This window comes from Scandinavium sp. (genome assembly GCF_036271055.1).
GTDB lineage: Bacteria > Pseudomonadota > Gammaproteobacteria > Enterobacterales > Enterobacteriaceae > Scandinavium.
In genome coordinates this window covers 1-40680 of sequence record NZ_DATBBJ010000062.1, presented here as the reverse complement: position 1 = coordinate 40680, position 40680 = coordinate 1, and the positions used below count along the sequence as shown (strand labels likewise).

The 40680-nt window shown below is 53.3% G+C and carries 40 protein-coding genes and 2 pseudogenes; 19 read left to right on the top strand and 23 right to left on the bottom strand.

What is annotated here, in order from left to right:
- From VH187_RS10495 to qseB, 4 genes are all read right to left on the bottom strand, one after another.
- The coding region (locus VH187_RS10495; protein ID WP_329701397.1) for a putative quinol monooxygenase at positions 1 to 309 on the bottom strand (309 nt) is incomplete at its 3' end.
- Between the two features lie 33 nt (positions 310 to 342).
- On the bottom strand, positions 343 to 924 hold the full coding sequence (locus VH187_RS10490; RefSeq protein WP_329701396.1) for an NAD(P)H-dependent oxidoreductase: 582 nt from the start codon (positions 922 to 924) through the stop codon (positions 343 to 345).
- 103 nt (positions 925 to 1027) lie between these two features.
- Entirely contained in the window at positions 1028 to 2377 is a 1350-nt protein-coding gene (qseC, locus tag VH187_RS10485) for a quorum sensing histidine kinase QseC (RefSeq protein WP_329701395.1), read from the bottom strand.
- Positions 2374 to 3033, bottom strand: coding sequence for a quorum sensing response regulator transcription factor QseB (qseB, locus tag VH187_RS10480; protein WP_329701394.1), 660 nt, complete (start codon positions 3031 to 3033; stop codon positions 2374 to 2376). Before qseB ends, qseC begins: the two co-directional genes overlap by 4 nt.
- A gap of 151 nt (positions 3034 to 3184) precedes the next feature.
- On the opposite strand from qseB, the gene VH187_RS10475 reads away from it, so the two are divergent.
- From VH187_RS10475 to VH187_RS10450, 6 genes are all read left to right on the top strand, one after another.
- Positions 3185 to 3586: a YgiW/YdeI family stress tolerance OB fold protein gene (locus tag VH187_RS10475; protein ID WP_329701400.1), complete on the top strand. Its 402-nt coding sequence runs from the start codon at positions 3185 to 3187 to the stop codon at positions 3584 to 3586.
- 122 nt (positions 3587 to 3708) lie between these two features.
- Positions 3709 to 4176 (top strand): AraC family transcriptional regulator, encoded by a 468-nt coding sequence (locus tag VH187_RS10470; RefSeq protein ID WP_329701393.1) that lies wholly within the window; start codon positions 3709 to 3711, stop codon positions 4174 to 4176.
- Between the two features lie 145 nt (positions 4177 to 4321).
- Complete coding sequence (gene parC / locus VH187_RS10465; protein ID WP_329701392.1) at positions 4322 to 6586, top strand: DNA topoisomerase IV subunit A; 2265 nt, start codon at positions 4322 to 4324, stop codon at positions 6584 to 6586.
- Between the two features lie 155 nt (positions 6587 to 6741).
- Positions 6742 to 7482, top strand: a complete 741-nt coding sequence (locus VH187_RS10460) for a 1-acylglycerol-3-phosphate O-acyltransferase (RefSeq protein WP_329701391.1) — start codon at positions 6742 to 6744, stop codon at positions 7480 to 7482.
- Between the two features lie 105 nt (positions 7483 to 7587).
- Entirely contained in the window at positions 7588 to 9000 is a 1413-nt protein-coding gene (ftsP, locus tag VH187_RS10455) for a cell division protein FtsP (RefSeq protein ID WP_329701390.1), read from the top strand.
- Between the two features lie 200 nt (positions 9001 to 9200).
- Positions 9201 to 11438, top strand: a complete 2238-nt coding sequence (locus tag VH187_RS10450) for a YgiQ family radical SAM protein (protein ID WP_329701389.1) — start codon at positions 9201 to 9203, stop codon at positions 11436 to 11438.
- A gap of 42 nt (positions 11439 to 11480) precedes the next feature.
- Here VH187_RS10450 and dkgA read toward each other — a convergent pair whose 3' ends face one another.
- Together dkgA and yqhD are read right to left on the bottom strand one after the other, a co-directional pair.
- Positions 11481 to 12308 (bottom strand): 2,5-didehydrogluconate reductase DkgA, encoded by an 828-nt coding sequence (gene dkgA, locus VH187_RS10445; RefSeq protein ID WP_329701388.1) that lies wholly within the window; start codon positions 12306 to 12308, stop codon positions 11481 to 11483.
- A gap of 109 nt (positions 12309 to 12417) precedes the next feature.
- A complete protein-coding gene (gene yqhD, locus VH187_RS10440) occupies positions 12418 to 13581 on the bottom strand; it encodes an alcohol dehydrogenase (RefSeq protein ID WP_329701387.1) in 1164 nt (387 codons plus the stop codon).
- Positions 13582 to 13776: 195 nt separating this feature from the next.
- Between yqhD and VH187_RS10435 the strand changes: the two genes are divergently transcribed.
- On the top strand, positions 13777 to 14676 hold the full coding sequence (locus VH187_RS10435) for an AraC family transcriptional regulator (RefSeq protein ID WP_329701386.1): 900 nt from the start codon (positions 13777 to 13779) through the stop codon (positions 14674 to 14676).
- Positions 14677 to 14752: 76 nt separating this feature from the next.
- On the opposite strand, the gene yghB is transcribed toward VH187_RS10435, so the two are convergent.
- Complete coding sequence (yghB, locus tag VH187_RS10430; protein ID WP_329701385.1) at positions 14753 to 15412, bottom strand: DedA family general envelope maintenance protein YghB; 660 nt, start codon at positions 15410 to 15412, stop codon at positions 14753 to 14755.
- A 131-nt stretch (positions 15413 to 15543) separates the two neighbouring features.
- Complete coding sequence (gene metC, locus VH187_RS10425; RefSeq protein ID WP_329701384.1) at positions 15544 to 16731, bottom strand: cystathionine beta-lyase; 1188 nt, start codon at positions 16729 to 16731, stop codon at positions 15544 to 15546.
- A gap of 251 nt (positions 16732 to 16982) precedes the next feature.
- Here metC and exbB point away from each other — a divergent pair, with 251 nt between their 5' ends.
- The 3 genes from exbB (at position 16983) to VH187_RS10410 (ending at position 19872) form a co-directional block, all read left to right on the top strand.
- Entirely contained in the window at positions 16983 to 17714 is a 732-nt protein-coding gene (exbB, locus tag VH187_RS10420) for a tol-pal system-associated acyl-CoA thioesterase (RefSeq protein ID WP_329701383.1), read from the top strand.
- A gap of 6 nt (positions 17715 to 17720) precedes the next feature.
- Positions 17721 to 18146 (top strand): TonB system transport protein ExbD, encoded by a 426-nt coding sequence (gene exbD / locus VH187_RS10415; protein ID WP_329701382.1) that lies wholly within the window; start codon positions 17721 to 17723, stop codon positions 18144 to 18146.
- A 271-nt stretch (positions 18147 to 18417) separates the two neighbouring features.
- Positions 18418 to 19872, top strand: coding sequence for a methyl-accepting chemotaxis protein (locus tag VH187_RS10410; RefSeq protein WP_329701381.1), 1455 nt, complete (start codon positions 18418 to 18420; stop codon positions 19870 to 19872).
- On the opposite strand, the gene VH187_RS10405 is transcribed toward VH187_RS10410, so the two are convergent.
- Both VH187_RS10405 and VH187_RS10400 read right to left on the bottom strand, forming a co-directional pair.
- A complete protein-coding gene (locus tag VH187_RS10405; RefSeq protein WP_329701380.1) occupies positions 19873 to 20304 on the bottom strand; it encodes a cytoplasmic protein in 432 nt (143 codons plus the stop codon).
- A gap of 3 nt (positions 20305 to 20307) precedes the next feature.
- Positions 20308 to 20712, bottom strand: a complete 405-nt coding sequence (locus VH187_RS10400) for a hypothetical protein (protein ID WP_329701379.1) — start codon at positions 20710 to 20712, stop codon at positions 20308 to 20310.
- Positions 20713 to 20815: 103 nt separating this feature from the next.
- Here VH187_RS10400 and VH187_RS10395 point away from each other — a divergent pair, with 103 nt between their 5' ends.
- Positions 20816 to 21319: an ESA_00282 family adhesion-associated protein gene (locus tag VH187_RS10395; RefSeq protein WP_329701378.1), complete on the top strand. Its 504-nt coding sequence runs from the start codon at positions 20816 to 20818 to the stop codon at positions 21317 to 21319.
- A gap of 41 nt (positions 21320 to 21360) precedes the next feature.
- On the opposite strand, the gene VH187_RS10390 is transcribed toward VH187_RS10395, so the two are convergent.
- Positions 21361 to 22401, bottom strand: a complete 1041-nt coding sequence (locus VH187_RS10390; protein WP_329701377.1) for an aldo/keto reductase — start codon at positions 22399 to 22401, stop codon at positions 21361 to 21363.
- Positions 22402 to 22602: 201 nt separating this feature from the next.
- On the opposite strand from VH187_RS10390, the gene VH187_RS10385 reads away from it, so the two are divergent.
- Positions 22603 to 22890, top strand: a complete 288-nt coding sequence (locus VH187_RS10385) for a DUF2623 family protein (RefSeq protein WP_329701376.1) — start codon at positions 22603 to 22605, stop codon at positions 22888 to 22890.
- On the opposite strand, the gene VH187_RS10380 is transcribed toward VH187_RS10385, so the two are convergent.
- Positions 22840 to 23862, bottom strand: a complete 1023-nt coding sequence (locus VH187_RS10380; protein ID WP_329701375.1) for a sensor domain-containing diguanylate cyclase — start codon at positions 23860 to 23862, stop codon at positions 22840 to 22842. The two genes, VH187_RS10385 and VH187_RS10380, sit on opposite strands and share 51 nt — an antisense overlap.
- 113 nt (positions 23863 to 23975) lie before the next feature.
- A complete protein-coding gene (yghU, locus tag VH187_RS10375) occupies positions 23976 to 24842 on the bottom strand; it encodes a glutathione-dependent disulfide-bond oxidoreductase (protein ID WP_329701374.1) in 867 nt (288 codons plus the stop codon).
- Between the two features lie 250 nt (positions 24843 to 25092).
- On the opposite strand from yghU, the gene VH187_RS10370 reads away from it, so the two are divergent.
- The 5 genes from VH187_RS10370 (at position 25093) to VH187_RS10350 (ending at position 30541) form a co-directional block, all read left to right on the top strand.
- Positions 25093 to 26685 carry an ABC transporter substrate-binding protein gene (locus VH187_RS10370; RefSeq protein WP_329701373.1) on the top strand — a complete coding sequence of 531 codons (1593 nt, stop codon included), beginning with the start codon at positions 25093 to 25095 and terminating at the stop codon, positions 26683 to 26685.
- A 121-nt stretch (positions 26686 to 26806) separates the two neighbouring features.
- Positions 26807 to 27751: an ABC transporter permease gene (locus VH187_RS10365; protein ID WP_329701399.1), complete on the top strand. Its 945-nt coding sequence runs from the start codon at positions 26807 to 26809 to the stop codon at positions 27749 to 27751.
- A 6-nt stretch (positions 27752 to 27757) separates the two neighbouring features.
- Complete coding sequence (locus VH187_RS10360; RefSeq protein WP_329701372.1) at positions 27758 to 28603, top strand: ABC transporter permease; 846 nt, start codon at positions 27758 to 27760, stop codon at positions 28601 to 28603.
- Positions 28596 to 29573, top strand: a complete 978-nt coding sequence (locus VH187_RS10355; RefSeq protein ID WP_329701371.1) for an ABC transporter ATP-binding protein — start codon at positions 28596 to 28598, stop codon at positions 29571 to 29573. Before VH187_RS10360 ends, VH187_RS10355 begins: the two co-directional genes overlap by 8 nt.
- Positions 29570 to 30541 carry an ABC transporter ATP-binding protein gene (locus tag VH187_RS10350; RefSeq protein WP_329701370.1) on the top strand — a complete coding sequence of 324 codons (972 nt, stop codon included), beginning with the start codon at positions 29570 to 29572 and terminating at the stop codon, positions 30539 to 30541. Before VH187_RS10355 ends, VH187_RS10350 begins: the two co-directional genes overlap by 4 nt.
- Here the strand turns inward: VH187_RS10350 and VH187_RS10345 are convergent.
- A complete protein-coding gene (locus VH187_RS10345; protein ID WP_329701369.1) occupies positions 30531 to 31439 on the bottom strand; it encodes a LysR family transcriptional regulator in 909 nt (302 codons plus the stop codon). The two genes, VH187_RS10350 and VH187_RS10345, sit on opposite strands and share 11 nt — an antisense overlap.
- Before the next feature lie 105 nt (positions 31440 to 31544).
- Here VH187_RS10345 and VH187_RS10340 point away from each other — a divergent pair, with 105 nt between their 5' ends.
- Both VH187_RS10340 and gss read left to right on the top strand, forming a co-directional pair.
- Complete coding sequence (locus VH187_RS10340; RefSeq protein WP_329701368.1) at positions 31545 to 32960, top strand: aldehyde dehydrogenase family protein; 1416 nt, start codon at positions 31545 to 31547, stop codon at positions 32958 to 32960.
- Positions 32961 to 33202: 242 nt separating this feature from the next.
- Positions 33203 to 35062, top strand: coding sequence for a bifunctional glutathionylspermidine amidase/synthase (gene gss / locus VH187_RS10335; RefSeq protein WP_329701367.1), 1860 nt, complete (start codon positions 33203 to 33205; stop codon positions 35060 to 35062).
- On the opposite strand, the gene VH187_RS10330 is transcribed toward gss, so the two are convergent.
- From VH187_RS10330 to VH187_RS10290, 9 genes and pseudogenes are all read right to left on the bottom strand, one after another.
- Entirely contained in the window at positions 35016 to 36119 is a 1104-nt protein-coding gene (locus tag VH187_RS10330; RefSeq protein WP_329701366.1) for a hypothetical protein, read from the bottom strand. The two genes, gss and VH187_RS10330, sit on opposite strands and share 47 nt — an antisense overlap.
- Positions 36120 to 36163: 44 nt before the next feature.
- The gene (locus tag VH187_RS10325; RefSeq protein ID WP_329701365.1) at positions 36164 to 36451 is read right to left on the bottom strand and encodes a hypothetical protein; all 288 of its coding nucleotides are present in this window, start codon (positions 36449 to 36451) and stop codon (positions 36164 to 36166) included.
- 789 nt (positions 36452 to 37240) lie between these two features.
- Positions 37241 to 37651 (bottom strand): Imm50 family immunity protein, encoded by a 411-nt coding sequence (locus VH187_RS10320; RefSeq protein ID WP_329701364.1) that lies wholly within the window; start codon positions 37649 to 37651, stop codon positions 37241 to 37243.
- 2 nt (positions 37652 to 37653) lie between these two features.
- A complete protein-coding gene (locus VH187_RS10315; protein WP_349256075.1) occupies positions 37654 to 38034 on the bottom strand; it encodes an HNH/endonuclease VII fold putative polymorphic toxin in 381 nt (126 codons plus the stop codon).
- Positions 38014 to 38523, bottom strand: a pseudogene (locus VH187_RS10310) (RHS repeat-associated core domain-containing protein); the annotation flags it as partial. The pseudogene VH187_RS10310 and the gene VH187_RS10315, both read right to left, overlap by 21 nt.
- 188 nt (positions 38524 to 38711) lie before the next feature.
- Positions 38712 to 39041 carry a hypothetical protein gene (locus VH187_RS10305; RefSeq protein WP_329701363.1) on the bottom strand — a complete coding sequence of 110 codons (330 nt, stop codon included), beginning with the start codon at positions 39039 to 39041 and terminating at the stop codon, positions 38712 to 38714.
- Positions 39038 to 39841: pseudogene (locus tag VH187_RS10300) on the bottom strand (RHS repeat-associated core domain-containing protein); the annotation flags it as partial. The gene VH187_RS10305 and the pseudogene VH187_RS10300, both read right to left, overlap by 4 nt.
- Positions 39842 to 39852: 11 nt before the next feature.
- Entirely contained in the window at positions 39853 to 40113 is a 261-nt protein-coding gene (locus tag VH187_RS10295) for a hypothetical protein (protein WP_329701362.1), read from the bottom strand.
- The coding region (locus VH187_RS10290; RefSeq protein WP_329701361.1) for an RHS repeat-associated core domain-containing protein at positions 40113 to 40680 on the bottom strand (568 nt) is incomplete at its 5' end. The genes VH187_RS10295 and VH187_RS10290, both read right to left, overlap by 1 nt.

Sequence of the window (40680 nt, the reverse complement as noted above, 5' to 3'; positions counted from 1 at the left end):
CGCCGGTTCCAGAATACGGATATGGCTTTCCAGCACGTCGCCTTTGACGGCTTCGCTCCACGCTTTCATATGCGCGGTTTGCAAATGGGCTTCGAGATGGGCAACGGTTTCCCACAGTTCAACCATGGTGATGGAATCCGGTGCGGTGGCCTGGAAGCTGACGCCTGCGTCGTGGTCGACCATCGGCGCGTAGCCGTGGCAGCCTTCTTCTTTCAGCACGGTCGGAATAATTTTCGCGAACTGATCCAGAACCGCCTGACGGTGATGCTGGCCAGGACGGGTACGGATCTCAGCAATGACAGTTAACATGATAAACGCACTCCTTTGTATGCAGGCCTTCAGTTAAGCAAAAATCCCGGCAAGATGCTTGCGATATTCTGCTACATAGCGCGGCACGTCCGGCATTTTGATCACGTCGTTGGCGATAAAGGTCGGCAGCGCTTCCATGCCGAGGAACTGGTTGGCTTTATGGAATGGCAGGTATGCGCCGTCCACGCCGACGCCGTGGAAGAACTGGTCTTTCTCGGTGAAGGCTTCCATCGGTGCGTTCCAGGTCAGGGACAGCATGTATTTTTTGCCCTGGATCAGGCCGCCGGAGCCGTATTTTTTGCTGTCGTCGGAACGGGTACGTCCGTCGCTGGCATACAGTGAACCGTGGCCTTCGGTGAATACGTCATCGATGTATTTTTTCACGGTCCACGGCGCGCCCATCCACCAGCCCGGCATCTGCCAGATAACCGCGTCGGCCCACAGGAAGTTCTGCACTTCTGCTTTCACGTCGTAATCGCTGTCGGCACGAACAACACGGACTTCATGCCCGGCGTCGCGCAGATAGCCATCCGCGACCTCGGTCATGGTGTCGTTCAACTGGCCGTTGGAATGACCGAATTTTTTACCGCCGTTAATAATCAGGATCTTGCTCATCGTAATGCCTCAGGAATAAGTTTGCCGTTATTGTAACGTCTGGGGCAGTACGATGAAATTCGCAAAATGTGCAAAGTCTTTTGCTATACGCGCAATAATTGTGTTACCAGCTCACGCGCGCGATAAATCCACCGTCCGGAGCATTGCTGAAAACAACGGTCATCCGATGCAGCGCGGCGATGCGTTGCACGATGGATAAACCGAGGCCGCTGCCCGGTTCGTCCTGTCCTGGTGGGCGATAAAAACGCTCGCCGATACGGGCGAGGGCGTCGGCGCTGATGCCGGTGCCGTTGTCGCGTACCGTAAAATCGTGCGTGTTTAAGGTGACATCTACCGTGCTGCCGTTCGGGCTGTAACGCACGGCGTTATCCAGCAGATTACGCACCAGTAAACTGAGCAGCAGCGCCTGGCCTTTGCGTGTCGCATCCGGCGCGTTGACGTGCAGACGCAGTTCGATGCCCGCCTGCTGTGCCGGGTGATAAATGTCCATCACGGAGGATTGCAGCAAATCGGCCAGCCGGATTTGTTCGACGTCGTCCAGTTCGGCGAGGGAATCCAGCCTTGAGAGCGTTAACAGCTGTTCGACCAGACGCGTGGCCCGGTCGATGCCCGCATGAAGTTGAGAAAGTGCTTTCTCGCGGCTTTGCGGGTCATCCATCGACAGTTGCGCCACTTCCGTTTGCACTTTTAGCGCGGTCAGCGGGCTGCGTAATTCGTGGGCGGCATCGGACGTAAAGCGCCGTTCACGCATCATCATGACGTGAGAACGCGTAAACAGTTGATTTAGCGCTTCAACCAGCGGGCGCACTTCACCGGGCACACCTTCGGCACTCAGTTGTTCGTCAGAATCAGGCGTACGATTGCGTAGCGTGCGGGTCAGTTTTTTCAGCGGAGCCAGTTCGCGGCTCAGCAAAAGAATGAGCAGCAGCACCATCAGCGGCAGGGCGACCAGCCACGGCGCAAGTTGCGAAGTGACGATATCTAACGCCATCTCCTGGCGGTATTCCCATTCCTGGCCGACAGCGATGCGGTATTTTTCATCGGCGGTGGTTATCCATAAGAAGCGCCATTCGTCGTCGTCATTATTAATGCGCCCATCGTCAAAGCCTTCGCGACGATAGTGATAGGGAATATTCTGGCCGTTATCGCCGTCGTTCAGCACCATTCGCCCGTCGGTGGTAAAAATAGCGAAAGCCAGCGCGTCGTCGTCGAGATGCCCGTGCTTAATTTTCTTTTTGGTGCGTAACTGCGGCGACGCGACGCGCAGTTCGTTGAAGTCCATCACGATCAGACGCTTGGCGAACAGCATTTGTTGGGTATCAAACAGCTTGTTCAGCTTGTGCGTCGTTTGCTGCCAGGCGATGAAACTGGCGCAGCTCCAGGCGACCAGCGTGAGCAGAATAAACAGCAGCGTCAGGCGCAGACGCAGGCTCATGTTGCACAGAAATCTCATTGTTCACCCAGGGTGTAGCCGATACCGTGTACCGTGCGTATAAAAGTGCTGCCGAGTTTGCGGCGCAGGTGGTGGACGTGTACTTCAACGGCGTTACTGGAAACGTCGTCGTCCCAGTTATAGAGTTTTTCTTCGATGAGTTTACGGGGCAATACGCGCCCGGCGTTTCGCATCAGTAATTCAAGCAGGGCGAATTCTTTGGGTTTAAGCGCCAACGGTTCGTCGTTTAGCGTGGCCGTCAGACTGTCGGGGTTGAGCGTGACCGCGCCGTGACGCAACGCATTGCTGGCCTGACCATGCACGCGGCGAATGAGCGCTTCCAGACGGGCCGCCACTTCAATCAGCGCGAACGGTTTACACAGGTAATCGTCTGCGCCTAAGCGTAACCCTTCCACGCGTTGGGCGAGGGCATCGCGGGCGGTGAGGATAAGCACTGGTTCTTTGCGACCCTGAGCACGCCATTCACGCAAGATGTCCAGACCGTCGATGCCCGGCAACGTGAGGTCAAGGATCACCGCATCATACGGCGCGGTGTACAGCGCGGCTTTGCCTTCTTCACCGCGTGTGAACCAGTCGAGCGTAAACCCCATTTTAACGAGTCCGGTTTTGAGTCCATCGCCAATCAGTTTGTCGTCTTCTACCAGTAAAATTCGCATCCTTTCGCCCCGTTTTGCCGCATAATTACCGTCAGTAAACGCGCGCGAGACGAGACTGTACAGTAAAAAATTATCTTTTTACGCCTTAAGAACTCGTTAAGTTTTGCACGGTTAAATGGACCTGAAACATCAATGAAAGGGATAAATTATGATGAAGAAAACGTTAGCAATGGCGGCCATTGTGGCCTTAATGTCAGCCCCTGTTTTTGCCGCAAATACTCAGGGCGGTTTCTCAGGCCCGGGTTCTACGACAACGACCAGCCAGAGCGGCGGGTTTGTTGGCCCTAACGGCACGGTAACGACTGTCGAACAAGCAAAGTCACTGCGCGATGACGCGTGGGTCACGCTGCGCGGAACGATCGTTGAGCGCCTGTCAGACGACCGTTACACCTTTAAAGATGCCACCGGCACCATGAACGTTGATATCGACCATAAACGCTGGAACGGCGTGACCATTACTCCGCAAGACGTAGTGGAAATTCAGGGCGAAGTCGATAAAGACTGGAACTCCGTGGAAATCGACGTGAAGCAAATCAACAAAGTCAGCAAATAATCCCCCTCGTGCCGTCGCATCTGCGGCGGTGCTGTTCCTCCCTCTGATATACTTTCGCAAGACTGGTCAGGTTAGTTATCGCCTGATCCCGCCAAATCGGCCATCAGCAGGAGCAACAAACGATGGATGTAAAAATCGTCGATTTCCCGCAAACCAAAGTCGCGATGCTGCAACACCGTGACAACCCGGAGCGGCTCAACGCCAGCGTGGCAACCTTTATTGAATGGCGTAAAAGCAGCGGACTCTCTCCGGTTCGTCAAAGTCAAACCTACGGCATTGCCTGGGATGATCCGGCAACAACGTTACCGGAGGCGTTCCGTTTTGATATCTGCGGCAGCGTTTCTGAAACTATTCCTGATAACGCCTTTGGGGTGATCAACGGTGAAATCGCCGGAGGGCGCTACGCGGTAGGGTGTCATTATGGGTCACTGGATAACGTCTCGCAGACCGTGTGGGCGCTGTTCCGCGATTGGTTGCCGGGCAGCGGAGAGACGCTGCGCGACGCGCCTGTGTTCTTCCACTACGTGAATATGATCAACGATGTGCCAGAGCATGAACTGAAAACGGAAATCTATCTTCCGCTGGTGTGAAAGCGGCGTTGGGTGCTGCGCCGTAGCACGGGCCTGCGGCGGTAAAACTGCTTATCCCCTGTGACTCCGCGCGTCAGATAATGTACTATCTGCGGCAATATTGCCCCCTACATGGCTGGGCGAATTTGTTAAGGAATCACAATTAATGAGCGATATGGCAGAGCGCCTTGCGCTACATGAGTTTACGGAAAAAGCGTACCTTGACTACTCGATGTACGTCATCATGGACCGCGCATTACCGTATATCGGCGATGGCCTGAAACCGGTCCAGCGCCGCATTGTTTACGCAATGTCCGAGCTGGGCCTGAGCGCCAGCGCTAAATTCAAGAAATCCGCCCGTACGGTCGGCGACGTGTTGGGTAAATACCACCCGCACGGCGACAGCGCCTGTTATGAGGCGATGGTGCTGATGGCGCAGCCGTTCTCCTATCGTTATCCGCTGGTCGACGGCCAGGGGAACTGGGGGGCACCGGATGATCCGAAGTCCTTCGCCGCGATGCGTTATACCGAATCGCGTCTGTCGAAATATGCCGAAGTGCTGCTCGGCGAACTGGGGCAAGGCACCGTTGACTGGCTGCCAAACTTCGATGGCACCATGCAGGAACCGCGCATGTTACCGGCGCGCCTGCCGAATATTCTGCTCAACGGCACCACCGGGATTGCGGTGGGCATGGCGACGGATATTCCTCCGCACAACGTGCGTGAAGTCGCTAAAGCTGCGATCACGCTGATTGAAAAACCGCAAACCACGCTCGATGACCTGCTGGATATCGTGCAAGGCCCGGATTACCCGACCGAAGCGGAAATCATCACTTCTCGTGCCGACATCCGTAAAATCTACCAGAGCGGTCGCGGCTCCGTGCGTATGCGTGCGGTGTGGAAGAAAGAAGATGGCGCGGTCGTCATTACGGCGCTGCCGCACCAGGTTTCCGGCGCGCGCGTGCTGGAGCAAATCGCCAGCCAAATGCGCAACAAAAAGCTGCCGATGGTTGACGATCTGCGTGATGAATCCGATCACGAAAACCCAACGCGTCTGGTCATCGTTCCGCGTTCCAACCGTGTGGATATGGAGCAGGTGATGAGTCACCTGTTCGTCACCACCGATCTGGAAAAAAGCTACCGTATCAACCTGAACATGATCGGCCTGGATAACCGTCCACAGGTGAAAAACCTGCTGGAAATCCTGACCGAATGGCTGGCGTTCCGTCGCGATACCGTGAGCCGTCGCCTGAACTACCGCCTGGAGAAAGTACTCCGACGCCTGCATATCCTCGAAGGTTTGCTGGTGGCGTTCCTCAACATCGACGAAGTAATTGAAATCATTCGTGGTGAAGATGAGCCGAAACCGGCCCTGATGTCGCGCTTTGGGATTAGCGAGACTCAGGCCGAAGCGATCCTCGAACTGAAATTACGTCACCTCGCCAAGCTGGAAGAGGTGAAGATTCGTGGTGAGCAGAACGATCTCGAAAAAGAGCGCGATCACATTCAGTCAATCCTCGCTTCCGATCGCAAGATGAGCAACCTGCTGAAGAAAGAGCTGCAGGCCGATGCCGAAGCGTTCGGCGATGACCGTCGTTCTCCGCTGCGCGAGCGCGAAGAAGCGAAGGCCATGAACGACCATGACATGCTGCCGTCTGAGCCTGTCACGATTGTGCTGTCACAAATGGGCTGGGTGCGTAGCGCCAAAGGCCACGATATTGACGCACAAGGACTAAGTTACAAAGCGGGCGATAGCTGGAAAGCATCGGCGAAGGGCAAGAGCAATCAGCCAGTGGTGTTTGTCGATACCACGGGCCGCAGCTACGCCATTGACCCTATTACGCTGCCGTCAGCGCGCGGACAGGGCGAGCCGCTGACCGGCAAGCTGACGCTGCCGCCGGGTGCGACCGTCAACCACATGTTGATGGAAAATGACGATCAAAAACTGTTGATGGCGTCCGATGCCGGTTACGGTTTCGTCTGTACCTTCAATGATTTGGTAGCGCGTAACCGTGCGGGTAAAGCGCTTATCACCTTGCCTGAAAATGCGAAAGTGATGCCGCCGCTGGTGATTGAAAATGAGTCCGATATGCTGCTGGCGATAACCCAGGCTGGCCGCATGTTGATGTTCCCGCTGACCGATCTGCCGCAGTTGTCGAAAGGCAAGGGCAACAAGATTATCGGCGTTCCGTCCGCAGATGCGGCGAGCGGCGCTGATGGCCTGGCGCATCTCTACATTCTGCCGCCGCAGAGTACGCTCACAATTCATGTCGGCAAACGTAAGATCAAGCTGCGTCCTGAAGAGCTGCAAAAAGTTACTGGCGAACGCGGTCGTCGCGGTACGTTGATGCGTGGCTTGCAGAAAATCGACAAGATAGACATTGATTCTCCGTTGCGACCACGTCCGGACACGGGCGACAGCGAAGAGTAATCCCGAGCCCCTTCCACCCGGAAGGGGCTATAAATTTTGCGGCAAAACCGTTGTTAATTCGTGCGTTGCGATTAACAATACCCTATTAAGGGTTCTGCAAGTCACATCCCCTGGCCGGTATATAACTCTAAGCGGTCAGGATCTCAGAGGTAGCTATGCTATTGATTTTTCGCGCAATCATCGTTGTCATTTACTGCATCCTGGTGTGCATTTTTGGCTGCATTTATTGTCTGTTCAGCCCACGTAATCCTAAACACGTCGCGACGTTTGGTCATCTGTTTGGCCGAATGGCACCGGTTTTAGGCCTCAAGGTAGAGAAACGTCTCCCACAAGGGTATGAAAACTTTGGCAATGCCATTTATATCGGTAACCATCAGAATAACTACGATATGGTGACAGCGGCGAACATCGTCGTACCGCCAACGGTGACCGTGGGTAAGAAAAGCCTGCTGTGGGTGCCGTTTTTTGGCCTGCTGTACTGGCTGACCGGTAACCTGCTGATCGATCGTAACAACCGCGCTAAAGCGCATACCACTATCTCTGAAGTGGTGAATGCGTTTAAAAACCGCAAGATCTCTTTCTGGATGTTCCCGGAAGGCACCCGCAGCCGTGGTCGCGGTCTGCTGCCGTTTAAAACCGGTGCTTTCCACGCTGCGATTGCGGCGGGCGTGCCGATCATTCCTGTGTGCGTTTCCAATACATCGAATAAAATTAACCTGAACCGCCTCAATAACGGTTTAGTGATCGTCGAAATGTTGCAGCCGATTGATACCAGCGCCTGGGGCAAAGATCAGGTGCGTGAGCTGGCCGCCCATTGCCGCGAAGTGATGATGGCGAAAATCGCCGAGCTCGATCAGGAAGTGGCTGAACGCGAAGCGGCACAAAAGAAAAAATAAGAGCCACAGCCCGTCGTCATGCCGTTATCGACATCACGCGGGCGTATGTGAACTCAGCTTGGGAACGGTTTCCCTCTGTTTAGTAGTCAGTTTCATGGAGTTAATATGTCACTCAGTCGGCGTCAGTTTATTCAGGCATCAGGAGTAGCACTTTGTGCAGGTACTGTGCCGCTGAGGGCGAATGCGGCAGGGCAACAGCCTGCCTTGCCGGTTCCGCCGCTGCTCGAATCTCGCCGTGGACAGCCTCTGTTTTTAACCCTGCAACGCGCGCACTGGTCTTTCACCCAGGGCACTCGCGCGCCAGTGTGGGGCATTAACGGTCGCTATCTCGGGCCAACCATTCGCGTCTGGAACGGCGATGACGTGAAACTGATTTACAGTAACCGTCTGACAGAAAACGTGGCGATGACCATTCGTGGTCTGCAAGTGCCGGGGCCTTTGATTGGTGGTGCTGCGCGTATGATGTCGCCGAACGCCGACTGGGCACCGGTTCTGCCGATTCGTCAGAGTGCTTCAACGTTGTGGTATCAGGCCAACACCCCGAACCATATGGCGCAGCAGGTCTACAATGGCCTGGCGGGAATGTGGCTGATTGAAGATGATGTAAGTAAGTCCTTACCTATCCCGAACCACTACGGCGTGGACGACTTCCCGGTGATTATTCAGGACAAACGCCTGGATAATTTCGGGGCACCTGAGTATAGCGAACCGGGCAGCGGTGGCTTTGTCGGTGACACCCTAATGGTCAACGGCGCGCAAAGCCCGTACGTCGAAGTGTCTCGCGGCTGGGTGCGTTTGCGCCTGCTGAACGCCTCCAACTCGCGCCGTTATCTGCTCCAGATGAGCGATGGTCGTGCGCTGCACGTAATTTCAGGCGACCAGGGTTTCCTGCCTGCGCCTGTTTCGGTGAAGCAGCTGTCGCTTGCTCCGGGTGAGCGTCGTGAAATTCTGGTCGATATGACTAACGGCGATGAAGTGTCGATCACCTGTGGTGAAGCGGCGGGGATTGTCGACCGTATCCGCGGCTTCTTCGAGCCATCGAGCATTCTGATTTCCACGTTGGTACTGACGCTGCGCCCGACCGGTTTGCTGCCGCTGGTCACTGACAGCCTGCCGATGCGCCTGCTGCCGGAAGAAATCATGACCGGTACGCCTATCCGCAGCCGCGATTTTACGCTGGGAGACGATCCGGGCATTAACGGTCAGCTTTGGGATCCGCAGCGTGTGGATGTCACCGCCCAACAGGGAAGCTGGGAACGCTGGACGCTACGCGCCGACAGTCCGCAGTCTTTCCATATTGAAGGCGTGATGTTCCAGATCCGCAACGTCAATGGCGCGATGCCGTTCCCGGAAGACAGAGGCTGGAAAGACACGGTTTGGATCGATGGTCAGGTTGAGCTGCTGGTGTACTATGGCCAGCCGTCATGGCCGCATTTCCCGTTCCAGTTTGCCAGTCAGACGCTGGAGTTAGCCGACCGCGGTTCGATTGGTCAGATTCTGGTGAATCCGACGCCTTAATACGCTACGCCAACTGTATCGCCCGGCGGCGCTTCGCTGGCACGGGCCTACAGAATACGGCTTTCCTACGCCACTGGGGTTTCGCGCCTACATCTTACATTTGTAAACATTGTCGGCCGTCAAACTTCCCCTTCATTTTCTGACGCCATTCAGCGTATAATCCCCGCCTTTTGCACCCTTTTTAACCACCCGGAAGCACTATGAGCGCAATTTCCCTGATCCAACCGGATCGCGATCTCTTCTCCTGGCCCCAATATTGGGCGGCCTGTTTTGGCCCCGCCCCTTTTTTACCAATGTCTCGGGAAGAGATGGATCAACTCGGCTGGGATAGCTGCGACATCATCATGGTTACGGGCGACGCGTATGTCGATCACCCGAGCTTCGGGATGGCGATTTGTGGACGTATGCTTGAAGCCCAGGGCTTCCGTGTAGGGATCATTTCCCAGCCGGACTGGAACAGCAAAGAAGATTTCATGCGTCTGGGCAAACCGAACCTGTTCTTCGGCGTGACCGCTGGCAACATGGACTCGATGATCAACCGTTACACCGCAGACCGTAAGTTGCGCCACGACGACGCCTACACCGCTGATAACCTGGCGGGTAAACGCCCGGATCGTGCAACGCTGGTTTATACCCAACGCTGTAAAGAAGCCTGGAAAGACGTGCCGGTGATCCTCGGCGGTATCGAGGCGAGTCTGCGTCGTTCCGCGCATTACGATTACTGGTCTGATACCGTGCGCCGTTCAGTGCTGGTGGACTCCAAAGCCGACATGCTGATTTTCGGCAACGGTGAGCGTCCGTTGGTGGAAGTTGCGCATCGTCTGGCGATGGGTGAGCCGGTGACTGAGATCCGCGATGTGCGTAACACCGCGATCATGGTCAAAGAAGCGCTGCCAGGCTGGAGTGGCGTCGATTCCACGCGTCTCGACACGCCGGGTAAAATCGACCCGATCCCGCATCCTTATGGTGAAGATCTGCCGTGTGCGGATAACAAACCAGTTGAGCCGCAAAAAGCCGAAGCTAAAGCGATTACCATTCAGCCGCCGAAGCCAAAGCCGTGGGAGAAAACCTACGTGCTGCTGCCTTCCTACGAGAAGGTGAAGGGCGACAAAGTGCTGTACGCGCACGCCTCACGTATTCTGCATCATGAAACCAACCCGGGCTGCGCCCGTGCGCTGATGCAAAAGCATGGCGACCGTTTTATCTGGCTGAACCCGCCAGCGATCCCGCTTTCCACCGATGAGATGGACAGCGTGTTTGCGCTGCCGTACAAGCGTGTGCCGCATCCGGCATACGGCGACAGCCGCATTCCGGCTTACGAAATGATCCGCTTCTCGGTCAACATCATGCGCGGCTGCTTCGGCGGGTGTTCATTCTGTTCGATAACCGAGCACGAAGGGCGCATCATTCAGAGCCGTTCCGAAGAGTCAGTCATCAACGAGATCGAAGCTATTCGCGACACAGTGCCTGGCTTTACCGGCATAATCTCCGATCTTGGTGGCCCAACTGCCAACATGTACATGTTGCGCTGTAAATCGCCGCGCGCCGAGCAGACTTGCCGCCGTCTTTCCTGCGTTTATCCGGACATCTGTCCGCACATGGACACCAACCATGAGCCGACGATCAATCTGTATCGCCGTGCGCGTGATCTGAAAGGCATCAAGAAGATCCTGATTGCCTCCGGTGTGCGTTACGACATTGCGGTTGAAGATCCGCGCTACATCAAAGAACTGGCAACCCACCACGTGGGCGGCTATCTGAAGATTGCGCCGGAACACACCGAAGAAGGCCCGCTGTCGAAAATGATGAAGCCGGGAATGGGAAGTTATGACCGCTTTAAAGAGCTGTTTGACACCTATTCGAAACAGGCCGGGAAAGAGCAGTATCTGATCCCTTACTTCATCTCTGCGCACCCGGGCACCACCGACGATGACATGGTTAACCTGGCGCTGTGGCTGAAGAAGAACCGCTTCCGTCTCGATCAGGTGCAGAACTTCTATCCATCGCCGCTCGCTAACTCGACCACCATGTATTACACCGGCAAGAACCCGCTGAGTAAGATTGGTTACAAGAGCGAAGAGGTCTTTATCCCGAAAGGCGATAAACAGCGTCGTCTGCACAAAGCGCTGTTGCGCTACCACGATCCGGCAGGCTGGCCGATGATTCGTCAGGCGCTGGAAGCGATGGGCAAAAAGCATTTGATCGGCGGACGCCGTGAATGTCTGGTGCCGTCACCGACGCTGGATGAAATGCGTGAAGCGCGTCGCCAGAGCCGTAATGCGCAGCCTGCGCTGACCAAACATACGCCGGTTACGCATCAGCGCAATCCGGGGGCGAAAAAGCCTGCGAATGGCAAGGCAAAACCGGGCGCATCCACACCGCGAAATGTCAGTGGGCGTCCCCCGAAACCTGTCGCTAAGCGAGCAGCGAAGCCATAAAAAAACGCCCGGTCAATTGACCGGGCGTTTTGCATTCAGGCGTTAACCGCCGAACTGATCGGGATCCGGGCCGAGCCGTTTACCCTGATCCAGTTTGGCGATTTCGCCCAGCTCGTCTTTATCCAGACGGAAATCCCAGACGTCGAAGTTTTCCGCAATACGCGTTGGCGTGACCGATTTCGGGATAACCACCAGGCCGCTGTCGAGATGCCAGCGAATGACAATCTGCGCCGGGGTTTTACCGTATTTTTCCGCCAGATGGCGAATGATGGTTTGATCGAAAACGCCTTCACCGCCCTGCGCCAGCGGGCTCCAGGATTCGGTCTGGATCTTGTGCGTCGCGTTCCAGGAATGCAATTGACGCTGTTGCATCAGAGGATGAAGTTCAATCTGGTTAATGACCGGCGTGACGCCTGTTTCGTCGATCAGCCGTTGCAGGTGATGCACCTGGAAATTACACACGCCGATGCTTTTCACCAGACCCTGCTCTTGCAGCTTAATCAGGCCACGCCAGGCTTCAACGTAGTGATCGATTGCCGGAACCGGCCAGTGCATCAGATACAGATCGACAAAATCGAGCTGCAGTTTATCGAGACTTTCCTGTAAGGCTTCTGCCGGGCGCTTCTGATCGTCATTCCACAGTTTAGTGGTGATGAACAGTTCATCGCGCGCGACGCCTGCGCTGGCTAATGCTTTGCCTACGCCATCCTCATTTTTGTACGCAGCGGCGGTATCAATAGAACGATAGCCGACCTCCAGCGCCTTATGAATGGCGGTAACGACTTCCTCGTTGCCTGCTTTCCACACGCCGAGTCCCAGTTGCGGCATCACATTGCCGTCCTGGAGCTTGATTAGTGTTGGATGTGTCATGCATTCCTCCTTATATGAAATTCACCGAAGCAAGAGCCGCACTCCGGTGAATGAGTAACATTAAGTCTGGACGAAATACGAGAAAACGAAAGGTTAAACGGAAAAACCCTTAGCGAGCCGCTTCGTAAATGCGACGGCTGACGTCGAGAGTAATATCCTGATTTTCACCGATTTGCGTCATACCGTGCGCTTCCAGTTTTTTCAGCAGAGCAGGGATGGAGCTGCCATCAAGACCGTAACCGGACAGGCGCGTTGGTACACCCATCGCTTCGAAGAACTCGCGAGTGGCAGCGATAGCGGCGTCGATACGCGCATCTTCAGAGCCATCGGTGATGTTCCAGACGCGTTCTGCGTATTGCAGCAATTTAGCGCGTTTGGTGTCGCGTTTTTCGTTCCAAAGTGATGGCAGAACAACCGCTAACGTTTGTGCGTGATCCAGACCGTGCATCGCAGTCAGTTCATGGCCGAGCATATGCGTTGCCCAATCCTGCGGCACGCCTGAGCCAATCAGACCATTCAGCGCCTGCGTTGCCGCCCACATCACGTTGGCGCGCACGTCGTAATTTTCCGGTTCTTTCAGCGCTTTCGGGCCTTCTTCAATCAGCGTCAGCAGAATGCCTTCGGCGAAACGGTCCTGAATTTTGGCATTGACCGGATAAGTGACGTACTGCTCAACGGTGTGAATGAACGCATCGACTATGCCGTTCGCTACCTGGCGCGGCGGCAGGGTATAGGTGTAAACCGGGTCAAGTACGGCAAATACAGGCTGCACGTTCGGGTTCATGAACGCCTGTTTGTCGCCCGTGGTTTTACGGGAAATAACCGCGCCCATATTGGATTCAGAACCGGTGGCTGGCAGCGTCAGCACTGATCCCATCGGGATAGCGCTTTTAATGTCGCGACCGCCGGTTTCCAGAATGTGCCATGGATCGACGCCATCAGTGTAGTGGGCTGCTGCTGCGATAAATTTAGTACCGTCCAGAACAGAACCGCCGCCGACAGCCAGCAGGAAAGTGATTTTCTCTTCGCGGACGATTTTGACTGCATTCATCAGCGTTTCATAAGAGGGGTTAGGTTCGATGCCGCCAAATTCCAGCACGTCGAGACCATCGAGTGCGCTCAGCACCTGGTCCAGCACGCCAGTTTTTTTGACGCTGCCGCCGCCGTAAGTAATAAGAACGCGCGCATCCGCAGGGATTTGAGCACGCAAGTCTGTGATAGCGCCTTTACCAAACAAAATGCGGGTTGGTGTGTGTAAGTTGAAATTAAACATGGCTTGTTCCCTGAGTTACGGGTGAAAAAGACGGCAGCAACGGGGCTACCTGATGGAGTGTATTGTGGTCTTGTCGCCTGTTCGTCTCAATGCACATTCCTGCCGATGTATTGCCCATTTCTCCGGTTGGCTGGAGAATATGGGTATAATTGTCCACAATGCATCCATCGTAATACGTTTCGGATACCCGCAAAAATGAACCGTGAAGAGACCTGTTTGCTGCTAACAGAAAAGATTAAGCAGCTGAAAAATAATGAGGAAAAACTCCTTCAAGTGCTGCCGGATATTCGTTTGCTGTATGGCACTCAGCCGGGAACCCGCACGCCAGTGATGTACCAACCCGGCATCATATTTCTCTTTTCGGGCCATAAAATTGGTCATATCAACGAGCGCGTTTTTCGCTACGACGCCACGGAATACCTGCTGCTGACGGTGCCACTGCCGTTTGAATGTGAAACCTTTGCCACGCCAGAAGTGCCGCTAGCGGGATTGCGACTGAACGTCGATATTCTGCAACTGCAGGAGCTGTTGATGGATATCGGTGAAGATGAGTTGTTCCAGCCGTCGATGGCGGCAAGCGGAATAAATTCCGCCAGGCTGTCTGACGAAATACTTTGTGCTGCCGAACGCCTGCTCGATGTCATGGAGCGCCCACTGGACGCACGAATACTTGGCAAACAGATTATCCGCGAAATGCTCTATCACGTGCTTATGGGGCCGCGCGGCGGCGCGCTGCTGGCACTGGTGAGCCGTCAGACGCATTTCAGCCTGATCAGTCGGGTCTTAAAGCGCATTGAAAGTCAGTACACCGAAAACCTCAGCGTTGACCAACTGGCGGCGGAAGCCAACATGAGTGTCTCGGCGTTTCACCACAATTTCAAATCGGTGACCAGCACCTCGCCATTGCAGTACCTGAAATCTTACCGCCTGCATAAAGCACGGATGATGATGGTGCACGACGGGTTGAAAGCCAGCACGGCGGCAATGAAAGTGGGTTATGAAAGTGCATCGCAGTTTAGCCGGGAGTTTAAGCGCTACTTTGGTATCACGCCGGGGGAAGATGCGGCGCGAATTCGGGGAATGCAGGGCGTTTAACGGGGTGTGTATGGGTATTCTTTAAGGCGTGTCGCCCCGGTAAGCAAAGTGCCACCGGGGAAATCAGGCAGCACTCTCAGGCGCTGCAATACTTCTTCTTAATCACCACGAAGACGGTGCCGAGCAAACCGGCGACCAGCAGGAAAATTGGCAGGATCATCAGGAACGTCATCACCTGATCTTCATGGCGTTTAACGAACGGGATCATGCTTATCGCATAGCCCAGACTGGTGACGACGCCGACCCACAGTAAGGCGCTCAGCCAGTTAAAGAACTGGAAGCGGCGGTTTGACAGACCAGAGATGCCCGCCATGGTAGGCAGCAGAGTGCGAATAAAGGCCAGGAAGCGCCCGGCGAGCAGTGCCAGTAAACCGTGGCGGTCAAACATGCAGGTGGCGCGCTCGTGATATTTCACCGGCAGCTGCGCCAACCAACCTTTAACCATCTTGGTATTGCCGAGCCAGCGGCCCTGAATGTAGCTCAGCCAGCAGCCAAGGCTGGCTGCGGCGGTCAAAATGGCTAACGTCGGGATGAAATCCATCACGCCTTTGGCAATCAGCGCCCCAGCGAGCAGCAACAGGCTATCCCCCGGCAAAAAAGACGCGGGCAGCAGGCCGTTTTCCAGAAACAGCGTTGCAAACATTACCAGATAAACAATGCCCACTACGTGGGGATCCGCCAGCGCGGCAAAATCATGCTGCCAAAGCGCGGCGGCAATCTCCTGGATAACAACCATGGACTTTCCTGTGTACTGACATTTTCGGGGTATTGTACTCCTGAATCGCCCGGGATGCCTTGATCCGGGGCGCAACAATGCAGGCAGTTTTTGCAGGGACTGTCTGAAATTGTGTCCATCGAGTTGCCACTTTACACGATGCGTTCAAAACCCGCCGATAAATCGAGGAGAAGATCGTCCACATTTTCTAAACCGATGTGCAAACGGATCAGCGTCCCGCTGAAATCCGGTTTCCCTTCAGGGCGTATTTCAGCGAGTTGTTCCGGCTGAGTCGGCAGGATCAACGACTCAAAACCGCCCCAGGAATACGCCATGCCAAACAGGGTAAAGTTATCGAGATAGGCTGAAAGCTCGGCATCGTTAAGCCGTTTTTTGAGAACGAATGAGAAAAGACCGCTGCTACCTGTAAAGTCTCGTTTCCAAAACTCATGGCCTTTACTGCCCGGCAGGGCCGGATGATTCACCCGTTCAACCTGCGGATGCTGCGCCAGCCATTCAGCCACTTTCAGGCTGCTTTCGTGATGCTGACGTAAACGCACACCGAGCGTACGCAGGCCACGGCTGGTCATGTAAGCGGTATCGGCATCCACCATTTGGCCCATCAGATAGGCGTTCTCTCGCAGTTGATCCCAGCAACGGGCATTCGCCACGGCGGTGCCAATCATCCCATCGGAATGACCAATCAGATATTTGGTGGCAGCCTGAATGGAAATGTCGATATCAAACTTCAGCGCTTTGAACAGCACGCCTGCGGCCCAGGTGTTATCAATCATAATGATGGCCTCTGGCGCGACACGGCGAACGGCACTCACGATCGCCGGCACGTCATGCACTTCCATCGTAATAGAGCCGGGAGATTCCAGGAACACCACTTTGGTATTGGGCTGAATCAACTCGGCGATGCCTGCGCCAATCAGCGGGTCGAACCAACCGGTGATGACACCCAATTTGGCGAGAATTTTGGTGCAGAAATCCTGGCTCGGTTCGTAGGCGCTGTTGGTCATCAGCACGTGATCGCCCTGTTCAACAAACGCCAGAATGGTGTTGGCAACCGCCGCCGCACCGCATGGGAAGAGGGCGCAACCCGCGCCGCCCTCCAGTTCGCACATCGCATCCTGCAACGAGAAATGAGTCAGCGTGCCACGACGACCGTAAAACAACTCACCTTTGGCGCGGTTACGGGTGGCATGTTTTTTGGCTTCGACGGTGTCGAAAACAAGGGATGACGCGCGCTGAATCACGCTGTTCACCGAGCCCTGGGTATATTTTTTACTGCGGCCAGCGTTCACCAGCACGGTATCGAGTTGCTTATCGGACATGTTCGCTCCATCTATTTTTATACGTCTGGACGTCTAAACTAACATGATTGTTGCGGGATGTACGTCAGACAACCAGATTAAGCAGAAAATTTTGCCAGAAGAAGGCAAAGCACCTTTTTTACTGCGTGAGCGCAATGAAAGTTAGCGATGATTGCGTCAATATGTAAATAGTAATGAGAACGACTATCAATTCGACGCTATTTTGATATTATTACGTTCAGAATTTGTGATTTAGATCCTGGAGAAACAGAGTGGGTAATAATTTGATGCAGGCGGATCTCTCCGTTTGGGGTATGTATCATCATGCCGACATCGTGGTGAAAGTGGTTATGATCGGCCTGATTCTGGCATCGGTTGTTACTTGGGCCATCTTCTTCAGTAAAAGTACGGAACTGCTGTCGCAAAAGCGTCGACTCAAGCGTGAGCAACAGCTGTTGGGCGAAGCCCGCACCCTGAACCAGGCCAGCGAAATTGCCGCCGCTTTCCCGGCGAAAAGCCTCAGCGTTCAGTTGCTGAATGAAGCGCAAAACGAGCGCGAACTCTCCGAAGGCGCGGAAGATAACGAAGGGATCAAAGAGCGTACCGGTTTCCGTCTCGAACGCCGTGTAGCTGCTGCCGGTCGTCATATGGGCCGGGGTAACGGTTATCTGGCAACTATCGGTGCGATCTCACCGTTTATTGGTCTGTTCGGCACCGTTTGGGGCATCATGAACAGCTTCATCGGTATTGCGCAGACGCAGACCACAAACCTTGCGGTCGTTGCGCCGGGTATCGCAGAAGCGCTGCTGGCAACGGCTATCGGCCTGTTTGCCGCGATCCCTGCCGTGGTTATCTACAACATTTTCGCCCGTATGATTGGCAGCCATAAAGCGCTGCTCGGTGATGTGGCGGCGCAGGTTCTGCTGCTGCAAAGCCGTGACCTCGACCTTAATGATAGCGGTGCTCAGCCGGTGCGTACCGCCCAGAAATTACGGGTAGGGTGATCGCCAATGGCAATGCGTCTCAACGAAAATCTGGACGATAACGGCGAAATGCATGAAATCAACGTGACGCCTTTTATCGACGTCATGCTGGTTCTGCTGATTATCTTCATGGTGGCAGCTCCGCTTGCTACTGTTGATGTGAAAGTGAATCTGCCAGCGTCTTCCAGCCAGCCGCAGCCGCGTCCGGAAAAACCGGTTTATCTGTCGGTGAAAGCGGATAACACCATGTTCCTCGGCAATGATCCGATTACCGATGAGACTATGGTAAACGCAATCAACGCGCTGACCGAAGGCAAGAAAGACACCACCATCTTCTTCCGCGCGGATAAAACCGTGAACTACGAGACGATGATGAAAGTGATGGATACCCTGCATCAGGCGGGTTATCTCAAAATCGGTCTTGTGGGCGAGGAGCACGCTGCCGCGAAATAATCGCGCTGATAAATGCAAGAACCGGCCACGTGCCGGTTTTTTTATGCCCGAAACTGCCTGATTTAACCCGGTTCGGCCGACGCTTGCACTGACTAAAATAAAATCTCTAACTGGCTGATATATCCTGTTTTTTCGCGGCAGGTTTCACCGCTAATTATTTTCCTTCGCCGCTGGCGCACGCCTTAAACCTCTCTACGCTTAGTCAGGAACATCATAAAAAAGCGCCGTGAAAACGGGGCATAACATTACCTGCAAAGCATGGGGATCCAACATGACCCTCCCGACCTTACTCGACACAGCTTCTCCTTCTCGTGACTTGATTTCGCTGACTGCCATTCGCCAACGGGCTGACCGCCTGATGCTGGCACTGGTCTGGATCTTGTGGCTTGTTTGCCTGGCCTTCGGCGTAATGACCGGGCAAGCCGCGCTGGCACTGATCGCGAGCAGTTTACTGGCCGGGCTGGCGACACTGGCTTGCGTGTTGTTGCCTGGCAAGTTGGTGACACGCCTGCTGTTTGCCTTCATTTTGATGGCGTATTCCGCGCTGCTTATCCAGCTCGGCGGTGGTGAAACGGAATATCATTTCTCCGTGTTTGTTCTGCTGTCGGCGCTATTGGCCTGGCGCGATTGGAAACCCTTGCTGATGGGCGCGGCGGTGATTGCCGTGCACCATCTGACGTTCAACTATTTGCAGGAGTATGACCTGTTTGGCGTCGTGGTCTTCGCAATGGGGCCGGGGTTGGATATGGTCATCACGCATGCGGTATTTGTGGTGGTACAAACCGTTATCCTGGTGCTCATGGCGCTGCGTATGGAGCAGGATGCGCGCTCGGCCAGCGAAGTCGCCAAGTTGGCCTCCGTCATCAACCGTGAACCGGGGATCCTGACATTGACGCAGGATGCGCAGGCCAGTCACTCCTCCTTTGCCCGCACGTTCAGCCTGACGCTCGGCACCATGCGCAGCACACTGGTGCAGGTGACGCACGGCGTGACACAACTGCTTGATGATGCACAGACGCTGTTGCAGCGTAATACAGCGCTGTCGGAACGAACGGACAATCAGGCGCAATCGCTGGCGATCGCAGCCTGCGCGATGGAACAACTGCTGGGCGCAGCGGCGCAAACCAGTGAAAAGGCTAGCGAAGCGCGAGGGCTGGCGCTTCAGGCGAGCGACGTGGCGCAGCAGGGCGGGGAAAATATCCGTGCAGCGATGGCGTCAATGATCCACATTCGGAACGAATCGCTGCGTATTAACGGTATTCTGGAGCTTATTGACGGTATCGCTTTCCAGACCAATATTCTGTCGCTGAACGCCTCTGTGGAGGCGGCTAGGGCAGGTGAGCATGGCAAAGGTTTTGCTGTTGTGGCGGCGGAAGTACGCACCCTGGCGTTGCGCTGTGAAAGCGCGGCGAAAGAGATTCGCCAACTGATTGCGGTCTCGGTTGAAAGTACGCAGCAGGGGGCAAATCAGGTGGAGCAGGCCGGGAAAACGATGCAGGTGATGATTGGCAGTATTGAAAGTCTGCACGGGCTGGTGGAAGCCCTATCGTTGATGAGCGAACAGCAGCGCGCCAGCATTTTGCAGATTAATGGCAGCATCGCCAGCATTGATGCCAGCGTGCAGGAGAATGTGCAGCACGTGGCCCAGACGATGCAGGTAGCGCAGCAACAGCAGCGACAAACCGGGGAGTTGAAGACTGCAATTTCAGTCTTCAGACTGGTGTGATCAGGCTTTGATAGCGGCAGGCGTCGGGAGATGTTCTTCCGGCGCCACAATATTGACGCTGGCGGTTCGGCAGTTGCCGTCCGAAAGCTTACGTAGCAGGCGCAGAGTGGCGACTTCACGAGCCAGAATGTGCTGATAACTCGCTTCAATATGCGCAAGAATTTTCTCTTTGAGTTGCGGGTTGCGCTCAATGATTTCAGCTAATGCCGCACCGTAGATCTCTTCTTTTACCTGGAAGGCGTATATCTCCCGGCGGTACTGCCATTTCATGCGCACCAGCGCGGCGGGAATGGATACCAGCGCTTTTGCGGTTTCGTCAATCACCGCATTTTTTTCATTTTTCAGCGCCTGGAGATTATGCTGAAAAATGATCGCATCGCTTTTTTTATCGCCCAAAGTCAAATGCGCGTTATTATTATCAACGTCTTTCATTTTTTACTCAGCCTGAAAGTCGTAAAAAAGAGACGCTGTTTTTTCACGCGTAATCAAATTAAGCCAAATTTCGTTGCCTGCGTCATTAATTTTATCAGTATGCTCGGCAATAATTTGACTTAATTCCTGAATATCAATTTCGCCTTCCGTTTGCAGATCGTTAAGCACACGGGCAAAGGCTTCGATTTTCACTACACGAAACAGTCGGTCTTTAATATGACGGTCATGTTCTTCCAGCAGCATATTGCGCGACTGACCGTTACGAGCGGGGGCGGTTAATATATCTGACTCAAAGTTTTCGAGGGTTATCTTGCCCTGAGTAAAATCAGCGTTATTTTCTGCTGCCCCGGTATTGTGCTCTGCATTTGAGATGTGAAAGTGGGCCGGGATCAGCGACTCGGGTATCATGCCTGATGTCCTTTTATTTTCAACAGGATAAGCGCGATAAAGGTGTGAGGTTCGTTGACAATATCATGGCGTAAATTTAAAATCAAAAAAAATGGAGCCAACCATGAACAGTATTATCTATTTCGTGATAGCACTGCTATTACTCACTGTTGTTATTCTTTTAATCATCTCTGGTATTTTTAAAAATGACGTTGTGGAAGAAGAGCCACAACCCGTCCAGGTGAAATTGCTGAACAAAGAAGAGGGCGAGGACCATTTCGCGATGCTGATGAACGCGATTACCCCGGTATGGTACTGGCGGGTCAATCATGAATATATTGATTTTCTCCAGGCCACAATAAAACGGATGAGTATCACAGAATTAAATGCGACAGCCGGGTTATTTGAGGCCCAGCGGCGCTGTAGTGATCTCAATTCGGCGGTGTATAAATATTACGACAACATAAAAAAACGCTGCCTGAATGGCGAGAAAGTGCCGCGGGGCGATCTCGACGTGCTCAATCTACAACAGTGTTTTCGTGATTTCAGCCTGGATGCTTATCCGTCACTGGTGACACTGGTGTGGCCGGAATATCAGCGTCCACGGGTGGAACCTTTGGACGTGTAAATGATTCCCCCTTTGCCAAAAGCGCGGGGGAATCCTCATGCTTATTTATCCGACGAAGCCTGCCAGAGATTCAACTGACCATCCGCCACATGCTGGTCAATTTGCGCCAGTTCCTGTGGCGTAAAGGCCAGATTGTTCAGCGCCTGGACGTTCTCTTCCAACTGCTCCGGGCGACTGGCACCAATCAGCACTGACGTGACGCGGTTATCTTTCAGCAGCCAGCTCAACGCCATTTGCGCCATGCTTTGCCCGCGTGACTGTGCCATTTCCTGCAACAGATGCAGGCTTTTCAGGTTGCTTTCGCTCAGCATATTTTCCGTCAATCCGCGCGCTTTCTTGCCTTCGGTTTGCATCCGTGAGCCGTCCGGAATACCGTTCAGGTATTTGCCGGTCAGCAACCCCTGCGCCAGCGGAGTAAAGGCGATACAGCCCACGCCGTTCTCTTCCAGTGTGTCGAGCAGGCCGGTTTTATCCACCCAACGATTGAGTAAATTGTAAGAAGGCTGGTGGATAAGCACAGGAATTTTCCACTCGCGCAACAGCGCGACCATCTGCTGCGTACGTTCAGTGGAATAAGATGAAATGCCGACATACAGCGCTTTACCGCTCTGTACCGCCTGAGCCAGCGCAGAAGCGGTTTCTTCCATCGGCGTTTTCTCATCAACACGATGAGAATAGAAAATATCGACGTAGTCGAGGCCCATGCGTTTGAGGCTCTGATCAAGGCTTGCCAGCAGATATTTACGAGAGCCGCCAGAACCATACGGGCCGGGCCACATGTCGTATCCCGCTTTGGTGGAGATAATCAATTCATCGCGATAGAGGGCAAAATCTTCCCGTAACAGGCGTCCAAAGTTTTCCTCGGCGCTGCCCGGCGGTGGGCCATAGTTGTTGGCGAGATCGAAATGGGTAATACCCAAATCGAATGCTTTGCGTAGCAGCGCACGTTGAGAATCAAGCGTCTGAATGTGACCAAAACTGTGCCACAACCCCAGCGACAGCGCAGGTAACTGCAACCCACTGTTGCCGCAATAGCGATACTGCATCTGTTGATAACGGTCGGAACTAGCGTGCCAGGACATGGATGCTCCTTCTGTTCTTCATTTTGAAACGACGTTTCTATACTAGCGCCTGAAAATGTTCCGGTAAGTTCGGGCGATCACAGTGCTGGCGATTAATGGGGAATCGCAGCCTTCCCCAGAATGGGTAGGTTTCTAAAAACCGCTAGCTTCTGCTTAAAATAACGCTATATAATTTTTTATATAGCGAGTTGAGGAACCGTGATGGATAACCATTTTGGCAAAGGCCTGATGGCTGGGCTGAATTCGGCACAGGCAGAGGGGGCGGGCTACGTGGCGCAGTTTTGTTCTGATTATAAACGAGGATTTGTGCTGGGTTTCTGCCACCGAATGTTCGAACAAACCGGTGACAGGCAGCTCAGCGCTTGGGAAGCGGGTGTACTGACGCGCCGCTACGGGCTCGATAAAGCGATGGTGATGGATTTCTTTCGCGAAACGAATTCAGAGGCGGCGGTGCGCTATTTCATGGCGGGGTATCGCGTCGAGCGTTGAATCTTCGCCCGATAATGAAATAAGCGTCTGCCCAATGGCTGCACCATTTTTTCCGGTGTGTTTGATTTGATACATCGACAGATCCGCACGCAGCAATGCGCCGCTAAAATCGTCTTCTGCCAGCACTTCATTGATGCCAATAGATGCGCCCACCGAGGCGATGCCGCTCACCAGTTCGAACGGTGTCAGCGCCGCGCGCAGGCAGTTATGAGCGGTACTCCACACCAAAAGGCTGTTGAGCGAACAGGGTAAAAGCAGGACAAATTCATCGCCGCCCAACCGCCCGACGACGCTCCCCGGCGGGCAGGCTTCGCGCAGGCGCTGGCTCAGTTGGATCAGCAGTTCATCACCGCAGCGATGACCGAACCGGTCATTCACCGCTTTAAAATCATCAAGATCGATAAACGCCACGCACATGGCGTCGTCCTCTCGCATCTGCGCGAAATGCTTGAGCAATGCATGACGATTGGCAAGGCCGGTGAGCGGATCGTGGTTTGCCAGCAGGGAAAGTTGTTCCTCGTACTGTTTTTCTTTGGTCATATCAATGTGGGTGCCGGTGACTTTCAACGGCTTGCCATCGACGTCCCATTCACTGACGCGCCCGCGATCCAGCACCCAACTGACAGTGCCGTTTTTGTGCAGCATTCGGTGCAGCGCTTCGTAATACGGCGCGCTGCCTTCCAGATGACTGTAAAAAGCGTCTAAAACCCGTTGCTTATCTTCCGGGTGCAGATGTTCCCGCCACACGTCGAAATGAGCGCTCAGGGCTTTCGGTTGATAGCCGAGCATCGCGCCCCAGCGGCGGTTGAAAATAATTAATTTTCCGCTGGGAATATCCAGCTGCCATAAACAAAGCCCGGTGCCGTCGAGGGCAGCGCTAAGCTTGCTCTTCGCGTCACGGGCAATACGCAACAGCCGGGCGTTATGCTTTTTCAGATTCTGGATCTGTTGTTTCAGGGCGATTTCAGACATTTAGATGCCATATGCCGGAGTAAGACATATTCATACTAATAATGTATTGGCGTGTAAATATACAGCGAGAAAAAAGTGAACCGGACAATGGCATCCGGTTCAATGGGAAGGGATTAGCTCTGACGTTTATCTTCGGTGTTGGTGTCGAAATCGCTGGCGTTATGACGCTCATGCAACTGTTCGTTCAACGGCCCCTGCGCACGGTTCACAATGCGCCCACGTTTTACCGCCGGACGATTACCGACATCCTGCGCCCAGCGCAGTACGTTCTTGTAGCTGCCCGCATCAAGGAATTCCGCCGCGTTATACACCGCACCAAGCACCACATTGCCGTACCACGGCCAGATAGCCATATCCGCAATGGTGTACTCCTCGCCCGCTACATAGCGGCTGCGCGCCAGTTGTTTATCCAGCACGTCGAGCTGGCGTTTGGCTTCCATCGTGAAACGGTCGATAGCGTACTCAATTTTGACCGGGGCATAGTTATAGAAATGCCCGAAACCACCGCCGAGGAACGGCGCTGCGCCCTGTAACCAAAACAGCCAGTTCAGTGTTTCAGTACGTCCCGCCGGATCTTTTGGCAGGAAGTGACCAAATTTCTCTGCCAGATACAGCAGGATCGATCCGGATTCGAATACGCGCAGCGGCGGGTTCACCGAATGATCGCTCAGGGCGGGAATTTTGGAATTCGGGTTTACGTCCACGAAACCACTGGAGAACTGATCGCCATCGCCAATGCGGATCATCCACGCGTCGTACTCGGCAGTAGTCACCCCCGCGGCCAAAAGCTCTTCCAGCATGATCGTCACTTTCTGACCGTTCGGCGTACCCAGTGAATAGAGTTGCAGCGGGTGCGAGCCCACCGGCAGGTCTTTTTCGTGCGTCGGGCCGGAGACCGGACGGTTGATGTTGGCGAATGCGCCGCCGTTGTTTTGCTTCCACTCCCAGACTTTCGGAGGTTGATAGTTATTGTCAGACATCAGAACCAGCCTTTTCTTTAGGGGATAGTTGAGGGAGTGTAGCAGGTGCGCACGCAGAGCTTTAACGATCAGAGTCGTGATGCAGCTAACGGCTTATTTTAAAAACATCTTATATAGATCGGTTCGGATATAAGCTTAAGCGAAAATCGCATTTCAAATCGTGTGGGAAAGGCCCCACTATGCGCGCTGAACTGCGTTCGTTGGCAGATAAAAAATAATAATTATTTTGATGGCAAGGAGTGAATAAAGCATGCGCAAGTTGGTTTTCTCCGCCGCGATGATGTCGCTGGCTTTAGGTCTCGCGGGATGCGACGACGCAAAAAATAAAGACACCGTAAATGCCCCTGCGGCAAATGAAAGCGCCGCGCCGAAAGAGGGTGGCTCACTGATTATCGGCATTACCTCCGGCGATCCGCTGGCGGTGAACCCTATTTATGCCAGCGACCGCACTACGCTGACGATCATGCAGGCGCTGTACGCGCCGCTCTATAGCTACAACGACGGAAAAATTGAGTGGGGCCTGGCAGAAAGCCTGACGCCGTCCGCCGATAACCTCAGCTATGTCCTCAAACTGAAACCGAATCTGAAATGGCAGGACGGCCAGCCGCTGACCGCCGACGATGTGGTGTTCACCTTCGACAAACTGCTCGATGAAAAACAGCACAGCTTCTTCCGCAGCATGTTTATGTTTGGTGGCAAGCCTGTTGAAGTGAGCAAAGTGGATGATTTGACGGTGAAATTTACGCTTCCGCAGGTGAGCGCCGCGTTTGTCGGCACCCTGGTGCAGATTTACCCGATCCCGCAGCACGTGTTCGCTAACGAAAGCGATCTGGAAAAGAGCAGCAAAAACGATGCGCCGGTCGGCTCCGGGCCGTTCAAATTCAAAGAGTATCGCGCGGGTCAGTATTATTCACTGACGCGTTTCGACGATTACTGGAACGGTAAAGCGAAGCTTGATTCTGTCACTTATCGTTTCGCGAAAGACAGTAACTCTGCCAATCTTGCGCTGCAAAACGGCGAAATTAACCTGAAAATGGTGGACCCGCAGGATGTGTCGCGTCTGAAAAGCACCGGTAAATTCGATTTTGTGGTCTATCCGGAAGGGCGTCTGGCGTACATGACCTTCAACCAGAACGTGTCGGTAATGAAGAGCAAAGATCTGCGTCAGGCCATTGCGTATGCCATCAACAAAGATGACCTGGTGACCACGGCCTTTACCTCGCTGGATTACGCGAAGCCGGCCACGTCGTTCCTGACGCCGGACACGTTGTACCATTCTGATGACGTCGAACAGTACAAATATGATCTGCAAAAAGCCAAAGACCTGCTGAAAGCCTCGGGCGCTCCGGCAGGTCTCAAACTGCGTCTGGCCTACGTTAACACCAATAAAACCCAGGAGAGCATGAGTCTCTATATTCAGCAGCAATTGAAAGCGCTGGGGATTAACGTAGAGCTGATGCCGCTGGATGCCAACGCCATGTCTCAGCGCAGTCTCGATATGAATAACACCACTTGGGATTTGAACCTCGGCGGTTACATCATGGGCGCGGAGCCGGATGGCTATAAGTCGCTGTTTATGAGCAACGAAGCTTATAACTATGCGCACTACAAAGACCCGCAGTTCGATGCGTTGTGGGATAAAGGGGCCATCGAGACCGATACCGTTAAGCGTGGCGCTATCTACCAGCAGATCCAGCAGACCGTGGCGACGGAAATGACCTATTACCCGATTGCTTACTCCAACGCCACGCTGGCGTTAGATAAGCGTTTCGGCGGCAGCAAAGAAGCTGAGCCGAAACCGGTTTATATGTTCCAGGACCTGTCGAAAATCTACCAAAAATAATCGACATAACGCCGGGCGGCACATTGTTTGCCCGGCCTACAGGTTTTGTAGGCTCGGTAAGCGCAGCGCCACCGGGGAATTTATCGGTAGCCAGATTTATGAAGGGAATGTCGTGAACGGAATGCTAACGCGTCGGCTGCTGCAACTGCTGCCGATGCTTTTCTTTATTTCACTGGTCGCGTTTTTGCTGGTGAAACTCGCGCCGGGTGATCCGGTGCAGGCGTATATCACGCCGCGCATGGCACCTGAGGATATCGAGCGTATCCGCCATAGCCTTGGGCTTGATAAACCACTGGTGACGCAATATTTCCTGTGGCTGAAAAATGTCTTTCAGGGCGATTTGGGCTATTCGCTGATCTATCACCGCCCGGTGCTGGCGATGATTGTCGAGCGTATTCCCGCCACGCTTGGGCTAATGAGCGCATCATTGCTGTTAGCGATTGTGCTGGCAGTGCCGTTGGGCTTGCTGGCGGGCGCATTTAAGCACCGCTGGCTCGATCACTTTCTCAATCTGTTCGCCTATATCGGCATTTCGGTGCCGATTTTCTGGTTTGGCATTCTGCTGATCACCGTGTTCGCGGTGCAGTTTAACTGGCTGCCGAGCATGGGCATGCGCACCATTGGCGTGGAAGACAATTGGCTTGATGTGGTGCGCCACGGCGTGCTGCCGTGTATCGCGCTGACGTTTTACAACCTCTCCAATTACGTGCGCTATGTGCGTTCCAACACCATCAGCCAGCTGTCGGCAGATTACGTGCAAACGCAACTCGCATATGGCGCAACCTACCGCACGATTTTGTTCCGTCATGTGCTGAAAAACGTGCTGCTGCCAGTGATCACCCTATTTGGACTGTCGTTTGGCGAGCTGATTGTGGGCGCTTATGTGACCGAAAGCGTGTTCTCGTGGCCGGGCATGGGGCTGCTGGGGATCCAGGCGATCACCTCGCTGGATTATCCGTTGATCATGGCGATCATCTTGTTGTCGTCGTTGATGCTGATCGTCGGCAATTTGCTGGCGGATCTGTTGTATCGCTTCGCCGATCCCCGTATTCGTACCCTGAGGTAACCGCCGATGAGCAGACGCTGGCAAAACGTACGTCACCAGCTGCGCCGCAATCGTCCGGCGCAGTTTTCCCTTCTGGTGCTATTTATTTTTATTCTCGCCGCACTGGCCGCAGGGTTGAGTCCTTACGACCCGGATCAGATGTCGCTCGGCGCACGCACGTTGCCGCCAGATGCCGCGCACTGGTTTGGCACAGACGAATACGGGCGTGACTATTTCACCCGCGCGCTGTACGGCGGGCAAATTTCGCTCATGGTTGGTTTTCTGGTGATGATCTTTTCGACGTTGATTGGCACTGTTGTCGGCACGGTCAGCGGCTATTTTGGCGGCTGGCTGGATAACCTGATGATGCGCGCCGTCGATATCCTGATGGCGATCCCCGCGTTCTTCCTGCTATTGGTGCTCAACGCTTATCTCAAGCCGGGCGTGGACAACATCATCATGATTATCAGCCTGTTGACGTGGATGAACATGTCGCGACTGGTGCGTGCTGAAACGCTGACGGTGAAAGAGCGCGAATATGTGCTGTATGCCCGCGCTTCCGGGGAGAACCCGCTGCGTATTATTGCGCGGCACATTATTCCTGGCGTGTTGCCGACGATTATTGTGGCCGCCACGCTGAACATTGCCTCGGCGATCCTGATGGAGTCGACGCTCAGTTTCCTCGGGCTTGGCGTGCAGCAGCCCGCTGCCTCGTGGGGCAGTATGCTCAACAACGCGCAGTCCTACATTGGTGAAGCCTCGTGGCTGGCGATGTTCCCGGGGATTTTGATCCTGCTGACGGTGTTCAGTTTCAACGTGCTGGGCGACGTGTTCCGTACCGCCTTCGATCCGGGAGCCAATCGCGATGCATAATTTACTGGAACTCGACAACCTGCAAACGTCGTTCTTCACCCGAGAGGGGGAAGTGCATTCGGTACGCGGGGTGAGCTTTGCGCTGAAGCCGGGCGAACTGGTCGGCATCGTTGGGGAATCGGGCTGCGGCAAAAGCGTGACCTGTAAATCAGTTATCCAGCTTTTGGGCAATAACGGCAAAATTACCGGCGGGCGCGTACATTTTCGCGGCGAAGATCTGGCGCGCAAAACGCCGGAGCAAATGCGGCGTATTCGCGGCAACGATATCGCGATGATTTTCCAGGATCCGATGACCGCGCTGAACCCGGTGCTGACTATCGGCCAGCAAATGACGGAGATCCTGCGGCGCAATAAAGGGTTGTCGAAGCGCGAGGCGAAAAGCAAAGCCATTGAAATGTTGGGCCGTGTTGGGATCGCTGATGCAGATCGTCGTTTCAGTCAGTATCCGCACGAATTCAGCGGCGGCATGCGCCAGCGGGTGATGATCGCCATCGCGCTGTCTTGCGATCCCGAATTGTTGATCGCCGACGAGCCAACCACCGCGCTGGATGTCACTATTCAGGCGCAAATCCTGCGGCTGCTGAAAACGCTCCAGCAGCAAACCGGCGCGGCTATTTTGTTGATCACACACGATCTTGGCGTCGTGGCGCAGGTGTGCAGTCGCGTAGTGGTGATGTACGGCGGGCAAGTGATGGAAGAAGGCAGCGTCGAAGATATTTTCTGGCGGCCTTTGCATCCTTACACTCGCGGGCTGTTGGCTTCATTGCCGCGCGCGGATGATTCAGCCAGTCGTTTGTCGCCCATCGAAGGCTCACCGCCGGGGTTGCTTAACCCGCCGCCGGGCTGCCCGTTTGCCGAACGTTGCCCGCAGCGCATGGCGAAATGCACAACGCCGCCACCATTCTATTCAAACGCGGAAGGGCATCGCACCGCATGCTGGCTGTGGCAGGATAAGGAGATTCAGGCATGAGCAACGACCCGTTAATTCGTGTTCGCGATTTACGTAAACACTACGCGCTGAACGGCGGCTGGCTGCGCAAAGGCTTGCAGGTCAAAGCGGTAGATGGCGTCAGTTTTGACATTATGCCTGGCGAAACTTTCGGGCTGGTGGGTGAATCCGGCTGCGGGAAATCGACACTGGGGCGCGCCATTTTGCGTCTGTTCGATATCACCTCCGGGGAGATTTCCTTTGCCGGACACGATATTGCCAGGGCTTCAGAGAAAACGCTCAAGCCGTTGCGCCGCCGGATGCAGGCGATTTTTCAGGACCCGTATTCGTCGCTCAACCCCGGTATGACGGTGCAACAGTTGGTTTCCGAGCCGATGCATATTCACGGCTACAGCAAACAGGCGCAGCGCGATCGGGCGGAAGAACTGCTGTATAAAGTGGGCCTCAAGCAGGAGCACTTGCAGCGTTTCCCTCATGAATTCAGCGGTGGTCAGCGTCAACGCATCAGCATTGCGCGTGCGCTGTCGGTGCGCCCGGAGTTTGTGCTGTGCGATGAGCCGCTGTCGGCGCTGGATGTGTCGGTCCAGGCGCAGGTGGTGAATATTCTGCAAGATTTGCAGCAGGAACTGGGGCTGACCTATCTGTTCATCGCGCATGATTTGTCGATGGTGCGCCATATTTCCAGCCGCATCGGGGTGATGTATCTCGGCAAGCTGGTGGAAGTGGCCGATGCGAATGAACTGTATCAGCACCCGGCGCATCCTTACACGCGAGCGTTGTTGGCCTCGGTGCCGCAGCCCGATCCACGTGTGCGGCATCTGGAACAGGGCGGCCTGAAAGGCGAAATCCCGAGCCCAACAGCACAGATCGACGGCTGTCGTTTTTGCAGCCGCTGCCCGCACGTAATGCCGATTTGTCAGCAGCAGGAGCCGCCGATGCAGGAAATTGCCCCGCGCCATTTCGCAGCTTGTTGGCTGTTTAAGGCTTAGCGTCGCGGTCGCGGATTTCGTGTACCAAATCGATAAACGCTTTTAATCCCGGCGGAACGTGACGTCTGCCGGGATAATACAGGCGTAGGCCGCCAAACGGCTGACACCATTCCTCCATCACGCTGACCAGCCGACCGGCCGCGACATCCTCATCGACAAACCAGTCTGAAATGAACGCCAGACCGATGCCACTTAATGCGGCACGACGGATGGCCCGCATCTCGTTGAGTACAATGCGCGGCGGCACGTTGACGGAGAATTTCTGCTGATGACGCTCCAGCTCCCATTGATAAACCCCGCCGTGCGACATACGCATCCCGACGCTCTGGTGTTGCTTCAAATCATCTGGCGCATGCGGTGTGCCGTGTTCGGCCAGATATTCCGGTGTTGCAACAACTAACATACGGATGTCGCGCGTCAACGGCACGGCAATCATGTCCTGCGGAACGGATTCTGCCAGACGGATCCCTGCGTCATACCCTTCTGCCACAATGTCTACCATTCGTGATTCACTGGTGATCTCGAGGCGCATCTGCGGATAGCGCGTGAGATATTCCTCCAGCAACGGTTCATACAACATCGACACGCTTTCCTGCGGCGCGTTGATGCGCAGTGTCCCGGTCGGTGTATCCGGCACAGCAGTAATCTCTTCCGATGCGCGCTGGATTTCCGCCATAGCGGGCGCGATGCGTTCGACGTAACGTTCACCTGCAGGCGTCAACGCCACGCTGCGGGTTGAGCGGTTGAACAGGCGTACTTTCAACCTGCTTTCCAGCCCGGCGACGGCGTTGCTGACCGCCGTGGCAGACATGCCTAACTCGCGCGCGGCGGCGCGAAAACTTTGACGGTGCGCGACGGCGAGCACCACTTCCAGTTCAGTGAATCCACTGCGATGCATACATTATCCCGATTTTCGGTACAGTACATTCAGCATAGACCCTCTTATCGTTACGGTCATCCGTTTCTATACTCAAGCCACAAACTGAATCTGTGGAGAAACACCATGCAGCACATCGACAACATCTATATCAACGGCGAATTCGTAACCCCGCACGGCGAAGAACGTTTTGAGCTTTTTAACCCGGCGACCGAAGCGGTGATTGGCACCGTTCGACTGGCCGATGAAACGGATGTTGAACGGGCGATTGCCGCTGCAAAAGCGGCATTCCCGGTGTGGTCTCGCACCACCAAAGACGAACGCATCGCGGTGCTGAAACGCATGCACAAAGCGGTGGCGGCGTGTGAAGACGCTTTGCTAGAAGCAATAGTCACTGAATACGGCGCGCCGCAGTCGCGCGCCCGCTGGATGGCGCAATATCCGGCAGACGTTATTGCTCAGGCGATTGAAACGCTGGAAGAATTTGAATTTGTTGAACAGGCGGGCAGTGCGCAGGTGGTCATGACACCGGTCGGCGTAGCGGGGCTGATTACCCCGTGGAACAGCGACGCCGGGTTTATCTGTAACAAGCTGGCGACAGCAATGGCGGCGGGCTGTACGGCGGTGATCAAACCGAGTGAAATGAGCGCCATGCAGACGCAAATCGTGACCGAAGCGCTGCACGAAGCGAATATTCCGGCAGGCGTGTTTAACATCATCACCGGGCGCGGCGACGTGGTGGGCGATGTGATTAACCGTCACCCGGACATCGCCAAAATCTCCTTTACTGGCTCAACGGCAGTAGGGAAACACATTGTCGAAAGCGGGGCGCAGTCGTTAAAACGCGTGACGCTGGAACTGGGCGGGAAATCGCCGACGGTGATTTTGGATGATGCCGATATCGCTCAGGCCATACCGTTGGCGCTGGCGGCGGGCTTTATGAACAGCGGGCAGGCATGCATTGCCGGGACGCGTATTCTGGTGCCGCGCAGCCGTCAGGCCGAATTTGAGCAGGCGTTTGCTGAGGCTGTGGGCCAGGTCCAGTCCGGCGATCCGCGTGATGATAAAACCGAAATCGGCCCAATGGTCAGCCAGAAACAATGGCAGCGCGTGCAGGACTATATTCGCCTCGGTGTGCAAGAGGGCGCGAAGCTGCTGGTGGGTGGCGAAGGGCGTCCAGCGGGGATGGAAAAAGGTTGGGGCGTGAAGCCGACGGTGTTTGTGGGTCATAATCACATGCGCATCGCTCGTGAGGAGATTTTTGGCCCAGTGCTGGTGATCATTCCCTACGACGATGAAACAGAAGCGCTGGTAATAGCCAACGACACCCCTTATGGCCTTAATGCGATGGTGCTGGGCGCAAATACCGAACGCGCCGTGCGTATCGCACAACAAATAGAGTCCGGTCGGGTGATGGTCAATACCCTGGCGCATGAGCCGAAAGCACCTTTCGGTGGTTTCAAGCTGTCTGGTCTGGGCCGCGAAATGGGTAAGTGGGGCATGCAGGCTTATCTGGAAGCGAAAACGCTGATTGTGGGGTAAATCCTGAATTGCCCGGCGGCGCTCCGCTTGCACGAGCCTACAACGGCAAACCAAAACCCCGTCGGCCCGGTCATCTTTAGCGCCACCGGGGTGTTTACTCTGGTGGTGTTGCCGTTTCGATTATCTTATCTGCGAGGTGTATGATTAGGACACTTCTGCCAGAACTCTGGCAATCCGCAGACGACAACAACAGGTTTACGCTCGCCGCCTGCTTCCCCGAACTGAAAAATTAGGTTGGAAGAATGAGTACTGGAATGTCCAGCAGTGATGCTCCCTTTGGGACGTTGTTAGGGTATGCGCCGGGAGGCGTGGCGATTTACTCCTCGAATTACAGCAGCCTCGGTGACGATTTTTCTCACAGTGATGCCTCTTTCCGCAGCTATATCGATAACGAATACATGGGCCACAAATGGCAGTGCGTTGAGTTTGCGCGCCGTTTTTTGTTTTTGACCTATGGGTTTGTATTCACCGATGTCAGCATGGCTTACGAGATCTTCTCTCTGCGTTTTCTGCGTCAGGTGGTAAATGATAATTTGCTGCCATTACAAGCGTTTGCCAATGGTTCGAAGCGTGCGCCGCTCGCAGGGGCGCTGCTGATTTGGCAGAAAGGCGGTGAGTTCAATGAAACCGGACACGTGGCGGTCATCACTCAGCTTATTGGCAACAAAGTGCGTATCGCGGAACAGAATGTGATCGATCATCCGCTGCCGCAGGGGCAGCAGTGGACGCGCGAACTGACGCTGATGATGAAAGACGGTCATTACACCATTGAAGACACTTTCGATGACACGACAATTCTGGGCTGGATGATCCAGACAGATAACAGCGAACATAGCCTTCCGCAGCCCGCACTGCCGGGAAAAGCGCTGAACCTTCAAGGTGCGCGGCTGGACAATAACGGTCAGTTTGACGGCGCATGGCTGAACGAACAGGAACCGTTGCAGGCCGCCTATGTGCGCGCTAACGGGCATTTCATCAATAAAGATCCCTGCCAGTATTTCACCATCACCGAACGTGCCGAACAGGAACTGATCAAAGCGACCAACGAGTTGCATCTGATGTATCTGCACGCCACCGACAAAGTGATGAAAGATGACAATCTGCTGGCGTTGTTTGATATCCCGAAAATCCTCTGGCCGCGTTTGCGTCTTTCGTGGCAGCGCCGCCGCCACGACATGATCACCGGGCGCATGGATTTCTGCATGGATGAGCGCGGGCTGAAGGTCTATGAATACAACGCTGATTCGGCATCATGCCATACCGAAGGCGGCCTGATTCTGGAGCAATGGGCAAAAACGGGCTATCGCGGAGAAGGGCACAATCCGGCGGGAGAGTTGCTCGGCGAGCTGATTGGTGCGTGGAAACACAGTACCGCGCGGCCTTTTGTTCACATCATGCAGGACAAAGATCTTGAGGAGAATTATCACGCTCGCTTTATGCAACAGGCGCTGACGGAAGCCGGGTTTGAAAGCAAAATTCTGTATGGCCTCGAAGAACTGCGCTGGGATGCCGCTGGGTTACTTATCGATGGCGACAACCGCCCGGTGAACTGCGTGTGGAAAACCTGGGCGTGGGAAACGGCGATTGAACAGGTGCGTGAAGTGAGTGAAACCGAATTCGCTGCCGTGCCGATTCGTACCGGCCACCCAAACAACGAAGTGCGTTTGATTGACGTACTGCTGCGTCCGGAAGTGATGGTATTTGAACCGTTATGGACAGTAGTGCCAGGCAACAAGGCGATTTTGCCCGTTTTATGGCAACTGTTCCCGCATCACCGCTATCTGCTGGATACGGATTTTGTGGTCAATGATGAACTGGCGAAAACGGGCTATGCGGTTAAGCCCATTTCTGGCCGCTGTGGCAGTAACATTGACCTCGTCAGCCACGACGATCAACTGTTGGACCAGAGTAGCGGGAAGTTTGTCGATCGTAAGAATATCTACCAGCAGTTGTGGTGTTTGCCGAAAGTCGATGGTAAGTACATTCAGGTCTGCACCTTTACCGTCGGCGGCAACTACGGCGGCACTTGCCTGCGTGGTGATGATTCTCTGGTCATCAAAAAAGAGAGTGATATCGAGCCGCTAGTGGTGGAGAAGAGTTAGGTCGCGTGCGTCCTGGCCCCCCGGTTTTAATCGCCGGGGGGCTTTCCGACACTGCGTGCACCCTGACATCATCCAGTTGCCAGCTCAGGGCGTGGCCGTTCAGTGGATGGTAAGTCTGTTCCGTGCGGCGGCCATTGAGGGTTTCGGCGAGGATATTGCCGTCGGCGTCATACTCAAATTCCACCTGCGCGTCGGGATTCCGGGCGCTGATGAGCCGGTGTTCGGCGTCGTAGCGGTAATCGGTGGTGGCGATAAGCCGGTCATGCCCGTCTGCGGTCTGCCAGGCCTGGCGCTGTATCACCCGGTCACCGTCATCGTAATACCAGCGGATGAAATGATTATCGGGATAACGGGTACAGGTACGTCGCCCGGCCGCATCGTATTCATACTGCAGGGTGCGCCCGGTGAAATCAGTTTCGCGGATGAGCTGCCCGGCTTTATCGTAGGTCAGGCGGTAATGTTCCCCTGCGGCGTTGATGATGTCAGACAGACGGGTGAGGCGGTCATAACGGCATTCCAGACGCGTGCCATCGGGGCGAATGAGGGCGGTGAGCAGGTCAAAGGGACCGTATTCGTATCGGGTGGTTTTGCCTTCGCCGTCGGTAAAGCTGGCCGGACGTTTTTCACTGTCCTGACTCATCAGTTCGCGGACGCCATCGGGGCGGATAATCTCTTCGGTACTCCCGGCAGTCCCCGCATGGTGCGGGCTGTGCCGGAAGCGAGTGGTCTGCGCCAGCGGGTCCCGGATACTCAGCAGGCGGCCAAAGATATCGCTCCCGGTCCGGAAGATGCCTTCATCCGGGGCGATGATTGCCTCTACCTGATGCTGCCCGTTGTAGCGCCAGTGCCAGGTGGCGCCGTCGGGTAAAAGCTGCGCCAGTAGTTCCCCGTGCTCGCTGTAGCTGAACTGCTGACTGCGGCCCTGCGCATCGGTGAGTCTGACCAGACTGCCGTTTTCATCATATTCCAGGGTGTGGCGCTGCCCGGTAGTCGTTTGTCGGGCGGTCAACTGGCCTGCATCATTCCAGACGTAATAAAACGTTTGCCCGTTGGGCAAAGAATGTTCAGAAAACTAAGAAAATCCGCTGCTGGCTTTTTTGTTTAGATATCTTTATAAGCTTGCTCTGCATCAATAATCACTTTACCTAATACAATATTAAAAGGCCATTGATCTGCAACAACTTTAGCTACCCCTAACGTTCTTTCATTTTTTTGGGGGATATTACCTGATGCTATTTTTTGAAGGGAGATTTCAAAAGTCTCTATAAACTTATGTAATTGCTTGAATGAAGTAAATGATAAAGCTTTAATATTGTTAGTGATGATTGCTTTATTTAGTTCTTTGATGGCTTCTTTGATTTTTTCTTCTGCTCTATTCGTTTTGTTCATTTTTATGGGTGTTTTTCATTAGTAGGAGTAGTTGGGTACTTTTTTGGAGAATTTTGTTTTATTATTTCGCTTAGCAAGATTGTATGGGGTTGCCTACAGAGCCATTATCTGTATCGAACGAAAATCGGTAATCTCCTTTGTTAGTATTAATGAAGAAAAAAAGAATTTCCCCAATGTAGTAGACGTCAGAGAAAATAATGTAATCATAGGTTGATTTTATTTTATCTCTAACATTCCATTTCACCTTTCCTGTGGCGTGAAGAATGTGTGTCTGATTGTTTTTATGAAATGGAGCTCTAATGATCGCTATTTCTATATTGTTCCTTAAAAGGGTTGCGATTAACTTGTTATCATCAATTATCTCCATTGTAGAACCATTGTAGAACCATTGTAGAACCATTGTATTGCCAAGATAACTTGTTAGGCATTAGAGTAATCACGTTTGAAGATTTTCTTTCATTTCCGACGTTATTGATATTTGTAGTTTTTAGTTTTGAAATTTCATTCATGTTAACATCCGCATTTGGCTGGGTAAATTGATCTTGGTTTATTAATTGGTATCAGTTCTGCTCTATCTGCATAATTTAATATTTGAACCTGATTTCCTCCTCCAGGATAGATTGTACCCCCGGAGATTTGAGAGCCCACAGGCCCTGTTTGGATCCTTACTCCTTCAGGAATGTAGAACTGTTGAACATGAGATATCTCAGGTTTGAAGTCAGGTATGACCGCTAATTCATTTCTGATATAATCAACATTAGGACTATGTTCGATAATTCGCACTTGTTTTTATATTAACGAAGGGCAGTGCTTTTCAAAGCGACTGTCAAGAAATGGGCTAATGTCATGGATTTCCATTATTCGTGCACTGCAGTAGATGTCGAATTCATCATTTTTAATATGCAGAGATGTTCTGTCTTTACCCGGGGTTATTTTTGGAGAGCATTTAAATCCTAGGCTAAGACCATTACTTCTGAACTCAAGGATATCACTAAATTCTATGGTTAACCTAATTGAGTTGAATTTTATTGCTTTCCATTTCTTAGGTATATTGGTCGGTATATTTGTTGTGTAGAATGTTAATCGCAATGATGAGGCAGCATAAAATAAAAAACTTTCAAGTTCAACATCAGTAATCGATAGCTCACTTGAAAACAAATGAATGATTTTTTCTTTTCCGTATGCATTATCAAACCACATGGTTAGTATCCTCCCGGGAATTCATAATGTTTTAACATTCCATCAACAGAACCATTTCTGGATGCATTTCCTGTAACTGGATCCATTGGCCGTGGATTAAAATGAGGCCCTTGGTTACCCGGGGTCCCTGGGGGACCATAGCTATGACCAGCGGAGTGCTCCTGGAAAACAATTTTGGAACCATCAGTTCGTGTATATCTGTACTCTCTAGTATAGATTGGTTGATTATCTGCACCCAAAATATTACGTCCATTTATATCGGTCATTCTAACTGATGTTATGTTATCTGGATGCTGTCCCATTGGTATTCCAGCATCCCTTTTAGCTGCTCTAAGGGCTTCACTTCTTGATTCATACAGAGGAGGACAGCAGGCCAACCCCAGCGGATCAACCCATCGCAATGGGTTACCGACATACCCGTAAGGATTCACCCCACCCGCCAGTCCTATCGGGTCCGGGGAGAGGTACTGCCCGCTGTCACCATCATAGTACCGGAACCGGTTGTAGTGCAATCCGGATTCGGGGTCGGCGTACTGGCCTGCAAAGCGCCACGGGCAGTCCGGAGCGGTGTCGTCATTGGCGGCGTGCCAGCCGTTAAAGCGATAGCATTCTGTTTTACCCCAGACGCTCAGTTTCTGCGCCCGGACCACTTTGCCTGATTCGGTCAGCAGCTCGCGGGGCGTGCCCATGTGGTCCCGCACTACGTGGTGCAGTTGCCCGTTTTTATACCGGGCACCGGGGGTTACTGCGCTGGGCTCATACAGTCAGTACACACTGCGCCCGGTGGCCGGAGTGCCGTCGGCATACACAGGTACTTCGGCGACCAGCTGGTCGCCACTCCACCGGTAGTTGTGCCCGGCGAGGCCTTTTGTTGTGTTCAGCCGCCGCTTGCTTATTGCGGACAGCAGCGAAGAGCAGGCGCTGAAGGCCGAGCTTTACTAGTTTAAACGGGTGGCGATGGGGATTAAGGAACTGGTTGCTTAGTGGGTTGAAGAGAATAAAAGAGCCGGTAAATCAGCAGTAAATATTTACCGGCTTTTTCATCTTGTTTTTTAATATGTTATCGTTCTTCTATGTGATATGTATTTTCATCAGTCCAGAAGATGATTTTATATTTTCCGAAATTAATTTTTTGATCTTTGTAATACTCCATGACCTCTGAAGGATACCAACCATTACCATATAGGAAAAGAGCACCCTCATTAATTAGTAGTTTTATAATGCGTTGTTTATCCTGGACGTCAACAACGGGCATGACCATAAACTGTTCTTTTAGTGAAAAGCCTATTAATTGCATTCTATCTATTAGATTCTGCTCGGAGACTCTTAGTTTTATAACATCTCCGGCCATATCAATAACGATAATGGAATTATCTGGTATTCTATTCAATTTACGTTCACCCCTATAGTGACTGGTGCTGATGGTGATACAGGATTGATAACTACTTCCGGAGCACCTCCAGGTAAGTGCTGGCCAGGACCTAAAAAATAATCATTACCGCCCAATGGGCTTCGAGGTTGCATATTAGATATTCCATCAATTTTTCTGATATTAAACCCTCCGCTTAAAGAACCTGGAGCTAACCCCATATCTTTTTCAATAGTTTCAGTAAGAGATTTAGATATGGTTACTTCTCCATTTTGAACACCGGGGAAGTATTTTAGAATACCTTCTTTATCAGTAACAAATGTACCATCACGACCAAGTGCAGGGTATTGATCCCAACTTTTGGGGCTTATATTATATCCCACATTATCTTCTAGCATTTGGGCTTGTCGAGCTCTTGCGGTATCGACCTTACATAATCCAAAAGGATCAAAATATTTCAGTGGGTTACTGACATACCCGTAAGGATTCACCCCACCCGCCAGCCCTATCGGGTCCGGGGAGAGGTATTGCCCGCTGTCACCATCATAGTACCGGAACCGGTTGTAGTGCAATCCGGATTCGGGGTCGGCGTACTGGCCTGCAAATCGCCACGGGCAGTCGGGGGCGGTGTCGTCATTGGCGGCGTGCCAGCCGTTAAAGCGATAGCATTCTGTTTTGCCCCAGACGCTCAGCTTCTGCGCCCGGACCACTTTGCCTGATTCGGTCAGCAGCTCGCGGGGCGTGCCCATGTGGTCGCGGACAATATAGTGCAGTTCGCCGTGCTGATAACGGGCGCCGGGGGGCAGTGCCCCGGGCTCATACTTTTCTTAAGTTATTCTTCGTTATGCTCAGTTAAAATAACTGTGGCATAGTCAATTATCTTATCGAGCTTACTTTCCTCTGTAATAGAAAAGTCAGCGTATTGCGCCATTGCTCTGCATGTAGCTAGTTCTTTAATAGGTTCTAAGTTATTATTTGCATCTTTTATCTTGAAATATCGTGATGAAAAAAAATCAGCAGACTGTTTTTTTCCATTCTTGTTTAATTCAATGATTATTTCATCTAATGCATTAAGTAATCTTTCTGTCTTCATTACCATGGGACCTTTGTTGTGTTTGTTACCCAAGCATTAGGAACATTCGATATCACAGCTTGGTATCCACCACCAGGATATCCTGCACCTTGCGCAGCTGCAGTTCCCTCACTTAGCCATGTTCCCTGAGGAACTCTAAATTTCGATACATCAGTGATATTGATCCCCCAATCATGGCGGATAGCAAGATCCTGTCTTAATGCCTCTTCTGACGTATATGATTTATTTGTTAGCCACGAGTATTTTCTTCCGGTTCTATTATCTATGCCATGGTATTTGTAAAGGAAACCATCTTGAAGTGATTTTCTATTTGTATATGCTCCACCTTCAAAAGTTGATGCAACATTATTAGGTAATTTAGGTCCATGATAAGAATTGCTTATGTCTGCTTTACATAACCCAAAGGGATCAATATAACTTAACGGGTTCGCGACATATCCGTAAGGATTCACCCCACCCGCCAGCCCTATCGGGTCCGGGGAGATATACTGCCCACTGTCACCATCATAGTACCGGAACCGGTTGTAGTGCAATCCGGATTCGGGGTCGGCGTACTGGCCTGCAAAG

What these genes read in the sequence shown, in the direction of transcription:
- VH187_RS10490 (WP_329701396.1), bottom strand. Translation starts at nt 924, where the DNA reads ATGAGCAAGATCCTGATTATTAACGGCGGTAAAAAATTCGGTCATTCC.
- qseC (WP_329701395.1), bottom strand. Translation starts at nt 2,377, where the DNA reads ATGAGATTTCTGTGCAACATGAGCCTGCGTCTGCGCCTGACGCTGCTG.
- qseB (WP_329701394.1), bottom strand. Translation starts at nt 3,033, where the DNA reads ATGCGAATTTTACTGGTAGAAGACGACAAACTGATTGGCGATGGACTC.
- VH187_RS10475 (WP_329701400.1), top strand. Translation starts at nt 3,185, where the DNA reads ATGAAGAAAACGTTAGCAATGGCGGCCATTGTGGCCTTAATGTCAGCC.
- VH187_RS10470 (WP_329701393.1), top strand. Translation starts at nt 3,709, where the DNA reads ATGGATGTAAAAATCGTCGATTTCCCGCAAACCAAAGTCGCGATGCTG.
- parC (WP_329701392.1), top strand. Translation starts at nt 4,322, where the DNA reads ATGAGCGATATGGCAGAGCGCCTTGCGCTACATGAGTTTACGGAAAAA.
- VH187_RS10460 (WP_329701391.1), top strand. Translation starts at nt 6,742, where the DNA reads ATGCTATTGATTTTTCGCGCAATCATCGTTGTCATTTACTGCATCCTG.
- ftsP (WP_329701390.1), top strand. Translation starts at nt 7,588, where the DNA reads ATGTCACTCAGTCGGCGTCAGTTTATTCAGGCATCAGGAGTAGCACTT.
- VH187_RS10450 (WP_329701389.1), top strand. Translation starts at nt 9,201, where the DNA reads ATGAGCGCAATTTCCCTGATCCAACCGGATCGCGATCTCTTCTCCTGG.
- dkgA (WP_329701388.1), bottom strand. Translation starts at nt 12,308, where the DNA reads ATGACACATCCAACACTAATCAAGCTCCAGGACGGCAATGTGATGCCG.
- yqhD (WP_329701387.1), bottom strand. Translation starts at nt 13,581, where the DNA reads ATGTTTAATTTCAACTTACACACACCAACCCGCATTTTGTTTGGTAAA.
- VH187_RS10435 (WP_329701386.1), top strand. Translation starts at nt 13,777, where the DNA reads ATGAACCGTGAAGAGACCTGTTTGCTGCTAACAGAAAAGATTAAGCAG.
- yghB (WP_329701385.1), bottom strand. Translation starts at nt 15,412, where the DNA reads ATGGTTGTTATCCAGGAGATTGCCGCCGCGCTTTGGCAGCATGATTTT.
- metC (WP_329701384.1), bottom strand. Translation starts at nt 16,731, where the DNA reads ATGTCCGATAAGCAACTCGATACCGTGCTGGTGAACGCTGGCCGCAGT.
- exbD (WP_329701382.1), top strand. Translation starts at nt 17,721, where the DNA reads ATGGCAATGCGTCTCAACGAAAATCTGGACGATAACGGCGAAATGCAT.
- VH187_RS10410 (WP_329701381.1), top strand. Translation starts at nt 18,418, where the DNA reads ATGACCCTCCCGACCTTACTCGACACAGCTTCTCCTTCTCGTGACTTG.
- VH187_RS10405 (WP_329701380.1), bottom strand. Translation starts at nt 20,304, where the DNA reads ATGAAAGACGTTGATAATAATAACGCGCATTTGACTTTGGGCGATAAA.
- VH187_RS10400 (WP_329701379.1), bottom strand. Translation starts at nt 20,712, where the DNA reads ATGATACCCGAGTCGCTGATCCCGGCCCACTTTCACATCTCAAATGCA.
- VH187_RS10395 (WP_329701378.1), top strand. Translation starts at nt 20,816, where the DNA reads ATGAACAGTATTATCTATTTCGTGATAGCACTGCTATTACTCACTGTT.
- VH187_RS10390 (WP_329701377.1), bottom strand. Translation starts at nt 22,401, where the DNA reads ATGTCCTGGCACGCTAGTTCCGACCGTTATCAACAGATGCAGTATCGC.
- VH187_RS10385 (WP_329701376.1), top strand. Translation starts at nt 22,603, where the DNA reads ATGGATAACCATTTTGGCAAAGGCCTGATGGCTGGGCTGAATTCGGCA.
- VH187_RS10380 (WP_329701375.1), bottom strand. Translation starts at nt 23,862, where the DNA reads ATGTCTGAAATCGCCCTGAAACAACAGATCCAGAATCTGAAAAAGCAT.
- yghU (WP_329701374.1), bottom strand. Translation starts at nt 24,842, where the DNA reads ATGTCTGACAATAACTATCAACCTCCGAAAGTCTGGGAGTGGAAGCAA.
- VH187_RS10370 (WP_329701373.1), top strand. Translation starts at nt 25,093, where the DNA reads ATGCGCAAGTTGGTTTTCTCCGCCGCGATGATGTCGCTGGCTTTAGGT.
- VH187_RS10365 (WP_329701399.1), top strand. Translation starts at nt 26,807, where the DNA reads ATGCTAACGCGTCGGCTGCTGCAACTGCTGCCGATGCTTTTCTTTATT.
- VH187_RS10360 (WP_329701372.1), top strand. Translation starts at nt 27,758, where the DNA reads ATGAGCAGACGCTGGCAAAACGTACGTCACCAGCTGCGCCGCAATCGT.
- VH187_RS10355 (WP_329701371.1), top strand. Translation starts at nt 28,596, where the DNA reads ATGCATAATTTACTGGAACTCGACAACCTGCAAACGTCGTTCTTCACC.
- VH187_RS10350 (WP_329701370.1), top strand. Translation starts at nt 29,570, where the DNA reads ATGAGCAACGACCCGTTAATTCGTGTTCGCGATTTACGTAAACACTAC.
- VH187_RS10345 (WP_329701369.1), bottom strand. Translation starts at nt 31,439, where the DNA reads ATGCATCGCAGTGGATTCACTGAACTGGAAGTGGTGCTCGCCGTCGCG.
- VH187_RS10340 (WP_329701368.1), top strand. Translation starts at nt 31,545, where the DNA reads ATGCAGCACATCGACAACATCTATATCAACGGCGAATTCGTAACCCCG.
- gss (WP_329701367.1), top strand. Translation starts at nt 33,203, where the DNA reads ATGAGTACTGGAATGTCCAGCAGTGATGCTCCCTTTGGGACGTTGTTA.
- VH187_RS10325 (WP_329701365.1), bottom strand. Translation starts at nt 36,451, where the DNA reads ATGAACAAAACGAATAGAGCAGAAGAAAAAATCAAAGAAGCCATCAAA.
- VH187_RS10320 (WP_329701364.1), bottom strand. Translation starts at nt 37,651, where the DNA reads ATGTGGTTTGATAATGCATACGGAAAAGAAAAAATCATTCATTTGTTT.
- VH187_RS10295 (WP_329701362.1), bottom strand. Translation starts at nt 40,113, where the DNA reads ATGAAGACAGAAAGATTACTTAATGCATTAGATGAAATAATCATTGAA.